Below are 57,111 nucleotides of genomic sequence, written 5' to 3'. Positions count from 1 at the left end.
GGCGCGAGCTGTTCCGTACGGCGGCCGCCGACCTCATCGGCTCGTACGGCACCGAGGACAGCCCCGCCGAGCAGGACCACGGGGCCCTCGTCGACCGGGTCGGCTCGGCCGTCACCGACCTCAACGCCGCGACCATCGCGGGAGCCCTGCGGGCCGCCGTACGGGAGCGGTGGGGCGACACCCTGCCGACCCGGTTCGCCGTCATCGGCATGGGCCGCTTCGGCGGGCACGAGCTGAGCTACGGCTCCGACGCCGACGTGCTCTTCGTCCACCGGCCGCGCGAGGGGGTCAGCGACGAGGAGGCGAGCCGGGCCGCCAACACGGTCGTCTCCGAGATGCGCCGGCTGCTCCAGCTGCCCACCGCCGATCCGCCGCTGCTGATCGACGCCGATCTGCGCCCGGAGGGCAAGGCCGGGCCCATGGTGCGCACTCTGAAGTCGTACGAGGCCTACTACCGGCGCTGGTCCCTCGCGTGGGAGAGCCAGGCGCTGCTGCGCGCCGAACCGATAGCGGGCGACGAGGAGCTGGGCCGCGACTTCATCGAGCTGGTCGACCCGTTGCGGTATCCGATGGAGGGCCTCGGCGAGGACGCCGTACGCGAGATCCGCCGGCTCAAGGCGCGCATGGAGTCCGAGCGGATGCCGCGCGGCGCGGACCCCACGCTCCACGCGAAGCTGGGGCGGGGCGGGCTGAGCGACGTCGAGTGGACCGTGCAGCTGATGCAGATGCAGCACGGGTGGGCGGAGCCGGGCCTGCGGACGACCGGTACGCGCGAGGCGCTGGCCGCGGCGTGCGCGGCGGGGCTGATTCCGGCGGAGGACGCGCAGACACTGGACGAGGCGTGGGTGCTGGCCACCCGGGTGCGCAACGCGGTGATGCTGGTGCGGGGACGGCCGGGCGACACGTTCCCGTCGGAGTCGCGGGAGATGACGGCGGTGGGGCGGTACCTGGGGTACGAGCCGGGGCATGTCGGGGACATATTGGACGACTACCGGCGGATCACGCGGAGGGCTCGGGCGGTGGTGGAGGAGCGGTTCTACGGGGCGGGGTGAGCCTTCGGAACGACCGGGGCGCCGCCGAGGGCCCCGCTCCTCAAGCGCCGGAGGGGCTGGGAAAAGGCCCGCCGCCGGGGCCACCGTCCGCACCCTCGACCCGGGGGCGGGGGTGCGGTGCGGCCCGCCGTACGTGCTACGGGTGGCGGACCGCCGTCGCGGGGGCGGGGGCGTCCGCCGTAGCCGGGGCGTCCTCGCGGGCCAGTGTGTCCGCCGCCGGGCCCGGGCGTGGCAGCCGGGCCGCGCGCACCCCGGTCAGTCGGCTCTTCCCCGTCGGCACCCACTTCGGCAGCCGGTGCGGCAGCGATCCGTACCAGGCGCGGGACAGCGCGTAACCGAAGGCCAGACAGGCCATGCCGCCCACCGCGTCCAGCCAGAAGTGGTTGGCGGTGGCCACGATCACGACGAGGGTGGCCATCGGGTAGAGCAGGCCCAGGATGCGCGCCCAGGGCGCCTTGGCCAGGGCGAAGATCGTCAGCCCGCACCAGAGCGACCAGCCGATGTGCATCGAGGGCATCGCCGCGTACTGGTTGGACATGTTCTTGAAGTCGCCCGAGGCCATCGAGCCCCAGGTCTCGTGGACCAGGACCGTGTCGATGAAGTTCGCCCCGTTCATCAGGCGGGGCGGGGCGAGCGGGTAGAGGTAGTAGCCGAGGAGGGCGACCGCCGTCGTCGAGAAGAGGACCAGGCGGGTCGCGGCGTACCGGCCGGGGTGGCTGCGGTACAGCCACACGAGCACACCGATGGTCACGACGAAGTGCAGGGTCGCGTAGTAGTAGTTCATCGACACGATCAGCCATGTCACGGAATTGACCGCGTGATTGACCGTTTCCTCGAAGGCGAGGCCGATGGACTGCTCCGCCGACCAGATCCAGTCGGCGTTGGCGAGGGCGGCGGCCTTCTGCTCCGGGACGGCGTTGCGCACGAGGGAGTACAGCCAGTAACTCACCGCGATGAGCAGGATCTCGAACCAGAGCCGCGGACGGCGCGGGGAGCGCAGCGAGCGAAGTCGCGTCAGGGCGCGGTTCCCGCGCCGGGCCTCGGGGGCCGCCTCGTCCACGATGGGTGACGGGCTGGTCGCGGACCTGCCTTCGTGTGCTGTCACGTGTGTTTCACCCATAGGCACAGAGTCTGCCAGATACGTCCCCCTGCGCTCGATCATCCTCCGGTCGGGTCCGGTACGCACGTCCTGCGCCTCAAGGATGAGCGTGGGCCCCTGAGGGAAGTCCGGGTCCCGACGCAGTCGAACCGCGAACCACCAGCTCAGGCATGAAGACGAATTCGCTGTGCGGGGCGGGAGTTCCGCCGATCTCCTCCAGGAGCGTGCGCACGGCGGCCTGGCCCATCGCCGTCACCGGCTGCCGGATCGTGGTCAGGGGCGGGTCCGTGAACGCTATGAGGGGCGAGTCGTCGTAGCCGACCACGGAGAGGTCCCGGGGGACCTCCCTGGACAGCCTGCGGGCCGCCCGGATCGCCCCGAGCGCCATCATGTCGCTCGCGCACACGACGGCCGTGCAGCCGCGCTCCATCAGGGCGGACGCGGCGGCCTGACCGCCCTCCAGTGTGTACAGAGAGTGCTGGATCAACTCCTCCACGTCGTCGGGGGCGAGGCCCAGCTGCTCCCGCATCGTGGAGTGGAAGCCCTCGATCTTGCGGAGCACCGGCACGAAGCGCTTGGGGCCCACCGCGAGTCCGATACGGGTGTGGCCCAGCGCCACCAGGTGCGTCACCGCCAGCCGCATCGCCGCCCGGTCGTCGGGTGAGATGAACGGCGCCTGCACCTTGGCGGAGAAGCCGTTGACCAGGACGAAGGGGACGCCCTGGCCGCGCAGTTGCTCGTAGCGCTGCATGTCGGCCGAGGTGTCGGCGTGCAGCCCGGAGACGAAGATGATGCCGGAAACGCCCCGGTCCACCAGCATTTCGGTGAGTTCGTCCTCGGTGGAACCGCCGGGGGTCTGGGTGGCCAGCACCGGGGTGTAGCCCTGCCGGGTCAGTGCCTGGCCGATCACCTGTGCCAGCGCCGGGAAGATCGGGTTCTCCAGCTCCGGGGTGATCAGGCCGACCAGTCCCGCGCTGCGCCTGCGCAGCCGTACGGGGCGTTCGTAGCCGAGCACGTCGAGTGCCGCGAGGACGGATTCGCGGGTGGTCGCGGCGACTCCGGGCTTGCCGTTCAGGACTCGGCTGACCGTCGCTTCGCTGACCCCCGCCTGAGTTGCGATATCGGCAAGCCGTGCGGTCATGGGATGGGACCTTACCGGGCTCGTGTCCGATTGCCCACCGTGCGCGATGCGCCACCGGTAGACCTGGCGAAGTGCTACTGGGAGGGCTCCTCGGCAACATCTTGCAAGGTCTTGCGGTCCTGGGCTGCTCCCTGCGGTCGGATCGTCGCACCGCGGACACGTCGTGCCTGGCCTGCCCCTGCCAGGGGCGGAGGGCCCTCGTCAAGGGGCTTGACGGCAACCTTGCGGACACGCGAATGTAACGATCACCAGCGCTTGCAGAAATCTTCCGCAAGGTCTTTCGGCGGTCTTTCATCCTTGTTACGTTCACGTCGACCCGGCGCCGCGACGGAGCGGTACGGCAGTTGAAGGAGTTCAGATGCGACGTGGCATAACGGCCACCGCCCTGGTCGCGGCCCTGGCGCTCGCGGCGACCGCCTGCGGCGGCGACGGCGAGTCCGGCGGCGGCAAGAGCTCGGGCGAGCTCTCCGGCACGGTGACCTGGTGGGACACCTCCAGCCCCGGCAGCGAGGACAAGGTCTTCAAGAAGCTGGCCGAAGGCTTCGAGAAGAAGCACCCGAAGGTCGACGTCAAGTACGTCAACGTGCCCTTCGGCGAAGCGCAGAACAATTTCAAGAACGCCGCCGAGACGGGCGACGCCCCCGACGTGATCCGCTCCGAGGTCGCCTGGACGCCGGACTTCGCCAGCCTCAGCTACCTGGCCCCGCTGGACGGCACCCCCGCCCTGAAGAACCAGGACGACTTCCTGGACCAGGCCGTCGCGTCCACCAAGTACGAGGGCAAGACCTACGCCGTCCCGCAGGTCATCGACTCCATGGGCATCTTCTACAACAAGAAGCTGCTGGAGAAGGCGGGCGTCGAGGCCCCGGCCAACCTGGACGAGCTGAAGAGCGCCGCCAAGAAGATCAAGGAAAAGACCGGCAAGACCGGCCTCTACCTGCGCGGTGACGACCCGTACTTCTTCCTCCCCTTCCTCTACGGCGAGGGCGGCGACCTGGTCGACGCCGGGTCCAGGACCGTCACCGTGGACAAGCCCGAGGGCGTCAAGGCCTTCAAGGCGGTCAAGGAACTGGTCGACGACGGCACCGCGAAGACGGACGCCTCGGACGGCTGGGAGAACATGATGCAGTCGTTCAAGAACGGCGACGTCGCGATGATGATCAACGGCCCCTGGGCCGTCGCCGACACCCTGACCGGCGAGGAGTTCACGGACAAGGACAACCTGGGCATCGCCCCGGTCCCGGCCGGCTCCGCAGCCCAGGGCGCCCCGCAGGGCGGCCACAACCTCGCCGTCTACGCGGGCTCCAAGAACCTCGACGCCTCCTATGCCTTCGTCGAGTACATGACGTCCGTGGAAGCCCAGGCCACCGCCGCCGGTGAGCTGAACCTGCTGCCGACGCGCCACTCCGCGTACGCCAAGAAGCAGGCCGTCAACAGCGAGATCGTCGGCTTCTTCAAGCCGATCGTCGAGACCGCCGTCGAGCGCCCCTGGATTCCCGAGGGCGGCAGCCTCTTCGAGCCGCTCCGGGTCGAGTACACCAAGGTCCTCACCGGCCAGACGACGCCGGAGAAGGCCGCCAAGGCCACCGGCGACGCGTACCGCAAGCTCCTGAAGGACTGGAAGTAACAGGAAGGTTGGCCGACTGATGGCTGTCCACACCAGCCAGTCGGTGGTGAAGGCCGCGGGCGGGAACACCGCCCGCGGCCGGAGCCGCGGTACTGGCACCCCACCACCGAAGCCCGGCCGTTTCCGGCGGGCCCTGTCGGTCCACTGGTACGCCTGGGCCATGGTCGCCCCGGTCGTCATCGTGATCGGCGTGATCATCGGCTACCCGCTGGTCCGCGGCATCTACCTGTCGATGACCGATGCCACCGAGCGCAATGTCGCCCGCTCCATCGGCGTCAACGAAGTGCCCGCGACCTACGAGTTCGTCGGCATGGACAACTACGTCGACGCGCTGTCCGGCTCGCAGTTCCTCGGTACGCTCGGCTGGACACTGGTGTGGACAGTCTCCTGCGTGAGCATCACGTTCGTGCTCGGCATGGGCCTCGCCAACATCCTCAACCGCCGCATCGTCGGGCGCTCCGCCTACCGCATGGCGCTCATCCTGCCCTGGGCCATCCCGGGCTTCGTCTCGGTGTTCGCCTGGCGTTTCCTCTACAACGAGGACCGCGGACTGCTCAACCAGATCCTCGGCGGGGCCGGGATCGACGGCATGCCGTGGCTGAACGACCCCACCTGGGCGAAGTTCTCCGTGATCGCCGTCAACGTGTGGCTCGGCATCCCGTTCATGATGGTCGCCCTCCTCGGCGGACTCCAGTCCATCCCCTCCGAGCAGTACGAGGCGGCCGAGATGGACGGCGCGACCGCCTGGCAGCGCTTCCGTCACATCACGCTGCCCGGACTGCGCCCGGTCTCCACCACGGTGATCCTGCTCTCCACCATCTGGACCTTCAACATGTTCCCGGTGATCTTCCTGCTGACCCGCGGCGGACCCGGTGAGGCGACCCAGATCCTGGTGACCCAGGCGTACAAGTTCTCCTTCGAGATCAGCCCGCGCGACTACGCCCAGTCCTCCACGTGGGGCGTGCTGATCCTCGTCCTGCTGATGATCTTCGCCGTGATCTACCGGCGAGTCCTGCGCACCCAGGGAGACAACTGGTGAGCACCGCTACCGACACCTCCGCGCGCCATGCCGTGCCCAAGGTCCGGCTCCGCGGCGAGCGTTCGGCCCTCGCCTCGGTCGGGCTGCACCTCACCCTGATCACCGCCTCGGTGATCGCGGTCTTCCCGGTGCTGTGGGTCCTGCTGACCTCGCTCAAGCCCGCCAAGTACGCGACCACCACGGACTTCTTCCGCGAGACGACGTTCGTCAACTACACGAACCTGATCCGCGACACCGAGTTCCTCAACTGGTTCGCCAACTCCGTGATCGTCGCCGGGCTCTCCACCGCGATCGGCGTCTTCGTCTCCGCCACCACCGGCTACGCCGTCAGCCGCTTCCGCTTCCCCGGCAAGCGAGGGCTGATGTGGACGCTGCTGATCACCCAGATGTTCCCGGTCGCCGTCCTCATCGTGCCGATCTACACGATCATGTCGAAGCTCGGACTGCTCAATCAGCCCGCCGGGCTCGTCATCACCTACCTCACCATCGCGGTGCCGTTCTGCTCCTGGATGATGAAGGGCTTCTTCGACACGATCCCCCGCGAGATCGACGAGTCGGGCGAGGTCGACGGCCTCACCCCGTTCGGCACCTTCTGGCGGCTCGTCCTGCCGCTGGCCAAGCCGGGCCTCGCGGTCACCGCGTTCTACTGCTTCATCACCGCCTGGGGCGAGGTGGCCTACGCCTCCGCGTTCCTGGTCGGCGACGAGAACCTCACACTGGCCGGCGGACTCCAGAAGTTCGTCAACCAGTACGGAGCCCAGTGGGGCCCGATGACCGCAGCCTCCGTCCTCATCGCCGTCCCGGCCGCCCTGGTCTTCCTGTTCGCGCAGAAGCACCTGGTCACCGGCGTGTCCGCCGGAGCCGTCAAGGGCTGAGAAACCTCCTGGACGCCAGAACCCGCACGCACCACCGCACCCGTCACGGCGGCGTGGGAACCCCGACCCGGTCACCCTGCGCCGCCCCCCACCCCGACACCCCAGGGACGACATGACCCAGCACCTCGCTGCCCCCTCCACCGGCACGTCCGACGACGCCCCGGGCCACCGCACCGGCTGGTGGCAGGACGCGGTGATCTACCAGGTCTATCCACGGAGCTTCGCCGACGGCAACGGAGACGGCATGGGCGACCTCGCCGGCGTCACCGCCCGCCTGCCCCACCTGAAGGACCTGGGCGTCGACGCGGTCTGGCTCTCCCCCTTCTACGCCTCCCCGCAGGCCGACGCGGGCTACGACGTCTCCGACTACCGGGCCATCGACCCGATGTTCGGCAATCTGCTGGACGCCGACGCGCTGATCCGCGAGGCCCACGGCCTGGGCCTGCGCATCATCGTCGACCTGGTCCCCAACCACTCCTCCGACCAGCACGAGTGGTTCAAGCGCGCCCTGGCCGAGGGCCCCGGCTCCGCCCTGCGCGAGCGCTACCACTTCCGCCCGGGCAAGGGCGCGAACGGCGAACTCCCGCCCAACGACTGGGAGTCCATCTTCGGCGGCCCCGCCTGGACCCGTACGGCCAACCCGGACGGCACCCCCGGCGACTGGTACCTGCACCTCTTCGCCCCCGAACAGCCCGACTTCAACTGGGAGCACCCGGCCGTCGCCGACGAGTTCCGCTCCATCCTGCGCTTCTGGCTCGACATGGGCGTCGACGGCTTCCGGGTCGACGTCGCCCACGGCCTCGTCAAGGCCGAGGGTCTGCCCGACCTCGGGGCCCACGACCAGCTCAAGCTGCTCGGCAACGAGGTCATGCCCTTCTTCGACCAGGACGGCGTCCACGAGATCTACCGCAGCTGGCGCACCATCCTGGACGAGTACCCGGACACGATGGCGGCCGGAGGGCCTTCCTCGGAGGGGCGGCGGGTGACGGGCGGGCGGATCGCCGTCGCCGAGGCGTGGACCCCCACCGTCGAGCGCACCGCCAACTACGTGCGCCCCGACGAGATGCACCAGGCCTTCAACTTCCAGTACCTGGCGACCGACTGGGACGCCGAGGAACTCCGCAAGGTCATCGACGTCTCGCTCGACGCGATGCGCCCCGTCGGCGCGCCCACCACCTGGGTGCTCTCCAACCACGACGTCACCCGGCACGCCACCCGCTTCGCCAACCCGGCGGGCCTGGGCACCCAGATCCGTACCCCCGGCGACCGCGAACTCGGCCTGCGCCGGGCCCGCGCCGCCAGCCTGCTGATGCTCGCCCTGCCCGGCTCCGCCTACGTCTACCAGGGCGAGGAGCTCGGCCTGCCCGACGTCACCGACCTGCCCGACGAGGCCCGCCAGGACCCCTCGTTCTTCCGCGCCGAGGGCCAGGACGGCTTCCGCGACGGCTGCCGCGTCCCGATCCCGTGGACCCGCGAGGGCACTTCGTACGGCTTCGGCGACGGCGGCAGCTGGCTCCCGCAGCCCGCCGGCTGGGGCGAGCTGTCCGTCGAGGCGCAGACCGGCGTCGAGGGCTCCACCCTGGAGCTGTACCGGGCCGCCATCGCCGCCCGCCGGGAACACCCGGGCCTCGGCGCGGGCACCGATGTCGAATGGCTCCAGGCCCCCGAAGGCGTCCTCGTCTTCGCCCGCCCCGGCTTCGTCTGCACCGTCAACACCACCGGTGCCCCCGTCCGCATCGCGGCCCGCGGCCGGGTGCTGCTCGCCAGCTCCCCGGTCACCGTGGACGGCGCCGAGGCCGAGCTGCCCGCCGACACCACGGTGTGGTGGACGGTGTGACACTGCCCGCGCCCAGGGCCACCGCCGGACCCCGCCTCTCCGACATCGCCGGACAGGCGGCGGTCAGCGAGGCCACGGTCAGCCGGGTCCTGAACGGGAAGCAGGGCGTCGCGGACTCCACACGTCAGCGGGTGCTCGCGGCGCTCGACATCCTGGGCTACGAACGGCCCGTACGGCTGCGGCAGCGCAGCGCCGGACTGATCGGCCTGGTGACGCCCGAACTCACCAACCCGATCTTCCCGGCGTTCGCCCAGTCCGTCGAACAGGTGCTGGCCGGGCACGGCTACACACCCGTGCTCTGCACCCAGGTGCCCGGCGGAGCCACCGAGGACGAACTCGTCGAGCAGCTCGTGGAGCGGGGCGTCGGCGGCATCGTCTTCCTGTCCGGGCTGCACGCGGACACCTCCGCCGACCCGGGGCGGTATGCCGCGCTCAGCGAGCGCGGCGTGCCGTTCGTCCTGATCAACGGCTACAACGAGCGCATCAGCGCCCCGTTCGTCTCGCCCGATGACAACGCTGCCGTGCGGATGGCCATCGGGCACCTCGCCGATCTCGGCCACCGCCGGATCGGCCTGGCCATAGGCCCGCAGCGCTACGTCCCCTCGCGCCGCAAGCGCGAGGGGTTCGTGGAGGCGGCCGTCTCCGTGCTCGGCATGGACCGCTCCGAGGCCGAACTGCTCGTCTGCTCCACGCTGTTCAGCGTCGAGGGCGGCCAGGTGGCGGCGGGTGCCCTGCTGGACGCCGGCTGCACCGGCATCGTCTGCGGCAGCGACCTGATGGCCCTCGGCGTGGTCCGCGCCGCCCGGGGGAGAGGCCTTGAGGTGCCGCGCGACGTCTCGGTCGTCGGCTTCGACGACTCGCCGTTCATCGCCTTCACCGACCCGCCGCTGACCACGGTCCGCCAGCCCGTGCAGGCGATGGCATCGGCCGCGGTGGGCGCGCTGCTGGAAGAGATCGGCGGGAGCCCGGTGCAGCGCACCGAGTACGTCTTCCAGCCGGAGCTGGTGGTACGCGGCTCGACGGCGGCGGTACGCAGCGACTGAACGGGACACCGGCACGTACAGGAGAGGCGCCAGGAGTCGGCCCAGGAAGGGCCGGCGGGGAGTTTCAGCGACTCCGGGCGCCTCTCCTTGTCGTGACCTGAGTCGCATGCAACGTAACAGGCCCGCAATATCTTGCGAAAGACCTTGCAGCAAGAAATCGCGAGGAGAACTGGCTTGTTTCGCCGGTGTGAGCGGGAGGTGTCCAAAGGGTTGACCGGTGCCTGGTGGCCTCGTACGGTCTGGTCCGCGGCAAGGTTTGCATTCTTGCAGCAAGAACCTTCAGGAGCCTTGAGGGCATGGCGCGTTGCCGGCAGAGGCTGCACCGTCCCCCGCGTTTCCCCCACCCGCAGGAGGAAAAGACATGGCACGCAGACCCCTGTCCGCCGCCCTCGCCCTCGTGGCCGGCGCCGCCGCCCTCGTCATCCCCACCGGATTCGGCACCGCCCCCGCCGCACAGGCCGCTGCCCCGGGCGACAGGGACGTCACGGCCGTGATGTTCGAGTGGAAGTTCTCCTCCATAGCCAAGGCCTGCACGGACACCCTCGGTCCGGCGGGCTACGGCTACGTCCAGGTCTCGCCGCCCCAGGAGCACATCCAGGGCGGCCAGTGGTGGACCTCCTACCAGCCCGTGAGCTACAGGATCGCCGGTCGCCTCGGCGACCGGGCCGCTTTCGGTGCCATGGTGAACACGTGTCACTCGGCGGGTGTGAAGGTCGTCGCGGACGCCGTCATCAACCACATGGCGGCGGGCGACGGCACCGGCACCGGAGGCTCCGCGTACACGAAGTACGACTACCCGGGCCTCTACTCCGGCAGCGACCTCGACGACTGCCGGGCCGAGATCACCGACTACAACGACCGCGCCAACGTCCAGAACTGCGAACTGGTCGGCCTCGCCGACCTGGACACCGGCGAGGACTACGTACGCGGGAGGATCGCCGGCTACCTCAACGACCTGCTCTCCCTCGGCGTCGACGGCTTCCGGATCGACGCGGCCAAGCACATGCCCGCCGCCGACCTCGCGGACATCAAGTCCCGGCTGAGCGATCCGAACGTCTACTGGAAGCAGGAAGCGATCTTCGGAGCGGGCGAGGCGGTATCGCCCTCCGAGTACCTCGGCACCGGCGACGTCCAGGAGTTCCGGTACGGGCGGAGCCTCAAGCAGGTCTTCCTCCACGAGAACCTGGCCCACCTGAAGAACTTCGGCGAGGGCTGGGGCTTCATGGAGTCCGGCAAGTCCGCCGTCTTCGTCGACAACCACGACACCGAGCGCGTCGGCGACACCCTCAACTACAAGAACGGCTCCGCCTACACCCTCGCCAACGTCTTCATGCTGGCCTGGCCCTACGGCTCCCCGGACGTCCACTCCGGCTACGAGTTCAGCGACCACGCCGCCGGACCGCCGAACGGCGGCCAGGTGAACGCCTGCTACAGCGACGGCTGGAAGTGCCAGCACGACTGGCGCGAGATCTCCTCCATGGTCGGCCTCCGCAACGCCGCACGCGGCCGGGCCGTCACCGACTGGTGGGACGACGGCGGCGACCGGATCGCCTTCGGCCGGGGCGACAAGGCGTATGTCGCCATCAACCACGAGGGCTCGGCGCTCACCCGGACCTTCCAGACCTCACTGCCCGCCGGGGACTACTGCGATGTGCAGTCCGGCAACGGGGTGAGCGTCGACGGGTCCGGCCGGTTCACCGCCACCGTCCCGGCCGGAACCGCCCTCGCCCTGCACGTGGACGCCCGGACCTGCGGGGGAGGGGGCTCTGACCCGAACCCCGGCGACGGCCCGTCCGGCGCCTCCTTCGGCGTCAACGCCACCACCCAGCCCGGCCAGAACATCCACGTCACCGGCGACCAGGCGGCCCTGGGCAACTGGAACCCGGCCCTCGCGCCGAAGCTCGACCCGGCCGCGTACCCCGTCTGGAAGCTGGACGTGAACCTGCCCGCCGGGACCTCGTTCGCGTACAAGTACGTCCGCAAGGACGGCGACGGCAACGTCACCTGGGAGAGCGGCGCCAACCGCACCGCCACCGTCCCGGCCTCCGGGAAGGTCACGCTGACCGCCGACGTGTGGCGCGGCTGACCTCCTGACGAACGCGCGGGCCGGTGACCGACGTCACCGGCCCGCGGTCCACCCTCCGCAAGCCCTCCTGACACCAGCCGAGGAGCACCCTCCCGTGTCCCGAACCTCCCTCAGGCGAGGGGCGGTGGCCGCCCTGTGCGTGGCGCTGCTGCCCGTCGTCCCGGCGGCCTCGGCCGCCGCGTCGCCCCGTCCGCCGTCCCCTCCCTCGGATGCCAGGCTCGCCCGTGAGGCGGCCCGGCACGACCTCACCCGTGAGCAGTTCTACTTCGTGCTGCCCGACCGGTTCGCCAACGGCACCACCGCCAACGACCGGGGCGGGCTGAAGGGCTCACGCCTGGAGCACGGCTTCGACCCCACCGACAAGGGCTTCTACCAGGGCGGCGACCTCAAGGGCCTGACGTCGAAGCTCGACTACATCAAGGGCCTCGGCACCACCGCCATCTGGCTGGCGCCGATCTTCAAGAACCGCCCGGTCCAGGGCACCGGCGAGGACGCCTCGGCGGGCTACCACGGCTACTGGATCACCGACTTCACCCAGGTCGACCCGCACTTCGGCACCAACGCGGACCTGGAGCGGCTGATCGACAAGGCCCACGCCAAGGGGATGAAGGTCTTCTTCGACGTCATCACCAACCACACCGCCGACACCGTCGACTACGCGGAGAAGGCCTACGGCTACAAGCCGAAGGGCGCCTTCCCCTACCTCAGCAAGGACGGCCGCCCCTTCGACGACCGCGACGGCGTCAGGAAGGTCGACCAGGACTCCTTCCCGTACACCCCGGTCCAGACCCCGGGCACCGGCAGGAAGGTCCCGGCCTGGCTCAACGACCCCACCATGTACCACAACCGGGGCGACTCGACCTGGGCCGGCGAGTCCAACGAGTACGGCGACTTCTCCGGCCTCGACGACCTGTGGACCGAGCGTCCCGAGGTCGTGAAGGGCATGCGGAAGATCTACGAGAAGTGGGTCCGCGACTTCGACATCGACGGCTTCCGCATCGACACCGTCAAACACGTCGACCTGGACTTCTGGACCCAGTGGGCCACCGCGCTCGACGCCTACGCGGCCGAGCGGGGCCGGGACGACTTCTTCATGTTCGGCGAGGTCTACTCCGCCGACACCGAGATCACCTCGCCCTATGTGACCCGGGGCCGCCTGGACTCCACCCTCGACTTCCCGTTCCAGGACGCCGCCCGGCAGTTCGCCTCCCGGGGCGCGCCCGCCGACCGGCTCGCCTCGGTGTACGCGAACGACTACCGCTACACCACGGACAAGGCCAACGCCTACGAACAGGTCACCTTCCTCGGCAACCACGACATGGGCCGCATCGGGACCTTCCTCAAGCAGGACAACCCGAAGGCCGACGAAGCCGAGCTGCTGAAGCGGGCCCGGCTCGCCAACGAGCTGATGTTCTTCGGGCGCGGCAACCCGGTGATCTACTACGGCGACGAGCAGGGCTTCACCGGAGCGGGCGGCGACAAGGACGCCCGCCAGACCCTCTTCGCCTCGAAGACCGCCGACTACCTCGACGACGACCAGCTCGGCACCGACCGCACCCACGCCTCGGACGCGTACGACACCAAGCACCCCGTCTACCGCTCCATCGCCGCCCTGTCCAAGCTCACCAGGAACCACCCGGCGCTGCGCGACGGCACCCAGATCGAGCGGACCGCCGAAGGGGCGGAGGGCTCGGTGTACGCCGTCTCGCGCATCGACACCAAGCGCCCCTACGAGTATCTCGTCGCCTCCAACAACGGCACCAGCCCGAAGGAGGTGCGGCTCGCCACCGAGTCGTCCGGCATGAACTTCCGTACGCTGTACGGCGGTTCCGGCACTGTCCGCAGCGGGGCGGACAAGGCGGTCACCGTCACCGTGCCCGCCCTCTCCAGCATCGTGCTGCGGGCGGACAGGCGTGTGGGCGCCCCGGCCGCCAAGCCCGCGATCGCTCTGAAGGCCCCGGCCGCCGGAGCCACCGGCACCGTGGAGATCGCCGCCGACGTGGACGGCGGACAGCTCAACCGGGTCGTCTTCGCCGCCCAGGTGGGCAACGGGAAGTGGCAGACGCTCGGCAGTGCCGACCACGCCCCGTACAAGGTCACCCAGTACCTCGACGAGACGGTGAAGGCGGGAACGCCCCTGCGCTACAAGGCCGTTGTCGTCGACCGCACGGGCCGTACCTCCAGCGCCCTCGCCTCGACCACCGCCGGTCAGGCCCCGCCGCCCGGGAAGCCCGTCGCCGTCGAGCGGGACCGGGCCGTCGTCCACTACCGGCGCGCCGACGGCGACTATGAGGGCTGGCAGCTCAAGTCCGGTGACAAGACGGCGGAGTTCATCGGGCGGGACGCGTACGGCGCGTTCGCCTGGCTCGACCTGGAGGAGGGCGCGGACTCGGTCCCGTACACCGTCGAGAAGAACGGCACCCCCGACGGCCCGGAGCGGACCATCGACCTGTCCATGACCGGGCAGGTCTGGGTCGAGCAGGGCAAGGACGAGCAGGCGGTCGAGGCCCCCGAGGCCCCGCCCCAGGACACCGCCAAGGCGGTCCTCAACTACCACCGCCCGGACGGGAACTACGACGGCTGGGGGCTGCACACCTGGGCCGGGGCCAAGGAGCCCACGGACTGGTCGAAGCCGCTGATGCCGGCGAGGGAGGACGCCTACGGCGTCACCTTCGAGGTGCCGCTCGTCGACGGGGCCACTTCGCTCAGCTATATCCTCCACAAGGGCGACGAGAAGGACCTCCCCAGCGACCAGTCCCTGGACCTCACCACCTATGGCCACGAGGTCTGGCTGCTCGGCGGCAAGCCCGGCTACCTCCTCCCGCAGACCGGCGGCGGCCCGGCCCCCGACCTGTCGAAGGCCCAGGCGCAGTGGATCGACGCGGACACCGTCGTCTGGAAGGTGAAGGCCACCGACGCCACCAGCCAGCAGCTCGTGTACGCGAAGAAGGGCGGCATCTCCGTCGTCGACGGGGCGCTGTCCGACGAAGGCCGGTGGCTCCGGCTCACCCCGGCCGCGCTGAGCGATGGGCAGAAGGCGAAGTTCCCCCACCTGAAGGACTATCCGGCCTTCACCGTCGACGCCCGTGACCGGGACCGCGTCCGGGAGTCCCTGCGCGGCCAGCTCATCGCCACCCAGCGCGCCGCCAACGGCGCCCTGCTCGCCGCCACCGGCGTCCAGACGGCGGGCATCCTGGACGACCTGTACGGGAAGCACGCGGCGTCCGCCGAACTCGGCCCGGTCTTCCGCAAGTCCAGGCCCACCCTCTCGGTGTGGGCCCCGACCGCCCGGACCGTCTCGCTCGAACTCGGCGGCCGCACGCACCCGATGAAGCGCGACGGGCGCACCGGCGTCTGGTCGGTCACCGGGAAGAAGGGCTGGCGGGGCAAGCCCTACCGGTACGCCGTCACCGTCTGGGCGCCCACCGTCCAGAAGCTGGTCACCAACAAGGTCACCGACCCCTACTCCACCGCCCTGACCGCCGACTCCGCCCGCAGCCTCGTCGTCGACCTCACCGACCCGAAGCTCGCGCCGCGCGGCTGGTCCGGCCTGGACAAACCCGCCGCCACCCCGCTGCGGGACGCCCGGATTCAGGAACTGCACGTCCGCGACTTCTCGATCACGGACCGCACGGCGAGGCACCCGGGGGAGTACCTGGCCTTCACCGACACCCGCTCCAAGGGCATGCGGCACCTGAAGAAGCTGGCCGACTCCGGCACGAACTACGTCCACCTGCTGCCCGTCTTCGACATCGGGACGATCCCGGAGAAGAAGGCCGACCAGGCCGAGCCCGCCTGCGATCTCTCCGCCTACGCCCCCGACTCCGAGGAGCAGCAGGCCTGCGTGAGCGAGGCCGCCGCCGAGGACGGCTTCAACTGGGGCTACGACCCCTTGCACTACACCGTCCCCGAGGGCTCGTACGCCTCCGACCCCGACGGCACCCGGCGCACGGTCGAGTTCCGGCGGATGGTCCAGGGCCTCAACCGGGCCGGGCTGCGCACGGTCATGGACGTCGTCTACAACCACACCGTCGCCTCCGGGCAGCACGACAAGTCGGTGCTCGACCGCATCGTGCCCGGCTACTACCAGCGACTCCTGGAGGACGGCACCGTCGCCACCTCCACCTGCTGCGCCAACACCGCGCCCGAGAACACCATGATGGGCAAGCTCGTCGTGGACTCGGTCGTCACCTGGGCCAAGGAGTACAAGGTCGACGGCTTCCGCTTCGACCTGATGGGCCACCACCCGAAGGACAACATCCTCGCCGTCCGCAAGGCGCTGGACGAGCTCACGCTCGCCAAGGACGGCGTCGACGGCAAGAAGATCATCCTGTACGGGGAGGGCTGGAACTTCGGGGAGATCGCGGACGACGCCCGCTTCGTCCAGGCCACCCAGAAGAACATGGCCGGGACCGGCATCGCGACCTTCTCCGACCGGGCCCGCGACGCCGTGCGCGGCGGCGGCCCCTTCGACGAGGACCCCGGCGTCCAGGGCTTCGCCTCCGGCCTCTACACCGACCCCAACTCCTCCCCGGCCAACGGCACCCGCGCCGAGCAGAAGGCCCGGCTGCTGCACTACCAGGACCTGATCAAGGTCGGCCTCAGCGGCAACCTCGCCGACTACACCTTCACCGACACCTCCGGGCGTACGGTCAGCGGCTCCGACGTCGACTACAACGGGGTTCCCGCCGGATACGCGGCCGTCCCCGGCGACGCACTCGCCTACTCCGACGCCCACGACAACGAGACGCTCTTCGACACCCTCGCCTTCAAGCTCCCGGCGGGGACCACGGCCGCCGAACTGGCCAGGGCCCAGGTGGTGGCCATGGGCGCCGCCGTCCTCTCGCAGGGTCCCTCGCTCTCCCAGGCGGGCACCGACCTGCTGCGCTCCAAGTCCCTGGACCGCAACTCCTACGACAGCGGCGACTGGTTCAACGCCCTGCACTGGGACTGCCGCGACGGCAACGGCTTCGGCCGGGGCCTGCCGCCCGCCGCCGACAACCAGGACAAGTGGCCTTACGCGAAGCCGCTGCTGGCCTCGGCCGGGACGATCGCACCCGGCTGCGCCCAGATCGAGGGGGCGTCCGCCGCCTACCGGGACCTGCTCACCATCCGCGGCACCGAGAAGGAGTTCTCCCTGAGCACCACCGGCCAGGTGCAGTCGGCCCTGTCCTTCCCGCTCTCCGGTCCCGCCGAGACCCCCGGAGTGATCACCATGCGCCTGGGCGGGCTGGCCGTCGTCCTCAACGCCACCCCGGAGACCGCCACCCAGCGGCTCGCCGCACCGGCCGGGAGGACGTACGCGCTGCACCCCGTCCAGGCGAAGGGCGCGGACCCTACTGTCAAACGAGCCAGGTACGACGGGAAATCGGCCACTTTCACCGTCCCGGGACGTACGGTGGCCGTCTTCACTCTGCGCTGACCTCCGACGGCACTACGGTGACGGCAGACGTCGGCGAAGGAGCCGCGACAGCCGTCCCGGTCCGCCCGGCCGGTCCCGCTCTCCCCGTCGGGGGAGGCGGGACCGTGCCGGCTCGCGCGGCAGGAGCCCCGAACGGGGCGGTCGGCCCACCGACGCCCCCTGCCCCAGCGTGCGGACGGTGATGATGACCAAGGTGGGATACCTTCCCGAGGAGATGAGCAGCTTCGTCGGGAGGCGGGCCGAACTGGCCCGGCTGCACACCGCGTTGACCACCCGGCGGATGACCACCCTGATCGGCCCCGGCGGCGTCGGCAAGACCCGGCTCGCGCTGCGGGCCGCCCGCGCCGTCGCCGACGGCTACCCGGACGGCGCCTGGTGGGCAGACCTCTCCCCGCTCTACGGCGACGGGCTGCTGCTCCCCACCGTCTCGGACGCCGTCGGGCTCGCCGACCACACCCTGCGGATGCCCGTCGAGGCGCTCTGCGAATGGCTCAGCGACAAGCGGCTCCTGCTGGTCCTCGACTCCGCCGAACACCTCCGGGGCCCCTGCTCCCACCTGCTGGCCGAGGTCCTCACCACCTCGCCCGCGCTGACGGTCCTGGTCACCAGCAGGCAACCGCTGGGCACCCGGGGGGAGTACGTCGTCGAGGTGCCGCCGCTCCCGGTCGACGGCGCCCCGGACGCGCTCCAGCTCTTCGCCGACCGGCTGCGCGCCGCCGACCCCCGCGCGGGTCTGGACGGCCCCGGGGACGAGGCGGCCGCCGCCGAGATCTGCCGCCGCCTCGAAGGCATCCCGCTCGCCATCGAACTGGCCGCCGCGGGCATCGGCCGCCACACCGTGGCCCAGCTCGCCGACCGCATCGGCACCCGCTTCGACGTACCCGGACCCGGCCGGGGCGGCCCCGGGGCGTCCGGCGGCGTCGCGGCCGTCCCCGGCCTCGGAACCTCCCGGCTCGACATCCTCGCCGACGAGTCGGTCTGGCCCCGCCGGCACCGCACCCTGCGTACCGCCATCGGCTGGTCCCACGAGCTGTGCTCCCCGCTCGAACGCCTCCTCTGGGCCCGCCTCACCCCCCTGCGGACCGACTTCGACGAGGAGGTCGCCCGCGAGGTCTGCGCGGGCGGCCCGCTCACGCCCGACGACGTGGACCGGGCCCTCCAGGGCCTGGTCGCCCAGTCCGTCGTCCAGCGCGACGGCCGCCGCTACCGGATGCTCGACACCCTGCGCGAGTACGGCCGGATGTGGCTCGTCGAACTGGGCGAGGAGCACGCGGCGGCCGAACGGCACGCCGCCAGCTTCCTCGGCCTCGCCCGCCGCGCCCACGAGGGCTGGAGCGGCCCGGACCAGGTGTCCTGGTACCACAAGGTGTCCGACGCCCACCTCGACCTGTGCGCCGCTCTGGAACACCTGCTCGCCCACGACGTCGCCGGGGCCCAGGAGATGGCGGGCCGGGTCGGCTTCTTCTGGGCCTGCTGCGGCCATCTGTCCGAGGCGCGCGACTACACCCAGCGCGCCCTGGACGCGGGCCCCGTCGACGGCCCCCACCGGACCCGGCTGCACTGGGTGCTCGGCGTCGCGGCGCTGCTCCAGGGCGACTTCGCGACCGCAGAGAAGTACGGTGCCCTCTGCACGGCGATCGCCCTGTACGACCGGGACGACGAGGGCATGCTCGGCGCCACCTACCTCTCCGGCCTCACCCAGCTGATGACCGGGCAGCCCGAGGCGGCCCTGGAGGCGGCCGAACGGGTCCTGCGGATGACCGGGAACGTCCCCGCGGACTCCGCCCACCGGCTGCGCTGCCACCTGGTCACCGTCTTCGCGCTCACCGCCCTGGGACGGCTGGCCGAGTCCGAGGCGGCCGCCACCGCGCTGCGCAGGTCCTGCGAACGCGGTGGCGAGTTCTGGACCCGCGCCTACGCCGACTACCAGCTCGCCCTGATCGCCCTGCTCCGGGGCGACCCCGAGGCCTCCGCCGCGCACGCCCGGGCGATGCTCGCGGGCAAGCACCGGCTCCGTGACAGCTTCGGCATCGCGCTGGGCCTGGACATCCTGGCCGCCGCGATCGCCGCCCAGGGGGCGGGGGCGCAGGCCGCCCGGGTCTACGGCACGGGACAGGCGTACTGGCGGATGGTCGGCCACCCCCAGCGCGGCACCCCCGAGCTGGGGCCGGTCCGCGAGAGGTGCGAACGCCAGGCGCGGGCGGCCGTCGGCGACGAGGCCTACCAGCGCGCCTTCGAGCGCGGCCAGTCGGACAACGCGGACGTCGGACTCGCGGCCGCCCTGCGCACCGAACTCCAGCTCTGACCCGGCCGTGGGGTGTCCGGTGTCCCCGGGCTACCCGCACCCTCGCCCTTGTGGGTAAGGTTAGGCATACCTAAGTATCCACTTGGGTCTCGCTGACTGCCCCTGGAGAACTCGGATGCGTCCCTTCAGCCCGCGCGCCACGCAGCCGACCCGCGCCGAGCGCGTCCGGTCGATCCTGACCGTCGCCCACTCCATGACGGTGGTCAGCGACGGCCTGCACACCGAAGTCCGCCGCCTCGACGGCACGGCGGCGATGGGTCACATCCACCTGCACGCCCCGAACGACGGCGGTCACGCGCCGTCCGCCGAACGGGTCCCGGCCCGCCTGGAGTTCACGGACATCGCCCCCACACCCGTACGCGACCGGCTGCGCGCCCGCGTCACGGTCACCGGACTGCTGTCCGCCCCGTACGGCAACGGCACCGAGCAGTCCACCTGCATGGAGTTCGGCCAGGCGGTCCTGGAGGACGTCGAGGGGCGCACCTTCGTCACCCTGGAGGAGCTGGAGGAGGCGCAGACCGACCCGATCGCCGCCTGCGAGGCGGGGATGCTCACCCATCTGGTGGACGACCACGCCGAGCTCGTCCCGCTCCTGCTGCGCCTCGTCAGCCCCCGCCCGGAGCGCGGCATGACCCGGGCCGTGCCGCTGGCGATGGACCGCTACGGGGTGACCCTGCGCCTCGAATACCCGAGCACCCACCAGGACGTCCGGCTGCCGTTCCCCCGCCCGGTCACCGAGATCGACCAGGCGGGCCCGCAGATCCACGCCCTGCTGGCCGCCGCCCGCCGCGTCTCCCACAGCAACGGACTGCCCGCCTAGCGGGTGGTGTCGCCAGGGGGCGGCAGGCGCTGCGCCGGGACCGCGGGCACATCCGGGGCGAGGGCGGAGAGCCGGGCCAGCAGATCCCCGAACGGGCCGTCCACCGGCTCCTGGGCCAGCACCCGCAGCACGATGCCCGCCATCTCCTGGTCGTACGCGGCGCTGACGGCGGCCAGCGCGGCGAAGTCGTGCACCAGCTGCATCTCCAGCTCGGCGCGCGGGATGCGCCGCCCGTCCAGCCAGATCAGCGCCGTGGACTCGGCCAGCGAGACCCAGGAGCGGACCACCAGCTCCAGCCGCGCGGGCGGTTCGGCCACCCCGAGGTGCGTGATGATCTGCTCGTACGCGGCCTGCCGCACCCCGTCGATCATGGCGTTCGCCGTCGATGAGCCGACCGCGGGCCCGCCGCGCATCAGCGCCGAGAACCCGGGGCCGTGCTCGTCGACGAAGTCGAAGAACCGCCCCATCACCCGCAACAGCCGTGCGCCCAGGGGCCCTTCGAGAGGCTCCAGGAAGCGGGCCGCCAGCTCGTCGGCGGCGCGCCGCAGCGCCGCTTCGTACAGGCTCTGCTTCCCGGGGAAATAGTGGTAGACCAGCGGCCGTGAGATCCCCGCGGCGGCGGCGATCTCGTCGATCGACACGTCATCGGGCGAGCGGCGGCTGAACAAGTCCAGCGCGACGCCGATCAGTTGCTGCCTGCGCTCGTCGACGCCCATCCTGCGCCGCACCCCGGTCGTCATGCGAACAGCCTATCCGGGGCGCGGCAGCACCGGCCTCAGAGGTCCAGCACCAGGCGCTCGCCCCGGCAGCGCGAGACGCAGATCAGCATCGAGTCGCCCCGCTCGTCGTCGGTCAGCAGCTCGTCCCGGTGCTCGACCTCGCCTTCCAGTACGCGCTGTTGGCAGGTTCCGCAGAAGCCCTGCTCGCAGGAGTACGCGACATGGGGCAGCTCCGCGCGGACGGCGGCCAGCACCGACTGCCCGGCCGCGACCGGCACGGTTCGCCCGCTGCGCCGCAGCTCCACATCGAAGGCCGAGGAGTCCACAGGGCCCCCGCCCGTCGTCGCGGAGAAGCGCTCCAGGTGCAGCGTGCAGCCCTCGGGGAGCGCGGCGGTGACGGCGTCCATCAGGGGCCCGGGCCCGCAGCAGTAGACCGCCGTGCCCGGGGCGAGCCCGGTCAGCGCCGCGGCGACGTCCGGGTGGCCCGCCTCGTCCTGGGCGACGACCGTGACCCGGCCCCCGCCCGCGCCGAGCTTCTCGATCTCCTCCAGGAACGGCATGGAGGCCCGCGACCGGCCCCCGTACAGCAGCCGCCACTCCGCCCCCGACGCGGCCAGCGTCCGCAGCATCGGCAGGACCGGCGTGATCCCGATGCCGCCGACGACGAAGACGTAGGCGGGGGCCTCGGTCAGCGGGAAGCGGTTGCGCGGCCCATGCACCTCGATCTCCAGGCCCTCCCGGAGCTGTTCGTGCACTTCCCGCGAACCGCCCCGGCCGTCCGCCACCAGCCGGGTCGCCACCGTGTACCCACCGGTGTCGTCCGGGTCGCCGCACAGCGAGTACTGCCGCACCAGGCCGGAGGGCAGCACCAGGTCCAGATGCGCGCCGGGCTGCCAGCGCGCCAGGCCGGTCCCCTCCAGCCGGAGCTGGACGACGCCCTCGGCGACCACCGTCCGTCCGGTGATCAGCAGCCGGCGGATCGTCGTCGACCGCCGCTGGGAGTGGCCCGATACCGGCTCGGGCAGGGCGGGCAGCGGCCACAGTGGAGACCGGGCGATCCGGCGCTTCAGAGCCCGCCGGGAGAGCAGGGCGGCGCCGGTGACGAGGGCGACGGTACGCAGACGGGGCAGGGCCATGGGTCAGGAGCTTCCCGTCGTACGGGCCTCGGCGGCGAGCGCCGCGGGCGAGTGGGCGAGGTAGTCGACGGCCTGGGCCGTACTGCCTTCCTGCGATGGGTGGTAGGAGCGGCTGAGATAGCTCGGCACGGACCGCAGGATCGCGCCGGTGCTCGGCAGCGTGCCCTGCTTCCCGCTCGTGTGGAACGCCTTGAACGTCGCCCTGCCGTCCAGCAGGCTCGGGTCGTTCTCCATGAAGAACCGGGTCCCGCGCTGCCAGAGGAACACCAGCGCGGAGAAGGCCGCGGCCCAGGTCCGCACCCGCCGCCGGTAGCCGCCGTCGACGTGCATGAAGACGTCGAAGGCCACCGACCGGTGCTCCACCTCCTCCGCGCCGTGCCAGCGCAGCAGGTCCAGCATGGTCGGGTCCGCGCCCCGCCGGTCCAGCGCCTCGGCGTTGAGGATCCAGTCACCGAGGAAGGCGGTGTAGTGCTCGATCGCCGCGATCATCGCCACGCGCTCCATCAGCCACCACGTGGACGCCCGCCCCGGCGGCAGGGTCCGGTCCCCGAGCAGCTTCTCGAAGAACCAGTCGACCTGCGCGGTGTACGGGGTCGGGTCGAGGCCCAACTCCCGCAGGTGCGGCAGCACATCGTCGTGCGCTTGCGCATGCACGGCCTCCTGCCCGATGAACCCGATGACGTCCTCGCGGAGCCGGTCGTCGTGGATGTACGGGAGGATCTGCCGGTAGACGTGGATGAACCAGCGTTCCCCGGCCGGGAGCAGCAGGTGGAGCACGTTGATGGTGTGCGTGGTGAAGGGGTCGCCCGGCACCCAGTGCAGGGGGGTCTGCTCCCAGGCGAAGGACACCTTGCGGGCCTTGAGGGGCGTCCGCTCCGACGCGACCGCCGCTGGCTGCGTGTTAGACATGGTGTCAATGTACTGACGGGTACCCGGGGGGACCAGAGGCGTGCACGGAATTCCCCGCGCGGACGCGGGAGGCCGCGCGATGATCGCCCGTATGACGAAACCAGTGGCGGAACCAGTGACGAGTCGGGTGCCGAAACCCGTGCAGGCGCGATCCTTCGACGCGGTGGCCGCCGCCTATGACGCGAACCGTCCTTCCTACCCGCCCGCCCTGTTCGACGCCGTCGAGGACCTGGCCGGACTGCCGCTCGCCGGAGCCCGGGTCGCCGACGTCGGGGCCGGTACGGGGCTCGGTACGGCACGGCTGTGCGAGCGCGGGGCCCGGGTCACCGCGGTGGAGCCGGGCGACGGGATGGCCGAGCAGTTCCGCCGGAGCCTGCCGGACGTCCCCGTGGTCCGGGGCGACGGGAACAGCCTGCCGCTGCGGACCGGCTCCGTGGACCTGATCACCTACGCCCAGGCCTGGCACTGGACCGACCCGGCCCGGTCCGTCCCCGAGGCGCGCCGGGTGCTGCGGCCGGGCGGGGCGCTCGCCCTGTGGTGGAACGACGCCGACCCGTCCGCGCGGTGGCTCCTCGACCAGGAACGGCGGCTGCGCACGTTCTTCGGGGCGGAGATACCGGCCGCCCCGGACGACCGGGCCCGCTTCCGGGCCGCGCTGCCCGACGGGCTCGATTTCCGCACCCGGCAGGTGGCGTGGAGTCGCCGTGTGCCGCTGGACGTCCATCTCGGCAACCTGGCCACCCTCTCCGACTTCCTGATCCGTGAACCGGCTGCGGTCCGCGACTACTTCGACCGCGAACGGGCCCTGCTCGCCGCCCTGTTCCCCGACGGCGAGGTCGAGGAGGTGTATGTCGTGAGTCTTGCCGTAGCTCACCCCTGAGCCTGCGTCCGGGTGCACGATGGGTTGATGGCGACGACACGATCGGACGGGCGGGGCGGACCGCGAGCCGGGGCCGCCGTGGTGGCTCTGGCGGGACTTCTGCTCCTGGCCGGGTGCAGCACGCAATCCGCCGACGACGGCGACGGCAGCGGCGGCCGGGAGCGGCCCACGCCGCCGCCCGCCGCCACGGGCACCCTGGAGGAGCTGGCGAAGAAGGCGGACTGCGACCCGAACGTACAGACCGACGCCGAGGAGCTCCGCCAGGCCAACTGCACGACGGACGACGGACGTTACGTACTGACCACGTTCGCCACCGACCGCGGCCAGCGGGAGTGGATCAACGAGGCCAAGGACTACGGCGGCTCCTACCTCGTAGGGCGGCAGTGGGTGGCCGTCGGCGATCCGAAGGTGGTCGCAGCGCTGCGCGGCCGGCTCGGGGGGACGGTGGAGACCGCCTCGCCTCACCACTCGGGGAACAGTGGCGGAGGGGGGAGCGAGGACGGGCACTCCGGTCACCACGGGAGCTGACCGCGCAGGTTCACGGGGGCCGTACGCGCCGCGTCAGCGGCAGCGGCGGCCGTCGTTGATGCACCGCACCATCTTCTTCATCAGCCGGTCGTCGAAGACGTTGATGAAGTCACCGTGATCGGTGATGGGCTTGTGCAGCTGTTCGGGAAAGGAGTCGACGGCGAAGCCGGGACCGGGCGGGACGTCGTAGACGACGCGCTGCACCAGCTGCGGCACGGCCCGGAAGCCGCTCGGGCAGCGCCCGTTGTCCTGGGCGAACGCCACATGGGTGCGGTGGTTGGCGCTGTCGGTGTTCCGCCCGTCCCAGCAGCTCTGGAAGGCGAACGTGCGCACCACCTGACTGCCCTCGGGGCAGATCGGGTACTTGTCCTTGAGCTGACGGTCCTCGAATCCGGTACAGCTCCACGAGGCGTTGGCATTGGCGTCGCCGTTGGTGAACGCCTTCGCGTCCCCGGTGATGATCCGCAGGAAGCGCGGCATCGCGGTGACCTTCCCGACGGGTGAGCCGACGAACTTCAGCGTGACCTCGGAGGGCGTCTGGATCTCCCCGACGTTCTGGTCCCGGCCGCCGCCGTCGGCGTCCACGTCGTTCTCGTCCTGCCCGTTCTGGAGCCGCAGGACGGGCCAGTAGTAGGTGGAACGGTCGCCCTGGTTGCGGCAGGTGGTGGCGCCGTTAGCCAGATCGTCGTCGCCGGCGAACGCGTCGTTGGCCTGGTTGCCGACGTAATCGTGCATATGGTGCGCGCCGTTGCTCACGCCGGGCGCGACGATGACGTTGTCAGGGTTGAACTTCCCGTTCTCGTTGCGGCCGCAGTCGGTGGTGAAGGTGCCCCGGGAGGCGTTGCGGCGCTGGCGGGGCCGGTCGACATTGGGCTGGACGGACTGGATATCGACGAAATCGGCGGCCACGGGACCGTTGCCGCCCTGCCCCTGCCCGGAACCTTCCCCCTGGCCGGGATCTTGGCCAGGATCTCGGCCGGGGTCCTGCCCTTGCCCTCCGTACTGTCCCTGCCCGGCGTTCTGCCCCTGATTCCAGCCCTGGTCCTGCCCCTGGCCGTCGTCATCGCCACCGCTACTGCCGCCTCCTCCCCCGCCTCCGGGGCGGCTGTCGTCGGCGCGCAGGCTGCAACCGGCGAGGCTGTCCAGCCCTCCAGGCCGCTCCGCGACGCGCCCGATCACGGTGCTGATGCGGTCGAGGCTCGCGGCCCGCTTGCTGCGCAACGGCCCGAGCACGGCGTTCTCGGCCAGCCCGGGATCGCGGGCTATCTGCTCCTTCCGGTCGGCGAACTGCCGGTAGGCATCGGTGATCTGGGTATCCATCGCCGCGAGTTCACGGTCGACCTCGCCCCGGACCCGGTCCGGCACCTCGGCCAGTCCGTTCACGGCTTCGGGGCAGACGATGGTGGACAACTGGCGGCCTGCGTTCTGCGTCCGGGTGGGCGGAGAACCGGACGGTCCTTCCCCCGCGGAGGCGTAGACATTGACCGCGACCAGCCCACCTCCCCCCAGGATCAGGGCGGCGGAGGCGGCAATGGCCCGGTTCGCCAGCGTGGAACGTTTCTTGCGGGATGTGCGTCGCATGGGACTCCTCTGCTTCGAGGGAGAAGCGTGACGTCCCATACGGACGGGCCGAGCGGCCCGTTCAGAGCCCGGGCCGATTCGTGGGAACCTCCAGCCGCCGAAGGGGCATCACCCGTGATCCAGATACGCCAGCACCGCCAGCACCCGTCGGTTGTCGTCGTCCGACGGGGGCAGACCGAGCTTGCCGAAGATGTTCGACGTGTGCTTGGCCACCGCCCGCTCCGTGATCACCATCTGCGAGGCGATGGCGGCGTTCGAGCGGCCCTGGGCCATGAGCGCCATCACCTCCCGCTCGCGCGGGGTGAGGCCGCCCATCGGCTTGTCCTGTGAACGGCGGGACAGGAGCTGGGAGATCACCTGCGGGTCCATCGCCGTGCCGCCCGCCGCCACCCGGCGTACCGCGTCGATGAACTGGTCCGCGTCGAAGACCCGGTCCTTCAGCAGATACCCGATGCCGCCGTCGCCGTCCGCCAGCAGCTCCCGTGCGTACAGCTGCTCCACGTGCTGGGAGAGGACCAGCACCGGGAGACCCGGCCGGGCCCGGCGGGCCGCGAGTGCGCACTGGAGGCCCTCGTCCGTGTGGGACGGCGGGAGCCGGACGTCGACGACGGCGACATCCGGCTCCAACTCGGCCAGGGCCTTGGTCAGTTCGGGCCCGGTCTCCACAGCTGCGGCGATCTCGAAGTCGTACGCCTCCAGCATGCGCACCAGGCCGTCACGCAACAGGAAGAGATCTTCGGCTAGGACAACTCGCAAGGAATCTCCATGGTCACCATGGTGGGACCGCCCGCGGGGCTGCTGACGGCCAGGACGCCGTCGAATGTACCCAGTCGCCGTTCGATTCCGCTCAGCCCCGAACCCGGTCCGACCACCGCGCCGCCCTTCCCGTCGTCCGTCACGGAGATCCGGAGCATCCCCTCCGCGTGGTGCAGGTCCACGTAGATCCGCTCGGCCCCCGCGTGCTTCACCGCGTTCGTCAGGGCCTCGCTGACCGCGAAGTACGCCGCCGACTCCACCGGCGCCTCCGCCCGCCCCGGCAGCTCGACGGTCACCTCGGAGGCGACCGGCAGCCGCAGGGCCAGCGCCTTGACCGCGTCTCCCAGGCCCCGTTCGGCGAGGACCGGCGGGTGGATGCCCCGGACCAGGTCGCGCAGTTCGGTCAGGGCCTCCGCGGAGGACTCCCGGGCCATCGCCAGCATCTTCTTCGCCTGCGCCGGGTCCTTCTCGATCAGCGCCTCGATCGTGCCCAGGTTCATGCCCATCGCGACCAGCCGGGCCTGCGCCCCGTCGTGCAGGTCCCGCTCGATCCGGCGCAGTTCGGACGCGGCGGTGTCCACGGCCTCGTGGCGGGTCTCGGTCAGCCGCTGGACGCGCTGCTCCAGCTCCTGGTCCTGGGTGGGCGCCAGCAGAGTGCGGGCGAGCACGAAGTGCGCCCGCAGCAGCGGCTCGGAGGCCCGCATCCCGAGGTGGAAGAGCACGACCCCCAGTGCCAGGGCGGCCAGCCCCGTCAGCTGGCTGTCCACCGGCACGAACCCGTACCAGTACGGGTCGTCGCGGAACACGCGCCACAGGCCCGCCGCCAGGACGAGCCCCTCGACCGGGTAGATCATCAGGCCCGCCGCCAGGAACGCCACCACCGTGCCGGCCGTCATGTCGACCAGCAGCCACTGCAGATCCCGCCAGGTCGCCGGGTCCTTCAGCATCAGCGTGGTCCGCTCCACCTGACCGGTGACGCCCGGCCGCAGATCCTTCGGGAAGGGCCGGTAGGGGACCGGAATCCGTACGTCCGACCAGGTCACCGCCCACAGCCGCCGCTGGTTGGCGTGCTTGCGGACCGCCTCCAGCACCACCGGGGTGGTGAACACCCCGATGCCCAGCAGGATGAAGGAGATCGAGAGCACCGCGAGGACGAACAGGGTGATGGACGCCGCCAGCCCCACGACCGACAGGAACAGCCCTCGCCCCGCCGCCACCATCGACGGCCGCAGCCGTCCCGAGAACACCTTCATCGTGGTCCCTCTCCCCTCACCGAACCCGGGCTGGTTCCCGGTCCGGATGCCAGTCTCACCCGGACCGGCCCCGCCGCGGCAGCCGGTCCGCCACCCGGAGGGGGTGTACCTGGCACCACCCCCGTATCCGCCCCCTACACCTCCGTGACCGGGGGGTTCGACGGCTGGGGTGGACCGCGTCCCGTTCCTAGATTCGAAGCGTCCCGAAGTACTTACCCGACGCTCACCTCTGGGGGAGAGACCACATGAGGCGTAACCTCGCCGCACGCATCGGCGTGTGGAGCACACACCACCGCAAGACGGCCATTCTCGGCTGGCTGCTCTTCGTCGTGCTCGCCACGGGCGTCGGCGGGGCCACCGGCATGGTCGAGATGACCAACGCGGAGAACGGGGCCGGCGACTCCGCCCGCGCCGAACAGATCCTCCTCGACGCCGGACTCGACAAGCCCGCGGGCGAACTCGTCATGGTCTCCGCCCCCGCCGCGGGCGACTGGAAGCCGGCCGCCCAGGCCCTCGCCACCGCCGTACGGGAGACCGGCGAGGCACAGAACATCGCCCCGCCTCTCGCCTCCGAGGACGGCAAGGACGCCTTGATCACCTTCGAGATGAAGGGCGAGGCCGCCACCTCCTCCGACCGGATCCAGCCCGTCCTGGACGCGGTCGCCGCCGTCGGCAAGGACCACCCGGACGTCGAGATCCACCAGTTCGGCGAGGCCAGCGCGGGCAAGTGGCTCGGCGACCTGCTCGCTGAGGACTTCAAGAAGGCCGAGTTCACCGCCGTACCGCTGGCCCTCGGCATCCTCCTCGTCGCCTTCGGCGCGGTGGTCGCCGCCCTGCTCCCGGTAGGGCTCGCCCTCACCGCGTGCATGGCCGCCTTCGGCCTCCTCTCGATCGCCAGCCACCAGCTGCACCTGTTCCAGACCACGTACTCCGTGATGTTCCTGATGGGCTTCGCCGTCGGCGTCGACTACTGCCTGTTCTACCTGCGCCGCGAACGCGACGAACGCGCCGCCGGGCGGGACGCCGAGACCGCCCTGCGCATCGCCGCCGCCACCAGTGGCCGGGCGGTCCTCGTCTCCGGCCTCACCGTGATGGTCGCGATGGGCGGCATGTTCCTCTCCGGGCTCCTGCTGTTCAAGGGCTTCGCGCTCGCCACGATCATCGTCGTGTTCATCGCCATGCTCGGCTCGGTCACCGTCCTGCCCGCCCTGCTCTCCTGGCTCGGCGACCGCATCGACGCGGGCCGCGTCCCGTTCCTGAACCGCCGTGCCAAGCACGGCCAGGCCGGCAGCGGTCGCATCACCGGCCGGGTGCTGGGCCCCGTCCTCGCCCGCCCCCGCCTCTTCGCCGTCGCCGCCGTCGTCCTGCTCCTCGGCCTCGCCGCGCCCGCCCTCGGCATGAAGACCGAATCCCTCGGCCTGGAAAAGCAGTTCGGCTCCGACTCGCAGCTCTCGATCGCCCACAGCCGCATCACCGACAGCTTCCCCGGCGGCCCCGCCCCCGCCCTCGTCGTGGTCACCGCCGATGACATCACCGCCCCGGAGATCAGCAAGGCCCTCGACGCCTTCGACGACGTCACCGTCCACCGCACCGAGAACGTCGCCGAGGTCGAGGTCCCCCTCCCGCACGGCACCGCCGACCTCACCGAACTGCGCGAACAGCGCCTGCCCGCCGCCTTCGACGGCACCGGCGCCACGGCCTACGTCACCGGGGAGACCGCCGGGTCCGTCGACTTCAACGACCAGCTGCGCCGCGGCATCGTCCCCGTCTTCGCCTTCATCACCGCGGTGACCTTCCTGCTGATGCTGTTCTGCTTCCGGTCCTACGTCATCGCCATCACCTCCATCGTCCTCAACCTGCTCTCCGTGGCCGCCTCCTACGGCGTCATGACCGCCGTCTTCCAGCACGGCTGGGGCGCGTCGCTGATCGGCTCGGAAGGGGTCGGCGCGATCGAGGCGTGGATGCCGCTGTTCGTCCTCGTGGTCCTGTTCGGCCTGTCCATGGACTACCACGTGTTCGTCGTCTCCCGGATCCGCGAGGCCCGCGGCGGCGGCCTGGACAACCGGGCCGCGATCGAGACCGGCATCCGCCGCACTGCGGGCGCGGTGACCGGCGCGGCGGCGATCATGGTGGCGGTCTTCGCGGTGTTCGGCACGCTGTCCATGCAGGACATGCAGCAGATGGGCGTCGGCCTCGCCGTCGCGGTGCTGCTCGACGCCACCGTCGTACGGATGGTGCTCCTGCCCTCCGTGATGCTGCTCCTGGGCGAGCGCAACTGGCGTACCCCGCGCGGCCTTTCCCGCCTCCCGAGCCTGGAGCACGACGACCCGGCAGGCCCGGCCGAGCCGGTGAACGCGTCGGCTCCGGCTCCGGCGGCGCAGCAGTTCTGACACACCTGGTCGAAGTCATGGTGCTGACGGGAAGGCCGGAACGGCTCCAGGCCGCTGCGACCCGACGCGATGTACTGGAAGCTGGCCACGGCTCCGTTGAAGCAGACATCGCGGCGGTGCGTCAGACTCCTCTCACCCGTCGATCCGACCTGTTGACGTCAACTTCCTCACGCACCGCGAGAGACCCGCCGCAAAGCCGCGAGGGGCCCGCCGGAGAACGGCGGGCCCCTCGTACGTACGGCTGCGGCGGGACGGATCAGACCTGGTCGGCCTTCTCCAGCGCGGTGCAGCAGGTGTCGACGATCAGTCGCGTGACGACGTACGGGTCCACGTTGGCGTTGGGGCGACGGTCCTCGATGTACCCCTTCTGGTCCTGCTCGACCTGCCACGGGATACGGACCGAGGCGCCGCGGTCGGAGACGCCGTAGCTGTACTCGTTCCAGGGGGCCGTCTCGTGCAGGCCGGTGAGCCGGTCGTCGATGCCCGCGCCGTAGTTCTTGACGTGGTCCATCGGCTTGGAGCCCTCGCCCAGCGACTCGCACGCGGTGATGATCGCGTCGTAGCCCTCGCGCATCGCCTTCGTGGAGAAGTTGGTGTGCGCGCCCGCGCCGTTCCAGTCGCCCTTGACCGGCTTGGGGTCCAGGGTCGCGGAGACGTTGAAGTCCTCGGCGGTGCGGTAGAGCAGCCAACGGGCCACCCACAGCTGGTCGGAGACCTCCAGCGGGGACAGCGGGCCCACCTGGAACTCCCACTGGCCGGGCATGACCTCGGCGTTGATGCCGGAGATGCCGAGCCCCGCCTTGAGGCAGTTGTCGAGGTGCTTCTCCACGATCTGACGGCCGAAGATCTCGTCGGCGCCGACGCCGCAGTAGTAGCCGCCCTGCGCGGCCGGGAAGCCGCCCTCGGGGAAGCCGAGCGGCCGGTGGCCGTCGAAGAAGGTGTACTCCTGCTCGATGCCGAAGACCGGGGCCTGGCCCGCGAACCGCTCGGCCACCGGACGCAGCGCGGCCCGGGTGTTGGACTCGTGCGGCGTCATGTCGATGTTGAAGACCTCGCACAGGACGAGGACGTCGTCACCGCCGCGGATCGGGTCCGGGCAGGTGAAGACGGGCTTCAGCACCCGGTCGGAGGCGTGGCCCTCGGCCTGGTTGGTGCTGGAGCCGTCGAAGCCCCAGACCGGGAGGTCCGCCACGTCCTGCGACGGCGTGCCGTCCATGATCTTCGTCTTGGAACGAAGCTTGGCGGTCGGCTCGGTGCCGTCTATCCAGATGTACTCAGCCTTGAACGTCACGGACGCCATCCTTTGCGGGTGCAGCGGTCTATGCCGCGCAGCTTGGCAAGACGCGATTTCCCGTCCGTTGCCCGAGTGTGAACCCCGTGTTACCGAGGTTCCCTGCGTTACAGGGCGCCTGGTCCGGGCCGGTCGCACACTGCCCGGGCCGGGGTCACACGTTGCCCTTGAGCAGGTTCCCGACCCCGGCCGCCCGGATGCGCCGCACCAGTTCCTCCCGGCTCGCCCCCAGCGCGGCGGCCGCCCGCGACAGCTCCCAGTCCGCGCCCGCCAGGGTGTGCAGCAGGTGGCCGCGCCGGATCTGGGCGTCGGAGAGCCGGAACGTCTTGAGGTAGGCGACCCGGCCCCGGTGATCGGTGATCGTCTCCCCGATGTGCTGCCCGCTGCCGTCCCGGACGAACGGCGGCAGGAACCGCCACAGCGTGAACGACCCCATCCGGTAGACCCGGTCGAACCCGTACGAGGAGTCCAGCAGCTCCCGCGCGAACAGGCTGTCGTGCGCCTCCTCCCACGCGCGCTCCTGCCCCCGCGCGGCCGCCCGCAGATCGGCGAGCTTACGGATGTGCTCCCCGCCCCCGAGCCGCGCGCCGAACTCCGGGACCGGCGCCCCGTACAGCGCGTGCTGGTGCACCAGCTCCCCGTACAGGTCCTCCACCAGCGAGGCGTGGAGCAGCCGGTAGTCCTCCGGGTGCGGCACCACGAACGCGGCGGCGAGCGCGTCGGAGACGTACACCATCACCCCGCACTGGTCCGGGTGGATCTCGAAGATCCGCAGCGCCTCCCCGAGCCCGCGCACCGACCGCCCGAGGTACGCGTCCTCGGCGCGCGGCGAGAGCCCGTCGCGCAGGGCCGCCCGCGACCACTCCTCCCAGGCCGTCGACGGACCGCCGAAGTGCAGCGCGAGGTAGCCCTCCAGGGCCAGGTGGAGCGGCAGGAACCGCAGCCGTTCGCCGGGGCGCCGCTTGGCCGTGCGGTGGTGGGGGAGCGAGGGAAGGCGGACGGTCGTCGGCGCGTCCCGGCCGCCGAACTGCGTTCCGTACGCGGCGGACTGCCCGCCCGGCCCCGGCTCGGCGGTATCGGTGCCCGACCAGTCGGCGACGAACCCGTGGGGAATGTACGAGACGTAGTGGCTACGGGGTCCGAGCTCGACGATCCCCGTGCCGAGTCCCTCGTACACCTCCCGGTGCAGCCGCAGCCCCTCCACCGGTGCCTCGCGCACCAGCGGGACGAGCCGGACGCCTCCCCACACCTGGGAGGGCCGGGTGGTGAGCCCGGTGAGCTCCAGCCGGTTCACGACGCGCTCTCCTTCTCTCCCAGGAACCGGGCCACCCGGCGGCCCAGATACGCGTGCAGCTCCGCCGCCCCGGTCCGTCCCTCCGCGAACCGGGCGATCTCCACCAGGGCGGGCAGATCCTCCGCGTCCCGGATGCCGGCCGTCGGAACCCCCGCAGCGAGCCGCCGGACGTCGAAACCGGCCGCGTCGTATACGGGGTTGAGATGCACGACGGCCGTCCGGCGCGCCGGGTCCAGCCGACTCCGCCACACGCGCAGCACCTCGCCCGCAAGACCCCCCGGAGCGTTGTCCCAGCCGTCCGAGACGATCACCAGCCGGTCCGGAGCAGCGTCGGCCGGCCGGTCCGGAGCGGCGTCGACCGGCCGGTCCGGACCAGCGCTCGCGGGCCGGTCCGCACCGCCGCCGCCCGGCCCGGGCTCCAGTGCGTCCAGGATCCGCATCCCGAGCGGGGTCGGCCCCCATGGGCGTACGAGCAGGGCGTCGTCCCGGCCCGAGGTCCACAGCGCGCGGTAGGCGCCGGGAGCGGCGAGCGCCTCCAGCAGGTAGTGGGAGGCCAGCGCGACGGCCAGCGGCCGCCGCCGCTTCTGCCCCGAACCGGACGAGGAGAAGCTGTCGTCCAGCACCGCGTGGACACGCCCCCAGGTCCCCGCGTGCCCGCCCGCGGCCCGGCGGGCGGCCGCGCGCAGGGCACCGGTCAGCTCCGCGCGGCGGGCGGCGCGCCGCTCGAAGGGGAGCGCGAGCACGTACAGGGCCAGGCGGGTCAGCGGCATGACGGTCAGATCGACGTCCGGCTGCTGGTCGCCCCCCACCCGCTGCTCCTGGGTGCGCAGGCGCTCCAGCCGGGTCATCCGGGGCGCGGCCTGCTTCAGGAACACCTCGCGCTTCATCCCGTGCCGGTCCGCGAACCCCTCCGCGACGGTGAACGGCAGCTCGGCCACGGCCCCCTGCTCGTAGTGGGCGCGCCGCCAGGCGTCCAGCAGCCGGTGCTCGTAGCGCGGCAGCCGCCCGGGCCGGAACAGGAACGCCCCGACCTCGGCGAGCGGCTCCGTCCCCTCGGGGCAGCGCAGATGGATGTGGCGGGCGGCCGACTTCAGCCCGCTGCGGTACTTCACCGCGTCGTAACCCAGGTCCGGCCGGGCCGCCAGCCAGTCGCGCATGATCGCGCGGGTGCGCCGGTTGTTGACCCCGGCCCGGCGCAGCTCGCCGAAGAGCCGGTAGACGCGCGGCGGCGGCAGCAGCGCCAGCCGGGCGGCGACGAGCCGCCCCTCGGTGCGCCGCTCCTCCGTACTCGCCTCGCCCGCCGTCTCCAGGAGCTGGCGTACGATGCGGGCGGCGTTGTGGTCGTTGATGTCCAGGGCCAGCGAAGAGGCGTAGACACGCCGGTAGTTGACCCGTACGTAGGTGTGGAGGAAGTCCAACGACAGCTGCTGGCCGACGGCGTCGGAGCGGAACTCGCGCTGCCCGGTCGCGGTGATCGCCGCGTTCACGAAGAGCAGGACGTCCTCGGCGGCGACGAGGTCGGCGAAGGTCTCGGACGCAGGCATGGTCTTCCCCCGGTGGATGTGGATGCCGGCCGGGGAATGGGGGCGCGAACAACGAAATCATCGCTTTACAGGCACATCTCGGAAGTCGCAGCCGGAGTCCCGCGGCCGGCCCGCGAAACGTAACCGGACACGAGGGTGCCGCGCCACCGCATTCGGGACCGCTTCAAGGCTCCCGTTCCGAGCCCTCCGTTCGAGGGCCCCCGCCCCAGGACCCTCGTTCCCAAGCTCCCCGCCCCAGGACCCTCCGTTCCAAGACCTCTCTTCCAACGCCCTCTTCCAGGGTCCCGCTCCAAAACCCCGTTCCAGGGTCCCGCTCCAGGACCCCGCTCCCGGCCCCTTTCCGGGGATCGTTTCCAGGGCTCTTTCGCGCACCGGGCACACTGGCACCCATGACGACTGCGGGCACCACTCCTCTGCGTATCGGTCTCCTCGGCACCGGCCCCTGGGCGCGCAACACCCAGGCCCCCGCGCTCGCCGCCCACCCCGGCGTCGAGCTGAGCGGGATGTGGGGCCGCCGGGCCGAGGCTGCGGAGGCCCTCGCGGCCGCCCACGGGACGCGGGCGTACACGGGTGAGGAGGGGATCGACGCGCTGCTGGAGGCGAGCGACGCGATCGCCTTCGCGCTGCCGCCGGACGTCCAGGCCCCGCTGGCCGTCCGGGCGGCGGAGGCGGGCTGCCACCTGCTGATGGACAAGCCGGTGGCCACGACGGTCGAGGGGGCCCGCGCGGTGGCCGAGGCGGCGGCGGAGGCCGGGGTCGCCTCGGTGGTCTTCTGCACCCTGCGCTTCGCCCCGGAGACGTCGGCCTGGATCGCCGAACAGACAGCGGCGGGCGGCTGGTTCACCGCTCGCGCCCAGTGGCTCGGCTCGCTCTACGCGGCCGGCTCCACCAGCGAGTACGCGGAGTCCCCGTGGCGGCGCGACAAGGGCGGCCTGTGGGACGTCGGCCCGCACGCGCTCTCGGTGCTCATCCCGGTCCTGGGCGAGGTCACGGAGGTGACCGCCGCCCGCGGCCCCGCCGACACCACCCACCTGATCCTGCGCCACGCTTCCGGCGCCTCCAGCACGGTGACCCTCGGCCTGAGCGCCCCGCCCGGCGCGGCGGGCGTGCAGATCGAGCTCCGGGGCGAGCGGGGGACGGCCGAGATCCCGGGCTGGGACGGCGCGCGGACCGCGTTCCGGGGAGCGGTGGACGCGCTGGCCGAAGCGGTACGCACGGGGGTGCCGCACGCCTGCGACGCCCGCTTCGGCCTCCACCTCACGGAGCTGCTGGCACAGGCGGAGTCGCAGGCGGCCTGATCACCCCGGCGGGAGGGCCCGGCACAGGGCCTCCAGCGCCTCCGGGTAGGCGTGTTCGGCGGGGGTGGCATAGCCGACAACGAGCCCGTCACGGGCGTCGGCATCGCCGTCCGAGGCGTCCTCCGCCGGGTCAGGGCCCGGGCCCTGGTGCGGGCGGGTGCCGGAGCCGCCCGCGTACGGAGTCACGTCCGCGCCCGGACCCGGAGTCGCCCCCGGGTGCCGGTAGTCGGCCAGCCCCTCCACCGCAAGCCCCTGCCAGGCCGCCGCCCGGACCACCGAACGCTCGGTGCCGGGCGGCAGCTCAAGCACCGCGTGCAGGCCCGCCGCGATCCCGGTGACCCGGACGTGCGGCGCCCGCCGCTCCAGGGCGGCCACCAGCTGGTCCCGGCGGCGGCGGTGGCGCTGCCGCATCCGCCGTACCTGCCGGTCGTACGCGCCCGACTCGACGAAGTCCGCGAGCGTCAGCTGCTCGGTGGCGCTCGACCACTGCTCACGCTCGCCCTTCGCCGCCACGACGGGCGCGACCAGCCGCTGGGGCAGCACCATCCAGCCGATCCGCAGACCGGGGGAGAGGCTTTTGCTGACCGATCCGAGCAGCACCACATGCTCGGGATCGAGCCCTTGGACGGCCCCCACGGGCTGCCGGTCGTAGCGGAACTCCCCGTCGTAGTCGTCCTCGACGACCAGCCCCCCGGTGGACCGGGCCCAGTCGACCACGGCGGCCCGCCGCGCCGGGTGCAGCGGTCCGCCGGTCGGGAACTGGTGGGCGGGCGTGAGCAGTACGGCACGGTCCCGGCGGGTCAGCCCGTCGACCCGTGCCCCGTCCCCGTCCACGCCCAGCGGCCGCGTCCCGACGCCGTGAGAGGCGAGGAGCCCGCGGTGGAAGGGCAGACCGTACTCCTCCGCCGCCCACGGACCGCCGAGCACGTCCGCCAGCAGCCGCAGCCCGTGCGCGGCGCCCGAGCAGAGGACGATGCGCTCCGGCGAGGCCCGCACCCCGCGCACCCGGGCCAGATAACCGGCCAGGGCCCGCCGCAGCTCGGGCCGCCCGTGCGGATCGCCGGGCCCGAACGCGTCGTTGGGGGCGGCCGCGATGGCCCGGCGCGCGGAGGCCAGCCAGGCGGTGCGCGGGAAGACCGAGGGGTCCGGCCGCCCCTGGACCAGGTCGTGGACCGGGCGGGCGGCGCGCTCGGGGGTGCGCGGCCGGTGGACGGGGGTGACGGGGGCGGCCCGCTCGGCGACCCGGGTGCCCGAGCCCTGGCGGGCCGCCAGCCACCCCTCCGCGACCAGCTCCGCGTAGGCGTCGGCGACGGTGTTGCGGGCCAGGCCCAGGTCGGCGGCGAGGGAACGGTAGGGCGGCAGCCGGGTACCGGGGGCGAGCCGCCCGCTGCGGACGGCCTCGCGCAGCGCGGCCATCAGGACGGCCCGGCGGTTGCCCGTACCGGAGAGCTCCAGTGGCAGATCACTGCCCAGGATCTCCGCGGAATTGACCCATGAATCCGTCATCGAAATGCACCCCGTAACCGGTCGCCCGTCGTCCTAGATTCGTACCCATGACGACGACGGAGATCAAGACGAACGACCGCGCCACGACGACCGCCCCCACCGCTCGGCTCAATTTCGCGAAGACCGCCCCGAAGGTCTTCCGGGCCGTGATCGGCCTGGACGCGGCGGCCCGCGAGGGCCTGGACCCGACCCTGGTCGAGCTGGTCCAGATCCGCTCCTCGCACCTGAACAACTGCGCGTACTGCCTGCACATGCACACCACGGACGCGCGCAAGGCGGGGGAGAGCGAGGAGCGGCTGCACATGGTCGCGGTGTGGCAGGAGGCGACCCACTTCTTCACGGAGAAGGAACAGGCGGCCCTGGCCCTGACCGACGCGGTCACCCGGGTCGCGGACGCCGGGGTTCCGGACGCGGTCTACGGCCGGGCGGCGGCGCACTTCGACGAGGAGGAGCTGGCCCAGCTGCTGGCCCTGATCCTCACCATCAACACCTGGAACCGCATCGCCCTCGCCACCTCCAAGCGCGCGGGCACGGACGAGCGCTGACCGTCAGGCCCCGCCGCCCTGGGCCTCGGCCAACGATCCCCGGCGTGACCCACCACACCCTGCCGCCGCACGTCCCGGCGGCGGCCGAGCTGAACCGCCGCCTGGACGTGTCGCCGTGTTGACGTGTTTCCGGGGCCCGAGGCCTCCGCTACCGCCCCAGCGCGTCCCGTACCGCGTCATCGGTGCGCGCCACCACGGCGCTGCCGTCGTCGGCGGTGATGATGGGCCGCTGGATCAGCTTGGGGTGCTCGGACAGCGCGGCGATCCACCGCTCGCGCGAACCGGCGTCCCGGGGCCACTCCTTGAGCCCGAGCTCCTTGGCCGCCGCCTCCTGCGTCCGTGCGATCTCCCACGGTTCGAGACCGAGCCGGTCGAGGACGGCCCGGATCTCCTCGGGCGACGGCACGTCCTCCAGGTAGCGGCGGACGGTGTAGTCGGCGCCTTCCGCGTCGAGCAGAGTCAGCGCGCTGCGGCACTTGGAACAGGCCGGATTGATCCAGATCTCCATGGGGCCAAGGGTACGTGAGGGACTGCCGAAATAGCCTCTGGCCAGGGGCGATTGTCAGTGGGGGGCAGTAAAATGGAGGGAGTTCGTAAGGGTTCCATCACCCTGCCAGGAGGATGCCGATGGCCGTTGCCGCAGTCACGTCCGAGCCGCTCGACCGACAGCTCCCGATGCCCTTCCACCCGCCGCTGCCCACCCCGATGCCGAAGAAGCGACTGCCCGCGGGCCGCCCCCGCGAGTGGTACGTCTCCCACAACCGCCGCCTCAAGGCCATGCGCCTGGCGATCGCCCTGCTCGACAGCGGGGTCTACCAGCCCTCCAGCGCCGGAAACCACCGGATACGGATCACCGCCGAGCGCCTGGGCATCCACCCGCCGTCCGACACCACCTGCCGCATGGTCCGCGCCCTGATCCGCTACGGCCGCTGACGACCAACCCCACCCACCCCACTCGCCTTACCCCGCACGCCGATCGCCCTGCGCCCCCGGACCTCACCGGCCCGGGGGCGCAGGCGCGGCCGCACCGAAAATCGCTGGGGGTCCCGTACCGGTCGCCTCTACCGTGACCCGGTGACGACTCAAGTGATCGTGCTGAACGGCGGGTCCAGCTCCGGCAAGTCCGGCATCGTCCGCTGCCTCCAGGCGGAACTGCCGGACCCATGGCTGGCCGCCGCGATCGATGCGCTGATCGACGCGATGCCCGCCTCCCTGCTGACGTCGGACAAGGGCATCGGGTTCGGTGCGGATGGCGAGGCAACCGTCGGACCGGAGTTCCGGAAGCTGGAGGCGGCCTGGCGCGAGGGGGTCGCCGCGATGGTACGGGCGGGCGCCCGGGTCATCGTCGACGACGTGTTCCTCGGCGGCCCGGCCTCCCAGGAACCGTGGCGGAAGGCACTGGCGGGCCTGGACGTGCTGTGGGTCGGCGTCAGGTGCGAGGCCGAGGCCGCCGCGGCCCGGGAGATCGCCCGCGGGGACCGTCCCCGGGGCATGGCCGAGTCCCAGGCCGAGACGGTCCACCGGGGCGTGGTGTACGACCTGGAGGTGGACACCACGCACACGGAGTCCCTGGACTGCGCAAGGACCATCGCGGCCCGCGCAACCTGCCGACCGGCCCCCGCGCACGAGGCTGGAACACCATGAGCGACCTGTGGACCGGCGAGAGGGTACGCCTTCGAGGCATCGAACCGGACGACTGGGAGGGCTTCCGGGCCCTGGCCCAGCACACCGTGGACGCCCGGAACGCCGACATGGTCGAGCCGCCCCGCTCGGACGAGGGCTTCCGCGCCTGGACCGCCGAACGCGCCGGCCGCACCCCGGACCCCGCCGCGTACCGCCTGGTCATCGAGACCCGCTCCGAGCACGCCTTCGCCGGCGCGGTGTCGGTCGGCGAGACGGACGCCCGAGCCGGACGTTTCCGTACGGGCATCGAGATCACCCGCGAACACCGCCGACGGGGCTACGCGGCAGAGGCCACCGAACTGGTCCTCACCTACATGTTCGCCGAACAGCGCTGCCACAAGTGCGAGGTGGAGGTCTACGCCTTCAACGACGCCTCCCTGGCCCTCTACCGCAAAATCGGCTTCGTCGAGGAGGGCCGCCTCCGCCGGCACGAGTTCTTCGCGGGCGCCTACCACGACGTGGTCCTGCTGGGCATCACGGCGGACGAGCACTGGGCGGGGAGGGCGCGGCCTTCGCTGCGGTGAGGGGCTGGTCGGCTTCCGGTCGCACGGGACCTGGAATCAGCCGACACGCGCGGATCGGCGGACACTGGACGCGCTGGTCCCCGACGATGCCTTCAACGCGTCGACCTGCGGGGCGGGAGGGCCCATGGGCAAGCAAGTCACCTGCGGATCACTGAAGACGAAGTCCGGCAAGCCGTGCCGCAACCCGGCGATGATCGGCTACTCCCGGTGTCAGCTCCACCGGGGCGAGTGGACTCCTCGGCAGCAGAGGAAGACCAAGAAACGTTAGAAGAGGAAGACCAAGAAGCGCTGACCGCGCCCAGGTGCACGACCTGTCGAGCCGGTACGACCGGCTCGTATCAACATCACGGCCGAGGGCCGCCGCCCCCGGAAGGAGGCAGCGGCCCTCGTCAGGTCAGGCGCAGGGGCCCGAGCCGTGGCTTAGATGTCGAAGTACAGGTGAGAAGCCCTCCTGACCTGCATTGATGCTGCTGTGTGACGTGCTCCGGTGCACTATGGGTGCACATGGCGGTAATCGACGTGTAGGGACGTGGAACAGTCAGCTCCGCGACCTACGCCGGTACCCTGGGCGCCCCAATTGCCGCCAACATCATTGGGAGTGCAGCACGTTGACGATCTCTGAACCGCGAACAGATCAGGCTCCCTCGTCGATGGGTGGCGCCACGCCTGGGCCTCCTCCACAGCAGGCGGGCCTGACGGGGGCTGGGCTGATCCAGATCATGGGTGCAGTTTTCACTACCCTAGCGCTTGGTCTTTCCGTCATCCTGTACGCCTCAGCCGATGGCTTCTACCGGCAGTTCGAAGGCATGCCTCTCGAGTGGGCCGGCCTGGACGCGCCAACCCTGCTGTGGCGTGCGGCACCGACGGCGCTCATTGTGAGCTTCATGCTGACTGTGGTCAGCGGTCTCTTGGCCGCCCTCGTGATGTGGCTTGCCCAGGCGCCAGCGGACGGAACGCTGGCCGGCTTCGTGCGCTTCGCACGGAAGCACATGTGGGTCCGAACTGCACTGCTCGCCTTGCCGTCCGCCCTCTTGATCAGTATTCCGACATTCGGCGAGGGCCAGTTGGTGTCCGACGGTGCCGGAGCCGCCATGCTGCTGATCTTCTGGTGGCTCCTGTTTGGGCTTGCGGTCGGAGTCGTTCCCCTTGCGGTGCCGCAACGTTTCCACCGGCCTGCCCGCGTAGCCGTCGCCCTGGCGATGGCCCTGAGTATCAGCGGTCTCTGGGCGGTGGGAGCGATGGAGGAACGCGGCGCGCGAACCGAACGTACCGGGCAGGTCGGTTTCGTAGAGCAGGCCATCGGGCTTCGCTTCCAATATGTTCGTGTGACGGTGGCCAAGATGCCGGGGCATGCAACTGAGGAGCCGTTCTTCGCCCTCTACCTCGGTGAATCTGGGGGCATCCAAACCCTGTATGACTGCAGCCGAGGTGAGCTGAGGAGACTTCCTGTCCCCTCGGTTCGGATGGCGATCGACACGGATGGCCGGGCCGCTGCGGCAGTGCAGTGGGCCTGCCAAGCTCAACGTCACAACGCTGATTGACGGCGAGGTCTGGCAGTCCTGAGCGGCGCTTTGTGCGCGGCGACAGACACTCGGGGACCTTCAGGCGAACTGTGATGAGTCGGCCGGACTGGTGGATCAAGCCGCGGCAGTGGTTGATCTGTTGCGGAACAACCAAGCGGCGCGTGAAGGTAGCCGCGAGCAGTTCACAGCCGAGTGCGCGCGGCCCTGAGACCCCACCCCTCTCTGGGAAATCGGACTGACCGATCAGATCATCCGAGGTGGCGCTTTACGCGGCTTGACCGATGGGCCTACCACGCGTACGTACGAGCTATCAGCGGATGATCATTCCCTCCGCGACGCTGACAAGCAGCCGTGGAGCGCCATGTGCCGACCAGATCTGGCCGCCGTTCTCTATCCGCCGGTCGCCAGAGCAGCTCCTCTGCCACACTCCACAACTGAGGAGCCAAGGCACTGAATCGGGGGGTACAGACGCAATGGCAAAGACGCGAAAGGGCTACTACCGAGCGGCACACTACGTGAAGCCAACGTCCGTTACCAGCAAGGCCAGGAAGCCGGCGTTCTGGATGGTGGTGGTCGGAGCGCTTTTGTTGATCGCTGCTTGGAACACCCTCTTCGGCGACGACGGCGACAAGACGACGCCGGAGCCCCAGCGGACGGTCCAGTCAGTCACGGAATCGCCGTCCCGATAGCTTTCGGAACCTTCGTGCCCAGGCGGACGACGTGCGGGTGTTCTGGCTCAGGTCCTGTGCCTCCTCGGCTACAGACGTGTCTGCATCCGAGGAGGCAGACCGAAGCCGTTCCCAACACGACTGCCAGTCGTCCAGTTGCTCGTCAGGCACCCCGCAGGCGGTCAGATAGAGGCCGGTAGTCCGCCAAGTCCTGGGCAGATCATTGCGGTTGAGCAGGTTGCCGACGGTTCCGGGAGCGATCTGCCCGCCGGAGCGGTGGCTGATGGCCGTATGTGTGAGGGCGCTGGCAATGCGTACCTGCCCCAACGCGCTGAAGAACCCTTCGATGGTGCGGATGGCTGAGGGGTCTGGCCACGCGCGGTGGTCCACACTCCCGTCACTCGGGCCGCTGGAAACGGGGGATCGGCTGAAGGAGGGATTCCAGCCCAGGGCGAGTCTGCCGTTGCTGTTGCGCTCTCGCCCCTGAGGGATGGGGCGGCCCTTTGCTGACAGTGACTTCCTCAGCTCGCGAAAGACGCTGTCGAGATCCAGCCGCTCGGGGCCTCCGGCGATACCGGTGGTGAGGATGGCGAGCAGCTCGCCGGTGAAAGCGGTGTGGGGTTCTCCGGGTGGGGCGAGTGCCTGACGGTTTTCCGAGGCCGCGGCGAGCAAGTACGTCCCTTCGACGTCAGCTTGGGCGGCCAACTCCGAAGGACCCATTGCTCCCAGAGCGAGTCCGCCGTAGCAGCAGTCGAGAATGACGACGGTCCGCTCCGCTCGCCCTTCCAGGAGAGCATCGCGGAGCCAGCTGTACGGAATCCCTGTGTCGACCCGATGCTGTTTGGACTGAGGTAGCCCGAGATAGAGCTCGCCCACTGGTGTGACGAGGCCATGTCCCGCGTAGTACACGAGCAGCGTGTCTCTGGCTGTTGCGCTGGCCCCGCGCAGGGAGTCCATAGCGGCCACCGCACTGGGCGGGTTAGAAAGCACGACGCAATCCTCCCTGCCGAGACTCCACGACGTAGGCCCGGTGAGCACCTCTGCCAAGGAGCTGAGGTTGTTGGAGACGGAGGGAAGGTCTTCCAGGAAGTCGTACGTGCTCGTTCCGATCAGCACTGCCCTCGATGCGCCGGGATCTGGGAACACGCTCACCCTGCCGAGCCCTCTTCGTCGTTCCGCCGGCCCTCTTGGAGCAGCCGTGTGATGCGTGCGATCTCCTCGTCACTGCAGTTGGTCAGCGCGTCAACGAGTTCCTCGTGCCGGACCGTCACACGGGAGGCACGCGGGCGTGTCTGTTTCCAAGCGGCAAGCGTCAAGGCGAAGTTTGCGGCGCTCCATCCGTTCTCCGTGACCAACTGCAGTATGTCGGCAACTGCCCCCATCTCACCCTCGCGTGGTGGCTGCTCGCACATCTCCACGCTGGCGGTACGCGGGATATCGGGGTCCCGGCGGAGCCAGGTCAGCAGTGAGCGGAGCTCGTCTTCCGTCGGCTCGACACGAATCTCAACGCGCATGTAGATCCCCCACTTGCTGCGCTACGGGATTTGGCGGTCTCAACCATGTTCGGGCATGGCCCTGCGCGGAATGGTGTCTTCGCTCAACCGCCCTGCGAAGTAGCAGAACGAGGCGTAGAAGAATCTACGCGGTGGCTTGATAGCGTCGGCCGATCGCCTTGCGAGCCTTCTCGACCGCGCCCGTCACACGGTGGACGTACCGGCGAAGGGTGAACGCCGGATCTTCGTGCCCGAGGAGGTCGGCGAGCGTGTAGACGTCCACGCCCTCGTTGATCGCCTCGGAGGCGAAGAGATGCCGCAGGGCGTGCATCATCTTGTCGCGGCACTCCTCCCACTTGCGGCCCTTCCCAACGGGCTTGTCGTTGAGGGCCGCTATCGCGCCTATCGCCTCCAGGGCGCCCTTCCAGAGGTAGTTGAAGTAGTTCTTGTTCAGCGGCTTGCGCTCCCGGGTGGTGAAGACCAGGCGTACGGTCACCGGCTCACCGCCCTTGGTCATCCACGGCAGGGTGACCTCGACCGGCGGGTGCTTGCGCATGTGCTCGGTGAGCAGCACGGCCAGCGCATCGCCGACCGGCACGAAGCGGTCCTTGGGATCGTCCTCCGTGCCGCCCTTCGGCGGGGCGAAGACCAGTGTGCCGCGGTCGTGGGTGATCTGACGGCGGATGTGAACGACCTTGTTCTTCTGCAGCCAGTTGACGTCCTCGGGGCTGAAGCCGAAGATCTCACCCTGCCGCATGCCCAGACCTCGACCGCAGTCGACCGTGGCCTGGTAGCGCTCGGGCAGATGCGGCTGGAGTGCATCTGTCTGCTCCCACGACAGGGGTACGTCCTTCGCAGCCTTCTTCGACCGCCGTGGCTTCACCCGTTTCACAGAACCCGTCTCGCAAGGGTTCTTGGCGATCAAGTCGTCGTCCACGGCCATGGCCAGGATCGACGAGAGGTGCGTGAAGATCAGGCCGACCGTCGTCTCGTCGAGCACTTGCAGCCGGCGCTTGATCCAGGTCTGCACGGTGGACGCCTTGATCTGGCGCAGCTTGAGCGAGCCCAGCGGCCCGATGATGTGGTTGCGGACACGCGATTCGTACTGGGCGTAGGTCCGAGGGTTGTCGAAGGTCTGGCTCTCCAGCCACTGCTCGGCCACCGCCTTGAGCTGGGCCTCGCCCTTCCTCGGGTCAATGTACGTGCCGTCGTCGACGCTGCCCTGCATCTTGGTGAGGTGCTGCCGGGCGTCCTCGTACCGGTCGAAGCTCTTGCTCTGCTGCTGCCCGTCGAGGTCGCGCCACCGGGCCAACCACCTCTTGCCGCGACCGTGTTCGCGGGACGGGACCTTGTTGTGGGCTGTGCACTTCTCATCGCCGGCCTGCGGCCGCTTCTTGTGCCAGCGGTCGTACGGCTCAGCCACGCGGTGCCGCCGCGGACGCTGTCAGCAGAGCGATCGGGGAGACGCAGAGTGCAGCGGCGATGGTGACCAGGTCGTCGATGTCGCAGCGGCGGCGAGCGTGTTCGGTGCGGCTGAGGGCGATGTTGGACAGGGGGCGGCCGAGGGCGGTGCAGCGCTCCGCGAGGCTCTGCTGGGAGAGCCCGCGCAGCAGACGCAGGCGCTCGATATTGCGCGTGGCCTGGATTCCGGCGGGGCCTATTTCAATGGGTCGGGTTTCCATGACAGATAGCTGTAACTTGAATTCGGTGACCATGGCAAGGGGTTGCTCAAGAAGTTGTGAAAACTCGGCGACGTCACGAATTCGGGCGATTCGGTGAAGCCGGATTCTCATGCTATGGTCCCGCGCTGTTGTCCCCTGGGGGTGCTTCGCGTAGTCGCTGACCTGGGTGGTGATGGTTTCGTCTCGGGGGGTGGGGTCGAATCGGGCGCCTGGGATGTCCCGATGGGAAAGTGGACAGATCCCTCCTGGTTTCGGAGTGATTTCGGCAACCGGGGATTCGGGTCTACGGTTTTGATCCCACCCGGTGAAAGCCCGTTTGGGGCGGCCGTGGAATTTCCGCATAATGCCGCTGGACGCCGCCGGTAAACGAGTGGCTGTCTTGTCCACCCCACCACTTCCGTGAAGGAGCCCCTATGCCCCGAACCCCCCGCCCCACAGCCGCCGGCGGTGCGGGTCCTGTCCCGCTGGCCACGCCGGAGGAGGTCGCGGTCTACCTGGGTGTGCCGGTGAAGACGCTCTATCAGTGGCGTCATCGCCGTAGTGGCCCGACCGTGCACAAGGTCGGCCGGCACCTGCGCTACCGGTGGCGGGAGGTGGATGCGTGGCTGGACGCGCAGACCGCGTACGACCTCACGGTCTGACTCCGCACCTGTCGGGAACAGCGAAGCGGCCCCCGGCGAGCCACCGCCGAGGGTCGAGGATTCCCCAACTGATCGCCCATATCTGAAGGAACGAACAGGTGAGGGCGGGTCTTGCCGGACCTGCCCTCACCAGAGAGGAACGACTATGGAGGACCCTACGTCCGCCGCTGGCGCCGACGCATCCCCCCAGCCGGTCTGGCCCACGGTCGCCGTCCCCGGCGAGGGAATCCCCTGGCTCCGTGGGGACCGAGGGGACGCACGGCCTGCGGATGCCGTCCCCGGCCAGATGGCCATTGCGGTCGACGGGGACCAGCACGGTCCCCGAAGCGAAACCGGCGTGCGGGGACGGGGAGTCGGAGACCGGATATCCGCAGCTGTGGTTGGGGACCGGTCCCCAACCGGTGACCAGATCTCCGCGTCCGCTGCTGACCCGCAGGTCAGCGCGGCGGGGACCAAACTTGGGGACGGTGGCGGGGACACACCACAACCGTCTGGGGACAGGAAATCCGGTCCCCAACGGTCTCTGGGGACCGGCGCAGAGATGGGGACCGACGGTCTGTCGGGGACGGGGACGGGGACGGGGACGGGGATGGGGACGGGCGGCACCTCGGATTCCGGTGGTGCTTCGGGGACCGGGGACGATGGGGGTGCGCTGGCCGGTGAGGGAGCGGTGCTGCTGGATGAATTGCGGTCGAAGATCGGCAAGTACGTGGTGCTGCCGAGCGAGGAGGCGCTGACCGCGGTCACCTTGTGGGTGGCGGCCACGCACATCCAGGCCGCGCTGCAGCACGCGCCCCGCCTGGCGGTGATGAGCCCGACCAAGGGGTGCGGCAAGTCCCGTGTGCTGGACGTGCTCTATGAGACCGTCCACGACCCGATGATGACGGTGAACACCTCTCCGGCGGTCGTCTTCCGCACCATCGGCAAGATCCCGCCCACCTTGCTGGTCGACGAGGCGGACACCATTTTCAGCCCCAAGGCCGGCGGCGACAGTGAGATCCTGCGCGGCCTGCTGAACGCCGGCCACCAGCGCAACCGGCCCGCCTGGCGGATTTCCGGCCCGGAGCACAAGCCCACTCCGTTCCCCACCTTCGCGATGGCCGCGATAGCGGGGATCGGTGATCTGCCGGACACGATCACGGACCGGTCGGTCGTGCTGCGGATGCAGAAGCGTAAGCCCGGTGAGAAGGTAGCCCCGTTCCGGTCGCGGTACGCGGCGCCCGAACTCAACGCGCTGCGTGACCGGCTGGCCGCCTGGCTGGGTCCGCTGCGCGGCACGGCTGCCCGGATGGTTCCGGCGATGCCGGTGGAGGACCGTGCGGCGGATACCTGGGAGCCGCTGGTCATCATCGCCGATCTGGCCGGCGGTCACTGGCCCGACCAGGCTCGTGCCGCTTGCCTGGCCATGACGAGGCATGAGGCGGTTCAGGACGAGCAGACCAGCCTGAAGACGCGGCTGCTGCGCGATATCCACCGAGTCTTCGAGCGGGCGAACAACTGCGAGGCCCTGCCCACCCTGGATCTGGTCGCCGCCCTGATCCAGGACGCGGACGCTCCGTGGGCGGAGCACGGAGCCAAGGGGCTGAACGCCTACCATCTGGGCAACCTGCTGCGGGATTTCGGCATCGGCCCGGCCAACTACCGCTTCGACCAGGGCAGGCAGGCCAAGGCATATCTGCGCAACCGCTTCCTGGATGCTTGGGCTCGCCATTGCCCCGACCTCGTCCAGGCGGACGCCACACCCGAGCCCGCACCCGGCACCGCACCTGCCCGTTCGACGCAAGGCAAGCCGCCCGCAGCCCCGTCGGGCTCGCTGCCCGTCGGCCCGCCCGGCGGCTCCGCCGGACCGAAGCGAACCCTCTGACCCCACCGAGGCCGTAGTCCGTATCACTGCGTCGCAACCGTCCCCGCGCAGGTCAGCGCGGGGACGGACTCTCCCAGCGGGACGGACGTATCCGTACCTGCCCGGGTGTCCGTACCTGTGCTGACCAGGCGCGCGACGCATGCAACGGATGCGACACCCCCGCCAACCCCCATGTTCTGGGAGCACCACGATGCCCGACAACGACAGCAACGACCCCCACCCCATCCGCCGCCGGGGATGGCTCGGCCTGGGCCGACGAACAGCAGCAAGCTGGAGCGTTCGAGCCCCTAACGGGGCTTCGTCCGCGCTTGCCCCCGCCCCTGGGGAGGCGGTGGAAGAGGTGAGGGCCGGGCGCCAGCGGGCGCCCGAGCCAGGGGAAGAGGGCACCGAACCCGATGCCGATCCCGTCGCCAACGCCCCCCACGACGAGCAGCCCGCGAAACACGCCGCCCCGCAGCTCGAGTCATCTGCCCAGACTCCGTCGCCAGTTGAACAGCCGTCGTGGCGTGAGCCCGATGCCCCCGCGTTGCCCGCGAGGCTGAACCGGAAGCGCACGGTCGAGAAGCGTGACCAGGAGAAGAAGATCCGGTTCACTCCAACCGCGGTCCGGATCATCGACGAGGCAGCCGAGCGGCGCCACTCGACGTTCGCCGGCTTCGTCGGCGACGCTGCCCTGGCGGTCGCGCTCGGTAAGGCGAACATGGCCGGCAGCCCGGAAGACGATCCGATCCGCCCGCTCGTGGAAGCTGTCGAGGCGCACACCAAGGCGTTGAACCGGATCGGCACCAACCTCAACCAGATCACCATGGCCATCCACTCCGGTGCCATTCCCGAGCGCGCCGAGACCGTCCTCGACCACATCGAGCAAGCTGCGCAGGCCAGTTACCAGCTGATGGACCGGCTCCTGGCGGACGGAGCCCGGCATGGTGCCTGATGTCTCCACCGGCTCCGACACCCAAGGGCTGATCAACTACCTCTTCGGCCCCGGCCGTCGGGACGAGCACACTGATGCGCACATCGTGGGGGCCTGGGACATGGTCGGCGCTCCCGACCCCGGCCGCGACCCTGCGGTCACCTACGGCCAACTGGCCAAGCGCCTTGACCACTATGTCGACCTGCGTACCCGCGAACTCGGTACGAGGCCGCCGAAGCACGTGTGGCACTGTCCGGTGCGTACCGCGCCCGGGGACCGCTACCTGACCGATACGGAGTGGGCTGAGGTCGCCCGCCGGGTCGTCGAGGCGACCGGGATCGCCCCGGTGGGCGACGACACCGCCTGCCGGTGGATCGCGGTGCGGCATGCGGACGACCACATCCACATCCTCGCCACCACCGTCCGCGCTGACGGCCGCCGCCCGCGAACGAACCGTGACGGGCAGCGTGCGCAGGCGGAATGCCGGAGGATCGAGGACGAGTTCGGGCTGCGCCGTCTCAAGTCCGGTGACCTGACCGCCCCGAAGACGCCCACCGGAGCGGAACGCGCGAAGGCTGACCGCGAGGGCCAGGAGGTGACCGCCAGGGAGTGGCTGCGTGAACGCGCCTACGCGGTCGCCGCCGCTGTCCACAGCATCGACGACTACTTCACCGTGCTCGCCTCGCTCGGGATCCAGGTCAAGACCCGCATTGGCCCCGAGAGCGGCGAGGTGACCGGCTACAGCCTGGCCGCCCCTGGCGACAGCATCTTCTTCGGCGGCTCCAAACTCGCCCCCGACCTGTCCTACAACCGCCTGACCGAACGCCTTCCCACCCAGGACGTGGCGGACAGGCCGAAGGCGGTGGCGGACCCGGCCGAGCCGTGGCGTCGTACCGAATCCGCTGCGCGTGCGGCTCTCACTGCGCTCGATTCGGGCGACGACGCCACCGCCCAGGGACAGCTGGATGCCTTCGCCGACACCCTGCACAACCTCGCCCGCGCCACCCCCGGTCCACACAAGGCCGAACTCCAAGCGGCAGCAAAGGCGTTCAACCGGGCACGCCGCTCGGCGATCCGCGCTGACCACCAAGCCGCAACCGAACTCCGCCAAGCCGCCGGGGAACTCGCCCACGCATCCAACCTCCCCGGCGGCCTCGCCATCGCGCTCGTCTTCACCGCCCTGCACCTGGCCCGCGCCGCCGCCCACTGGCACGCTCAGCGCGGCCACGAACAGCAAGCGGCAGCGGCCGAGGAAGCCTTCCGGCACCTCCAGACCGGCTACCAGCAGGTCGCCGCACCCCATCTGGCCGGCCTCGCCCAGCGCGCACCACGCCCTCAGACCATCCAGCGCTTCGAGACCGCAGTACGCGAGGCCATGCCCGGCCACGCCGACCGCATCCTCACCGACCCCGCCTGGCCCGCCTTGGCCACCACCCTCGCCCGCGCCGAAACCGCCGGCCATACACCCCGCGTCCTCCTCGCCGAAGTGGCCGCCAGCCGGGAACTCGACACCGCCGAACGCCCAGCCGAGGTCCTCAACTGGCGCATCACCACACAACCCAACAAGCGAGCGCGGGCAGCGCGACAGCCCAGCACTATCCTGGGCACGGCAGCGACGCCTCCCGCTGTCCAGCCTTCGGCTCCGACCATGATCCCGACGCACGAGGAGCGTCGTCGGTACCGATAGCTGCACGCGCCACGGTGCCTGCGAGTCGCGAAGCCCCGGCAGTTTCTGCGCCATGCCTACGGGACTTCGCGCCCAGGCGCGGCCGTCGGCACAGGCGATGCGATGCCTCCGCTCAGCCCTTTCGCCCACGCTGTGACCTGAGTGAGGTGCTCGGGTTGCAGACCCAGATGGGCATCCGGCTGCATGAGGAGGGTGGGTAAGCCCGCAGCGGTGCGCTGCACGGCCCACTCGTGATCGAGCGCGGTGAAGTCGTCATCGATCCAGACTGCGGGTTCGTCGCCGAGCCACGCGTCGACGTAGTCGCGCTTCCAGAGGTAGCCGTTGGGATGGGACGTCGTGATCTTGGGGCGCGGGAGATCGACATACGTGAGGGCCGGGAGGCCGAGGAGCGGGCCGATCAGCGTGGTGGCATCCCGGCGCCAGCTCGTGCACCAGACCGGGGTGAGCGGAACGCTCCGGAACATGTTGGTGAGCATTGGCCTGTGCGCCGGGTTGAGCCAGACGGTGACCGGATCCTCGGGGGTCCGGCCGTCCGGTACGACCTCGTGGCGGACGTGCGTGGCCGGGATGCTGCCGTCGCCTTGGGGGAAAGGTATGAGGACACCGTCGATGTCCAGCAGCAGGTAGGGCACGTTCATGGGTGTGCCTCCATGGGGTGTGGCGGTCGGCAGCGTCAGAGCTTGCGGGCCGTTATCAGCAAGGTCGTGGGCCAGTGGCCGAGCCGGGCATCGTGGAACTCGTGGGCGGCGGTGAGCCATAGACCGGCGTCAGCGAGATGCCGCTGCCACTGCTCGCCGCTGAAGTCCCAGCGGGCGACGGGCAGTCGGGTGCGGTCGGGCAGAACGACGAAGTCCCGGCGGGGGCGGTCGCCCATGGCCGCGCGGCGTCCTCCGCGCTGAGGGTGCGGGGTGGAGAAGGCGAGGGTGCGTCCGGGCTTGAGCTGCTGAGCGATGGCAGGCAGCAGCAGTTCAGGGGCTACGAGGCCGACGGCGCCGAACACGGAGTAGATGGCGTCGAACTGCTCGTCGCAGCCCTGCAGGTAGTGCAGTGCGTGACCGGCGACGAAGCTGAGGTTGCTCAGCCGTCCGTAGTGCGAGCGTGCTCGGCGGATCTGGAGGCCGACCAGGTCGACGCCGGTGACTCGGGCGCCGTGGCGGGTGGCGAGGTGGGCGGCGTTGTGGCCGGGGCCGCAGCCGAGCTCCACCACCCGCATTCCGCTCAAGTCGGAGCCGAGGATCTCAGCGCCGGGCCCGCGCCCTGGTCTCATCGTCCACTCCATCCGCGCCGGTACGTCCAGTGGCTGGGCGGGGCCGGACGCGGTGCGCTGGAGGGCATGGGCGTACCAGGGAGATGCCTGGGCGGTCGGCATCTAGACCTCCAGGAGTTGGAGGACGTCGGTGAGGTGGCGGCGTACGACCTTGATGTACGCGGGGTCGGTGGCCGGATCGTTGATCCAGCGGATCGACTGCTCCATGAACCACTCGACCGCCCACATGCGGTGCCACCCGAGCGCCCACTGCTCCGCGGGCAGGCCGCCGCGCTGGGCGAGGGCGTCAGGGGTGCCACCGGCGGTGACGTACTGGTCGAGGAAGACCCGCAGCCGTACCGGATCGGGGGTCTCGAGGGTGCCGTGCCAGCTGGCGAGGTCGAGCAGGCCGGGGCCGGTGAAAGCGCGGGCGAAGTCGAGCAGCCTCCAGCCGTGGTCGCCGATGTGGAGGCTGGTGGGGTGGAACTCAGAGTGCACCCAGCCGAATGGGGCGAGCGTGGTGCCAGTGGCGCGGGGGCCGGCGACCTTGGTGATCTGGTCGAGGGCATCTGCGATATCGGCAGTGTCGGGCCAGCGGTTGGCCGCGTGGAGCTGGCCGAGGTGCTGGGCTGCACGGGCGGGCAGGCTGCTCAGGCGCTCCTCGTCGAGAAGAGGCAGGGCCGGTGCAGTGCGGGTGCCATGGAGGACCACGGCCGCAGCGACGCCGTCGAGGTCGTCCGCCTCGCGGGCGGGGGCGCCGAGGTCTTCGAGGAGCATGCCGAGGCAGCCGTCAAGGATCGCCGTCGCGCGTAGTTCGGGGACTGGGACGCCGAGGGTGTGGGCCAGGCGCAGAGCCTGGGCTTCGCTGTTGAAAGGCTGCTTGGCGTACTTGAAGATGGCGATGGTGCGTTCGGGGAAGGTGACGCGTTCGACGCCGGACATCGACCAGACCCGCACCTCGGTGCGCTCGGGCAGAGGCAGGCCCTTGACCGCGCATAGGTGGGTGAGAAGTTCGGCGGTCAGCTTTTCGTCCATGAGAGGGCTCCGTGGGTTGGTGGCGTCCGGGGCGGGCGAAGGTGGCCTGCCCGCCCCGGAGCCTGGTCGGGTGGGCTATGCGGCGGGCCCGGTCACGCGGCGGGCGTAGACCTGCTCGATCCATCCGGCCTTGAACTCGGCAAGGTCGTTACGGAAGTTGGCCATCGACGCACCGTAGGGCGCGACGACGCCGCCGGACTGGTCCGGCACGGACTGGCAGCCGTGCACGAGGCGTCCGCCGAGCGCGGCATGGGCCTTGATGGACTCGATGCGGCGGTGCTCGTTGAACCAGCCGCCGTGGTAGACCTCGTCGAGCATGCCGCCCATCTCGTCGTCCAGGTCGAAGACGACGGAGGTGGCGGCGGGGAAGAACCAGCACGGGCCGACGTTGGAGATGTGCCCGTCCAGCTCGACTTTGTTCAGGGCCATCAGCGTGGCCGCCTCGCGCAGCATCCGCAGATGCTCGGCGGTGATCTGCGGAAGCCCGAGACCGGCGAGGTGCTCGTCTCGGAAGAGGTACGCGTACACCTCGTACGCGGTGGCCAGGACTTGGGCCGCGTCCGACGTAGAGGCAGCGTTGACCTTTACGAAGTCGAGGGCGAGCTGCTCGACCGCGCTCTGCGTGGTCTCGTCCACGTCCAGGAGCTGGGACTTGACCAGCTGCCAGTCGGCGACGAGCCAGGTGTTGGACTCGAAGCGGAAGAAGTACTCGGCCGGGTCGATGGTGATGCGCCGGCCTTCGACCTGGATGCCGGGCAGGCGGCTCCAGCGCTCGTCGAATGCCTCGGGCAGCTCGACAGTGATGGCCGTGGGGGTTGCCGTGTCCATGGTGGTCACCGGGTTCTCCGTCTCTGATCGGCCGGGTTCAGGCACGGGAATGCCCGAACCCGGAGCGGGCGTACGGAACTTGGGACCGCCCGGCCAAGTGGGGAGCCTGGATTCACGGTCGGAGTCTGGAACCGTTCCGGGCGGCTGATGATTAGTGAACCGCCGGTCACGTTCAGTGGGTACGGTGAAGGGGAGGCCGAGCAGTATACGCGGTTTACAGCGCCGGAGCGGAGGCGAGTGTGGCAGCGCCGAGAGAGCCCAACTCCCGCCTGCGCGAGACCATCGAAGCCGTCGGCTGCACCTTCGAGGCCCTCGCCAAGGACGTCCGCCGCATCGCCGCGGAGAACGGCGAGATTCTGCAGACCAACAAGTCGGCCGTCTCGCACTGGGTAGGCGGCGCCCGCCGGCCCACCGGGAGGACCGGCCAGTACCTCGCCGAAGCCCTCTCCCGCCGCTCACACAGGACCATCACTCAAGTCGAGATCGGCCTGGCCACCCCGGAATCCACGGCCGATGAGCCGGACCCGGTCCTCGCCGCAACCGACCTCGGCCGCGCAGACGTCGAGCGCCGCCGCTTCCTCGCCATCGCCTCGTTCACCACTGCCGGCGTTGCCATGCCCCTCGCCTACGACCACGAAGCCACCGCTCGCATGCTCCGCGCCCGAACCGGCACGGCCCTGGTGGGAGCGGAGGACGTGGACGTCGTACGTCAGATCACCGCCGCCTTCAGCGCCGCCGACGAACGCCTGGGTGGAGGCCACGGCCTAACCACCGTGACCGCCTACCTCGCCGACACAGCGGCTCCCATGCTCCGCGCCCGCTTCCCGACCGATGTCTTACGCCGGGCTGCCTTCGGCGCCGTGGCCGAACTGGCTTACTTGGCAGGCTGGAAGCACCACGACCTCGGCCAGGAGGGAGCGGCCCAGCGCTACTACCAAGTCGGCTACCAGCTCGCCTGCGAGGCAGACCCGCACGGCCACGCTGCCTGGATGATGCGCGCCCTGGCCCACCAGGCCCTCAGCCTCAAGCAGCCTCACCACTGCATCGACCTCGCCGAAGCCGCGCTCGCCGGCGGCCTCGGCCACATCGACGGCCAGACCGAAGCCCTGCTCCACATCACCCACGCCCGCGCCTACGCAGCCACCGGCGAGAGACCACACGCCGCCCGCGCCCTACTCGCCGCAGAGGACGCCCTGCTCCGCGAGGACGGCCCGCAGCCCAGCTACTCCCGTGTTAGTGGCCCGGCCGCCGGCACCGTCGCTAGCCACACCGCCCGCACCCTGACCGACCTCGCCGACCACATCGGCACCGAACACCAACACCGCGACGCCCTCACCCGTTGGGACCCGGTCAAGTACAAGCGCGTGCACGCCCTCACGTACGCCGAACTCGGCGATAGCCTCGCCGCGCAGACCCGTGCCGATGAGGCCGTGGCCGCTTGGAGCCAGGCCGTGACGCTGATGGAGGGCATGACCTCGGACCGCACCCGCAAAGCGATCACCTCGCTCCGCTCCACCCTCGTGACCTACCAACGACGCAAGGTCCCCGGAGCCACCGAACTCGCCCGCCGCGCACGGGAAGCACTCGCCTAACATGCCCAACAACCCGGCCGACGAAGGGACCACCGTGACTCAGCAGCAGACCGAGGACCAGCCCAAAGCCCTCAAGCCCGCCCTCGAATCCATGACCCTGCTGGTCGCCGCCGTCATCGTCCACGACAAGGCCACCAACCGCGTAGTTCTCCTGCAACGCAGCGAGAACGCCAAGTTCGCGCAAGGCATGTGGGATCTGCCGGTCGGAAAGAGCGAGCCGGGCGAGCCGATCACCGAGACCGCGGTGCGCGAGCTCTACGAGGAGACCGGTCTGAGGGTGAAGCCGGAGGCGCTCAAGGTCGCTCATATCATCCACGGAGCGTGGGGAGTTGAAGCTCCCAATGGCTTTCTGACAGTCGTCTTCGTAGCCCATGAGTGGAGCGGCGAGCCTGAGAACCGTGAACCTCGCAAGCACGCCCATGTCCGCTGGGTGGATGCCAATGCCGTCCCCGAGAAGTTCGTCGACACCACCGCCAGTGCTCTCCACCGCTACCTTGACGATGGACCCCAGGTGTCTCTCGCTGGTTGGCGTCAGTAACACTCGCCTCATTCGTAGGGCCCGGCAATGGCAATGACTCCAGGGAGCCGACTGTGAGCCATGAGTTGCTGGCCCAGCCCCATTGCCTGCAAGTGCATATCTCTGGCGGCGAGGGCAGCCTCTGAGGGACATGGACGAGGCCGACTGCAGTCAGCTCGCGTTACTCCGGCGATGGCGCGGGAAGGGGTCGCCGACCGGCCAGTGCTCGGGCAGGCCGAGGGCGGTGTAGATGGGGCAAGCCGGTGGCTGGTGTTCGACGTGGACATCGATCACCTGTGCCGTTGCCCAGGTGGGGAGGACAAGGGCCGGGAGCGAGCTGGGGTCGGAACTCTGCCAAAGGACGGGGGTATGCTTCGTCCAGGTCCAGGGCGCCGGGTTGTTGACGGTGAGCACACCGCTGACCCGCCTGTGAGCGTGGTCGTAGGTTGCAGTCCAGTAGCCGTCGGGCTGCCGGCCGAAGGTCGGCGTGCTGTTGCGGACGTACTCGACGGAGGTCCCGTACAGTGCGGTCTCTACGTCTTCGTCTTCGGGGAAGGCGCCCGCACGGCCAACCGCCACGATGAACGGCAGCGCTAGATCGCCGTACTTCCCTCCCTTCTCCTTGACCGCGTCGAGCACTTGATCCGACTCGTCATTGAACCAGGTCATCGGGGGGTAGAAACCGATTGTCCTGCTCGTTGGATCTCCTCGCCTATCGGGGCTACGGGGGATCGCCTCGAACGAGAGGGACCAGCCGGCCTCCTGCCAGGTGTGCTTGGGCAATGGCGCCTTGTCGGCGATGACCTGATCGGGATCCAGGCTGGCGAGCCACCGCTCCAGCCCAGTTTTCAGCCGCCTCTGCGACGGTGTTCCCGACCCTGTCTGGTGAATCCTGTATGACACGAAGAAATTGGGGCTCGGTACACCGTCGATGGCATCGATCAGGACGGGTGGGAGCTGCCTGTTGGATATCGCTCCGTCCAGGCGCTGGACCGTCCATTTCGCCTCGACGACGAATTGCTCGCCCTCGCGGGTGACCAGGAAGTCGGGGTTCGTGCCGCGAGTACCTATTCCAGGCTCGATCTCCACGGTGCAACCGGACCCAAGCAGCATCTCGTGCAGGTACAACTCCCACAGCGCAGAGGAGACGTTCGCGTCGGAGTTCCGGTCGCGAAGCCGACTGCGCAAGCTGGGCTGATCCTGATCAGGGAGGTGCGACCACCACTCGTTGATCACATC

Annotated in this window: 49 protein-coding genes (1 of these 49 only partly in view); 26 read left to right on the top strand and 23 right to left on the bottom strand. The window is 70.5% G+C overall.

What is annotated here, in order from left to right; genetic code table 11:
- On the top strand, positions 1–1,052 hold the final stretch of the coding sequence (locus ACZ5WC_RS01980; RefSeq protein WP_468538977.1) for a bifunctional [glutamine synthetase] adenylyltransferase/[glutamine synthetase]-adenylyl-L-tyrosine phosphorylase. Its footprint begins 1,942 nt before the window's first position; only the last 1,052 of its 2,994 coding nucleotides appear in the window; its start codon lies beyond the left edge, outside the window; it ends in the stop codon at positions 1,050–1,052.
- Between the two features lie 136 nt (positions 1,053–1,188).
- Here the strand turns inward: ACZ5WC_RS01980 and ACZ5WC_RS01975 are convergent, their stop codons facing one another.
- Both ACZ5WC_RS01975 and ACZ5WC_RS01970 read right to left on the bottom strand, forming a co-directional pair.
- Complete coding sequence (locus tag ACZ5WC_RS01975) at positions 1,189–2,172, bottom strand: phosphatase PAP2 family protein (RefSeq protein WP_468538975.1); 984 nt, start codon at positions 2,170–2,172, stop codon at positions 1,189–1,191.
- 76 nt (positions 2,173–2,248) lie between these two features.
- Positions 2,249–3,292, bottom strand: coding sequence for a LacI family DNA-binding transcriptional regulator (locus tag ACZ5WC_RS01970; RefSeq protein ID WP_096627630.1), 1,044 nt, complete (start codon positions 3,290–3,292; stop codon positions 2,249–2,251).
- A 358-nt stretch (positions 3,293–3,650) separates the two neighbouring features.
- Here ACZ5WC_RS01970 and ACZ5WC_RS01965 point away from each other — a divergent pair, with 358 nt between their 5' ends.
- The 9 genes from ACZ5WC_RS01965 (at position 3,651) to ACZ5WC_RS01925 (ending at position 20,346) form a co-directional block, all read left to right on the top strand.
- Positions 3,651–4,919 carry an extracellular solute-binding protein gene (locus ACZ5WC_RS01965; protein ID WP_468538973.1) on the top strand — a complete coding sequence of 423 codons (1,269 nt, stop codon included), beginning with the start codon at positions 3,651–3,653 and terminating at the stop codon, positions 4,917–4,919.
- Between the two features lie 19 nt (positions 4,920–4,938).
- Positions 4,939–5,958, top strand: coding sequence for a carbohydrate ABC transporter permease (locus ACZ5WC_RS01960; protein WP_468538972.1), 1,020 nt, complete (start codon positions 4,939–4,941; stop codon positions 5,956–5,958).
- On the top strand, positions 5,955–6,833 hold the full coding sequence (locus ACZ5WC_RS01955; protein WP_468538971.1) for a sugar ABC transporter permease: 879 nt from the start codon (positions 5,955–5,957) through the stop codon (positions 6,831–6,833). The genes ACZ5WC_RS01960 and ACZ5WC_RS01955 overlap by 4 nt, the downstream gene beginning before the upstream one ends.
- Positions 6,834–6,945: 112 nt before the next feature.
- Positions 6,946–8,670 (top strand): glycoside hydrolase family 13 protein, encoded by a 1,725-nt coding sequence (locus tag ACZ5WC_RS01950; protein ID WP_468538969.1) that lies wholly within the window; start codon positions 6,946–6,948, stop codon positions 8,668–8,670.
- Positions 8,655–9,713 carry a LacI family DNA-binding transcriptional regulator gene (locus ACZ5WC_RS01945; protein ID WP_468538968.1) on the top strand — a complete coding sequence of 353 codons (1,059 nt, stop codon included), beginning with the start codon at positions 8,655–8,657 and terminating at the stop codon, positions 9,711–9,713. The genes ACZ5WC_RS01950 and ACZ5WC_RS01945 overlap by 16 nt, the downstream gene beginning before the upstream one ends.
- Positions 9,714–10,074: 361 nt before the next feature.
- Positions 10,075–11,799, top strand: coding sequence for a carbohydrate-binding module family 20 domain-containing protein (locus tag ACZ5WC_RS01940; RefSeq protein WP_468538967.1), 1,725 nt, complete (start codon positions 10,075–10,077; stop codon positions 11,797–11,799).
- A 94-nt stretch (positions 11,800–11,893) separates the two neighbouring features.
- The gene (pulA, locus tag ACZ5WC_RS01935) at positions 11,894–17,221 is read left to right on the top strand and encodes a pullulanase-type alpha-1,6-glucosidase (protein WP_468538966.1); all 5,328 of its coding nucleotides are present in this window, start codon (positions 11,894–11,896) and stop codon (positions 17,219–17,221) included.
- A 181-nt stretch (positions 17,222–17,402) separates the two neighbouring features.
- Entirely contained in the window at positions 17,403–19,526 is a 2,124-nt protein-coding gene (locus ACZ5WC_RS01930) for an ATP-binding protein (protein WP_468539394.1), read from the top strand.
- A gap of 115 nt (positions 19,527–19,641) precedes the next feature.
- Positions 19,642–20,346: a DUF2470 domain-containing protein gene (locus ACZ5WC_RS01925; protein WP_468538964.1), complete on the top strand. Its 705-nt coding sequence runs from the start codon at positions 19,642–19,644 to the stop codon at positions 20,344–20,346.
- On the opposite strand, the gene ACZ5WC_RS01920 is transcribed toward ACZ5WC_RS01925, so the two are convergent.
- The 3 genes from ACZ5WC_RS01920 to ACZ5WC_RS01910 are packed head-to-tail and all read right to left on the bottom strand — an operon-like array spanning position 20,343 to position 23,110.
- Positions 20,343–21,086, bottom strand: coding sequence for a TetR/AcrR family transcriptional regulator (locus ACZ5WC_RS01920; RefSeq protein ID WP_468538962.1), 744 nt, complete (start codon positions 21,084–21,086; stop codon positions 20,343–20,345). The genes ACZ5WC_RS01925 and ACZ5WC_RS01920 overlap by 4 nt on opposite strands.
- 35 nt (positions 21,087–21,121) lie before the next feature.
- The gene (locus ACZ5WC_RS01915) at positions 21,122–22,201 is read right to left on the bottom strand and encodes a PDR/VanB family oxidoreductase (protein WP_468538960.1); all 1,080 of its coding nucleotides are present in this window, start codon (positions 22,199–22,201) and stop codon (positions 21,122–21,124) included.
- A gap of 3 nt (positions 22,202–22,204) precedes the next feature.
- Positions 22,205–23,110 (bottom strand): metal-dependent hydrolase, encoded by a 906-nt coding sequence (locus tag ACZ5WC_RS01910; RefSeq protein ID WP_468538958.1) that lies wholly within the window; start codon positions 23,108–23,110, stop codon positions 22,205–22,207.
- 139 nt (positions 23,111–23,249) lie between these two features.
- On the opposite strand from ACZ5WC_RS01910, the gene ACZ5WC_RS01905 reads away from it, so the two are divergent.
- The gene (locus ACZ5WC_RS01905; RefSeq protein ID WP_468538956.1) at positions 23,250–23,990 is read left to right on the top strand and encodes a class I SAM-dependent methyltransferase; all 741 of its coding nucleotides are present in this window, start codon (positions 23,250–23,252) and stop codon (positions 23,988–23,990) included.
- Between the two features lie 27 nt (positions 23,991–24,017).
- Positions 24,018–24,518, top strand: a complete 501-nt coding sequence (locus ACZ5WC_RS01900) for a hypothetical protein (RefSeq protein WP_468538955.1) — start codon at positions 24,018–24,020, stop codon at positions 24,516–24,518.
- Positions 24,519–24,551: 33 nt separating this feature from the next.
- On the opposite strand, the gene ACZ5WC_RS01895 is transcribed toward ACZ5WC_RS01900, so the two are convergent.
- From ACZ5WC_RS01895 to ACZ5WC_RS01885, 3 genes are all read right to left on the bottom strand, one after another.
- Complete coding sequence (locus ACZ5WC_RS01895) at positions 24,552–26,099, bottom strand: DUF1996 domain-containing protein (protein WP_468538953.1); 1,548 nt, start codon at positions 26,097–26,099, stop codon at positions 24,552–24,554.
- A gap of 108 nt (positions 26,100–26,207) precedes the next feature.
- Positions 26,208–26,855, bottom strand: a complete 648-nt coding sequence (locus ACZ5WC_RS01890) for a LuxR C-terminal-related transcriptional regulator (protein ID WP_468538951.1) — start codon at positions 26,853–26,855, stop codon at positions 26,208–26,210.
- Positions 26,840–28,108: a sensor histidine kinase gene (locus ACZ5WC_RS01885; RefSeq protein ID WP_468538950.1), complete on the bottom strand. Its 1,269-nt coding sequence runs from the start codon at positions 28,106–28,108 to the stop codon at positions 26,840–26,842. Before ACZ5WC_RS01885 ends, ACZ5WC_RS01890 begins: the two co-directional genes overlap by 16 nt.
- Before the next feature lie 245 nt (positions 28,109–28,353).
- On the opposite strand from ACZ5WC_RS01885, the gene ACZ5WC_RS01880 reads away from it, so the two are divergent.
- Entirely contained in the window at positions 28,354–30,498 is a 2,145-nt protein-coding gene (locus tag ACZ5WC_RS01880; RefSeq protein WP_468538948.1) for an MMPL family transporter, read from the top strand.
- A gap of 256 nt (positions 30,499–30,754) precedes the next feature.
- On the opposite strand, the gene glnII is transcribed toward ACZ5WC_RS01880, so the two are convergent.
- From glnII to ACZ5WC_RS01865, 3 genes are all read right to left on the bottom strand, one after another.
- Positions 30,755–31,789, bottom strand: coding sequence for a glutamine synthetase (gene glnII, locus ACZ5WC_RS01875; RefSeq protein WP_468538947.1), 1,035 nt, complete (start codon positions 31,787–31,789; stop codon positions 30,755–30,757).
- Positions 31,790–31,943: 154 nt separating this feature from the next.
- Positions 31,944–33,083 carry an ARPP-2 domain-containing protein gene (locus ACZ5WC_RS01870; protein WP_468538946.1) on the bottom strand — a complete coding sequence of 380 codons (1,140 nt, stop codon included), beginning with the start codon at positions 33,081–33,083 and terminating at the stop codon, positions 31,944–31,946.
- A complete protein-coding gene (locus ACZ5WC_RS01865) occupies positions 33,080–34,627 on the bottom strand; it encodes a hypothetical protein (RefSeq protein ID WP_468538945.1) in 1,548 nt (515 codons plus the stop codon). Before ACZ5WC_RS01865 ends, ACZ5WC_RS01870 begins: the two co-directional genes overlap by 4 nt.
- Positions 34,628–35,016: 389 nt before the next feature.
- Here ACZ5WC_RS01865 and ACZ5WC_RS01860 point away from each other — a divergent pair, with 389 nt between their 5' ends.
- Entirely contained in the window at positions 35,017–35,925 is a 909-nt protein-coding gene (locus ACZ5WC_RS01860) for a Gfo/Idh/MocA family protein (RefSeq protein ID WP_468538943.1), read from the top strand.
- Here ACZ5WC_RS01860 and pdxR read toward each other — a convergent pair whose 3' ends face one another.
- Positions 35,926–37,431, bottom strand: coding sequence for a MocR-like pyridoxine biosynthesis transcription factor PdxR (gene pdxR / locus ACZ5WC_RS01855; protein ID WP_468538942.1), 1,506 nt, complete (start codon positions 37,429–37,431; stop codon positions 35,926–35,928). It lies immediately after the preceding gene.
- Positions 37,432–37,478: 47 nt separating this feature from the next.
- On the opposite strand from pdxR, the gene ACZ5WC_RS01850 reads away from it, so the two are divergent.
- On the top strand, positions 37,479–37,976 hold the full coding sequence (locus tag ACZ5WC_RS01850) for a carboxymuconolactone decarboxylase family protein (protein ID WP_468538940.1): 498 nt from the start codon (positions 37,479–37,481) through the stop codon (positions 37,974–37,976).
- Between the two features lie 148 nt (positions 37,977–38,124).
- Here ACZ5WC_RS01850 and ACZ5WC_RS01845 read toward each other — a convergent pair whose 3' ends face one another.
- Positions 38,125–38,484: an arsenate reductase family protein gene (locus ACZ5WC_RS01845; protein WP_468538939.1), complete on the bottom strand. Its 360-nt coding sequence runs from the start codon at positions 38,482–38,484 to the stop codon at positions 38,125–38,127.
- A gap of 119 nt (positions 38,485–38,603) precedes the next feature.
- Here ACZ5WC_RS01845 and ACZ5WC_RS01840 point away from each other — a divergent pair, with 119 nt between their 5' ends.
- From ACZ5WC_RS01840 to ACZ5WC_RS01820, 5 genes are all read left to right on the top strand, one after another.
- Positions 38,604–38,909, top strand: coding sequence for a hypothetical protein (locus ACZ5WC_RS01840; protein WP_096631696.1), 306 nt, complete (start codon positions 38,604–38,606; stop codon positions 38,907–38,909).
- A gap of 141 nt (positions 38,910–39,050) precedes the next feature.
- Positions 39,051–39,620, top strand: a complete 570-nt coding sequence (gene cpt / locus ACZ5WC_RS01835) for a chloramphenicol phosphotransferase CPT (RefSeq protein WP_468538937.1) — start codon at positions 39,051–39,053, stop codon at positions 39,618–39,620.
- Positions 39,617–40,183, top strand: coding sequence for a GNAT family N-acetyltransferase (locus ACZ5WC_RS01830; RefSeq protein WP_468538935.1), 567 nt, complete (start codon positions 39,617–39,619; stop codon positions 40,181–40,183). The genes cpt and ACZ5WC_RS01830 overlap by 4 nt, the downstream gene beginning before the upstream one ends.
- Positions 40,184–40,307: 124 nt before the next feature.
- On the top strand, positions 40,308–40,451 hold the full coding sequence (locus ACZ5WC_RS01825) for an HGGxSTG domain-containing protein (RefSeq protein ID WP_311119255.1): 144 nt from the start codon (positions 40,308–40,310) through the stop codon (positions 40,449–40,451).
- A 340-nt stretch (positions 40,452–40,791) separates the two neighbouring features.
- Positions 40,792–41,724: a hypothetical protein gene (locus ACZ5WC_RS01820; RefSeq protein WP_468538933.1), complete on the top strand. Its 933-nt coding sequence runs from the start codon at positions 40,792–40,794 to the stop codon at positions 41,722–41,724.
- A gap of 493 nt (positions 41,725–42,217) precedes the next feature.
- Here the strand turns inward: ACZ5WC_RS01820 and ACZ5WC_RS01815 are convergent, their stop codons facing one another.
- The 5 genes from ACZ5WC_RS01815 to ACZ5WC_RS01795 form a co-directional block, all read right to left on the bottom strand.
- Complete coding sequence (locus ACZ5WC_RS01815; protein ID WP_468538931.1) at positions 42,218–42,376, bottom strand: hypothetical protein; 159 nt, start codon at positions 42,374–42,376, stop codon at positions 42,218–42,220.
- The gene (locus ACZ5WC_RS01810) at positions 42,369–43,526 is read right to left on the bottom strand and encodes a caspase family protein (protein WP_468538929.1); all 1,158 of its coding nucleotides are present in this window, start codon (positions 43,524–43,526) and stop codon (positions 42,369–42,371) included. Before ACZ5WC_RS01810 ends, ACZ5WC_RS01815 begins: the two co-directional genes overlap by 8 nt.
- Complete coding sequence (locus ACZ5WC_RS01805; protein ID WP_468538927.1) at positions 43,523–43,888, bottom strand: effector-associated constant component EACC1; 366 nt, start codon at positions 43,886–43,888, stop codon at positions 43,523–43,525. The genes ACZ5WC_RS01810 and ACZ5WC_RS01805 overlap by 4 nt, the downstream gene beginning before the upstream one ends.
- A 124-nt stretch (positions 43,889–44,012) precedes the next feature.
- The gene (locus tag ACZ5WC_RS01800) at positions 44,013–45,290 is read right to left on the bottom strand and encodes a tyrosine-type recombinase/integrase (protein ID WP_468538926.1); all 1,278 of its coding nucleotides are present in this window, start codon (positions 45,288–45,290) and stop codon (positions 44,013–44,015) included.
- On the bottom strand, positions 45,283–45,549 hold the full coding sequence (locus ACZ5WC_RS01795; RefSeq protein ID WP_468538924.1) for a helix-turn-helix domain-containing protein: 267 nt from the start codon (positions 45,547–45,549) through the stop codon (positions 45,283–45,285). Before ACZ5WC_RS01795 ends, ACZ5WC_RS01800 begins: the two co-directional genes overlap by 8 nt.
- Positions 45,550–45,962: 413 nt before the next feature.
- On the opposite strand from ACZ5WC_RS01795, the gene ACZ5WC_RS01790 reads away from it, so the two are divergent.
- The 4 genes from ACZ5WC_RS01790 (at position 45,963) to ACZ5WC_RS01775 (ending at position 50,654) form a co-directional block, all read left to right on the top strand.
- A complete protein-coding gene (locus ACZ5WC_RS01790; protein WP_468538922.1) occupies positions 45,963–46,190 on the top strand; it encodes a helix-turn-helix transcriptional regulator in 228 nt (75 codons plus the stop codon).
- A gap of 589 nt (positions 46,191–46,779) precedes the next feature.
- On the top strand, positions 46,780–48,054 hold the full coding sequence (locus ACZ5WC_RS01785; protein WP_468539393.1) for a DUF3631 domain-containing protein: 1,275 nt from the start codon (positions 46,780–46,782) through the stop codon (positions 48,052–48,054).
- A gap of 331 nt (positions 48,055–48,385) precedes the next feature.
- Positions 48,386–48,988: a MobC domain-containing protein gene (locus tag ACZ5WC_RS01780; RefSeq protein ID WP_468539392.1), complete on the top strand. Its 603-nt coding sequence runs from the start codon at positions 48,386–48,388 to the stop codon at positions 48,986–48,988.
- Positions 48,978–50,654 carry a relaxase/mobilization nuclease domain-containing protein gene (locus ACZ5WC_RS01775; protein ID WP_468538921.1) on the top strand — a complete coding sequence of 559 codons (1,677 nt, stop codon included), beginning with the start codon at positions 48,978–48,980 and terminating at the stop codon, positions 50,652–50,654. The genes ACZ5WC_RS01780 and ACZ5WC_RS01775 overlap by 11 nt, the downstream gene beginning before the upstream one ends.
- A 56-nt stretch (positions 50,655–50,710) precedes the next feature.
- Here ACZ5WC_RS01775 and ACZ5WC_RS01770 read toward each other — a convergent pair whose 3' ends face one another.
- The 4 genes from ACZ5WC_RS01770 to ACZ5WC_RS01755 all read right to left on the bottom strand — a co-directional run bounded on the left by ACZ5WC_RS01770 (position 50,711) and on the right by ACZ5WC_RS01755 (position 53,772).
- Complete coding sequence (locus ACZ5WC_RS01770) at positions 50,711–51,292, bottom strand: HAD domain-containing protein (protein ID WP_468538919.1); 582 nt, start codon at positions 51,290–51,292, stop codon at positions 50,711–50,713.
- A gap of 35 nt (positions 51,293–51,327) precedes the next feature.
- A complete protein-coding gene (locus ACZ5WC_RS01765) occupies positions 51,328–52,023 on the bottom strand; it encodes a class I SAM-dependent methyltransferase (protein ID WP_468538917.1) in 696 nt (231 codons plus the stop codon).
- Positions 52,024–52,935 carry a phosphotransferase family protein gene (locus tag ACZ5WC_RS01760; RefSeq protein ID WP_468538915.1) on the bottom strand — a complete coding sequence of 304 codons (912 nt, stop codon included), beginning with the start codon at positions 52,933–52,935 and terminating at the stop codon, positions 52,024–52,026. It lies immediately after the preceding gene.
- A 75-nt stretch (positions 52,936–53,010) separates the two neighbouring features.
- Positions 53,011–53,772: a hypothetical protein gene (locus ACZ5WC_RS01755; RefSeq protein WP_468538914.1), complete on the bottom strand. Its 762-nt coding sequence runs from the start codon at positions 53,770–53,772 to the stop codon at positions 53,011–53,013.
- 230 nt (positions 53,773–54,002) lie between these two features.
- Between ACZ5WC_RS01755 and ACZ5WC_RS01750 the strand changes: the two genes are divergently transcribed.
- Entirely contained in the window at positions 54,003–55,355 is a 1,353-nt protein-coding gene (locus tag ACZ5WC_RS01750; protein ID WP_468538912.1) for a tetratricopeptide repeat protein, read from the top strand.
- Position 55,356: 1 nt separating this feature from the next.
- Positions 55,357–55,893, top strand: a complete 537-nt coding sequence (locus tag ACZ5WC_RS01745; protein WP_468538911.1) for an NUDIX domain-containing protein — start codon at positions 55,357–55,359, stop codon at positions 55,891–55,893.
- Between the two features lie 150 nt (positions 55,894–56,043).
- On the opposite strand, the gene ACZ5WC_RS01740 is transcribed toward ACZ5WC_RS01745, so the two are convergent.
- Positions 56,044–57,108 (bottom strand): hypothetical protein, encoded by a 1,065-nt coding sequence (locus ACZ5WC_RS01740; RefSeq protein WP_468538909.1) that lies wholly within the window; start codon positions 57,106–57,108, stop codon positions 56,044–56,046.
- Between the last annotated feature and the right edge of the window lie 3 nt (positions 57,109–57,111).

The sequence above is a fragment of the Streptomyces sp. NPDC033165 genome, assembly GCF_055577965.1.
Note: the sequence above shows the minus strand (reverse complement) of the source record. Positions and strands in the feature narration are given on the sequence as shown.

Bases quoted from the DNA above. Each gene is read 5' to 3' on its own strand.
- ACZ5WC_RS01975 (WP_468538975.1), bottom strand. From the start codon at position 2,172: ATGGGTGAAACACACGTGACAGCACACGAAGGCAGGTCCGCGACCAGC.
- ACZ5WC_RS01970 (WP_096627630.1), bottom strand. From the start codon at position 3,292: ATGACCGCACGGCTTGCCGATATCGCAACTCAGGCGGGGGTCAGCGAA.
- ACZ5WC_RS01965 (WP_468538973.1), top strand. From the start codon at position 3,651: ATGCGACGTGGCATAACGGCCACCGCCCTGGTCGCGGCCCTGGCGCTC.
- ACZ5WC_RS01960 (WP_468538972.1), top strand. From the start codon at position 4,939: ATGGCTGTCCACACCAGCCAGTCGGTGGTGAAGGCCGCGGGCGGGAAC.
- ACZ5WC_RS01950 (WP_468538969.1), top strand. From the start codon at position 6,946: ATGACCCAGCACCTCGCTGCCCCCTCCACCGGCACGTCCGACGACGCC.
- ACZ5WC_RS01940 (WP_468538967.1), top strand. From the start codon at position 10,075: ATGGCACGCAGACCCCTGTCCGCCGCCCTCGCCCTCGTGGCCGGCGCC.
- ACZ5WC_RS01930 (WP_468539394.1), top strand. From the start codon at position 17,403: ATGATGACCAAGGTGGGATACCTTCCCGAGGAGATGAGCAGCTTCGTC.
- ACZ5WC_RS01925 (WP_468538964.1), top strand. From the start codon at position 19,642: ATGCGTCCCTTCAGCCCGCGCGCCACGCAGCCGACCCGCGCCGAGCGC.
- ACZ5WC_RS01920 (WP_468538962.1), bottom strand. From the start codon at position 21,086: ATGACGACCGGGGTGCGGCGCAGGATGGGCGTCGACGAGCGCAGGCAG.
- ACZ5WC_RS01915 (WP_468538960.1), bottom strand. From the start codon at position 22,201: ATGGCCCTGCCCCGTCTGCGTACCGTCGCCCTCGTCACCGGCGCCGCC.
- ACZ5WC_RS01910 (WP_468538958.1), bottom strand. From the start codon at position 23,110: ATGTCTAACACGCAGCCAGCGGCGGTCGCGTCGGAGCGGACGCCCCTC.
- ACZ5WC_RS01900 (WP_468538955.1), top strand. From the start codon at position 24,018: ATGGCGACGACACGATCGGACGGGCGGGGCGGACCGCGAGCCGGGGCC.
- ACZ5WC_RS01895 (WP_468538953.1), bottom strand. From the start codon at position 26,099: ATGCGACGCACATCCCGCAAGAAACGTTCCACGCTGGCGAACCGGGCC.
- ACZ5WC_RS01885 (WP_468538950.1), bottom strand. From the start codon at position 28,108: ATGAAGGTGTTCTCGGGACGGCTGCGGCCGTCGATGGTGGCGGCGGGG.
- ACZ5WC_RS01880 (WP_468538948.1), top strand. From the start codon at position 28,354: ATGAGGCGTAACCTCGCCGCACGCATCGGCGTGTGGAGCACACACCAC.
- ACZ5WC_RS01865 (WP_468538945.1), bottom strand. From the start codon at position 34,627: ATGCCTGCGTCCGAGACCTTCGCCGACCTCGTCGCCGCCGAGGACGTC.
- ACZ5WC_RS01860 (WP_468538943.1), top strand. From the start codon at position 35,017: ATGACGACTGCGGGCACCACTCCTCTGCGTATCGGTCTCCTCGGCACC.
- pdxR (WP_468538942.1), bottom strand. From the start codon at position 37,431: ATGACGGATTCATGGGTCAATTCCGCGGAGATCCTGGGCAGTGATCTG.
- ACZ5WC_RS01850 (WP_468538940.1), top strand. From the start codon at position 37,479: ATGACGACGACGGAGATCAAGACGAACGACCGCGCCACGACGACCGCC.
- ACZ5WC_RS01845 (WP_468538939.1), bottom strand. From the start codon at position 38,484: ATGGAGATCTGGATCAATCCGGCCTGTTCCAAGTGCCGCAGCGCGCTG.
- ACZ5WC_RS01840 (WP_096631696.1), top strand. From the start codon at position 38,604: ATGGCCGTTGCCGCAGTCACGTCCGAGCCGCTCGACCGACAGCTCCCG.
- ACZ5WC_RS01830 (WP_468538935.1), top strand. From the start codon at position 39,617: ATGAGCGACCTGTGGACCGGCGAGAGGGTACGCCTTCGAGGCATCGAA.
- ACZ5WC_RS01825 (WP_311119255.1), top strand. From the start codon at position 40,308: ATGGGCAAGCAAGTCACCTGCGGATCACTGAAGACGAAGTCCGGCAAG.
- ACZ5WC_RS01805 (WP_468538927.1), bottom strand. From the start codon at position 43,888: ATGCGCGTTGAGATTCGTGTCGAGCCGACGGAAGACGAGCTCCGCTCA.
- ACZ5WC_RS01795 (WP_468538924.1), bottom strand. From the start codon at position 45,549: ATGGAAACCCGACCCATTGAAATAGGCCCCGCCGGAATCCAGGCCACG.
- ACZ5WC_RS01790 (WP_468538922.1), top strand. From the start codon at position 45,963: ATGCCCCGAACCCCCCGCCCCACAGCCGCCGGCGGTGCGGGTCCTGTC.
- ACZ5WC_RS01785 (WP_468539393.1), top strand. From the start codon at position 46,780: ATGGGGACGGGCGGCACCTCGGATTCCGGTGGTGCTTCGGGGACCGGG.
- ACZ5WC_RS01775 (WP_468538921.1), top strand. From the start codon at position 48,978: ATGGTGCCTGATGTCTCCACCGGCTCCGACACCCAAGGGCTGATCAAC.
- ACZ5WC_RS01770 (WP_468538919.1), bottom strand. From the start codon at position 51,292: ATGAACGTGCCCTACCTGCTGCTGGACATCGACGGTGTCCTCATACCT.
- ACZ5WC_RS01765 (WP_468538917.1), bottom strand. From the start codon at position 52,023: ATGCCGACCGCCCAGGCATCTCCCTGGTACGCCCATGCCCTCCAGCGC.
- ACZ5WC_RS01760 (WP_468538915.1), bottom strand. From the start codon at position 52,935: ATGGACGAAAAGCTGACCGCCGAACTTCTCACCCACCTATGCGCGGTC.
- ACZ5WC_RS01745 (WP_468538911.1), top strand. From the start codon at position 55,357: ATGCCCAACAACCCGGCCGACGAAGGGACCACCGTGACTCAGCAGCAG.